The organism is uncultured Agrobacterium sp. (assembly GCF_913777885.1).
GTDB lineage: Bacteria > Pseudomonadota > Alphaproteobacteria > Rhizobiales > Rhizobiaceae > Agrobacterium.
This window is the reverse complement of the sequence record NZ_CAJYTV010000001.1, coordinates 113,992-171,662: the sequence shown is the minus strand read 5'-3', so window position 1 is coordinate 171,662 and position 57,671 is coordinate 113,992. Positions and strand designations below refer to the sequence as shown.

The window sequence follows — 57,671 nt, the reverse complement described above, 5'->3', positions numbered from 1 at the left end:
GGTTCCGATCCTGGTGCTGACCACCGAAAGCGATGCCGAGAAGAAAAACCGAGCCCGTCAGGCTGGCGCGACCGGTTGGATCGTCAAGCCGTTCGACCCCGTAAAGCTGATCGATGCCATTGAACGTGTAACTGCCTGATACGGGATCATTCACGATGGATATGAACGAAATCAAAGAAATCTTCTTCCAGGAGTGCGAGGAGCAACTTGCAGAGCTGGAATCGGGACTTCTTAAACTGAATGACGGCGACCGCGACCCGGAAACCGTAAATGCTGTCTTTCGTGCCGTTCATTCCATCAAGGGTGGAGCAGGCGCATTCGGTCTCGATGAACTTGTCGCCTTTGCGCATGTCTTCGAAACCACGCTCGATTGCGTTCGGTCCAATAAGCTCGATCCTAATCAGGATGTGTTGAAAGTCATGCTGAAGTCGGCGGACGTACTCGCCGACTTGACGAACGCTGCCCGCGACGGCGGAAGCGTCGAAGAAAGCCGCACGCGCGGTCTGGTCAAGGAACTCGAGGCTCTGGCCAACGGTGAGACGATCACGCCGTCCGCAGCCGAGCCGGCAGCCGCCAAACCGGCAGTCAAGGCAGCCGTCGTGCCGCCGCCTGCGCCTGCACCAGCGCCGACGGATGAGAGCGGCTTCCAGCCGATCGCTTTCTCCTTCGGCGACTTCGAGGACGCGGCCATTCCGCTGATGGAAACGCCGACCTACAACATTACCTTCAAGCCTTCGGAAGCCCTCTACTCCAAGGGCAATGAAGCTGCGCTTCTGCTGCGTGACCTTGCCCGCATCGGCGAGATGAGTGTCAACTGCGATATGAGCGCGCTGCCATCGCTCGACGATATCAATCCCGAAGGCTCTTATTTCGTCTGGAACATCTCGATCAAGACGGAAAAGGGCGAGGAAGGCATCCGCCAGGTTTTCGAATTTGCGGAATGGGATTGCGAACTTGATGTTACCGTAGTGGAAGACGCCTCGTCGTCCGATGAAGAACTGCCAATGATCCCGGTGCCCTTCGATCTTTCTGCTCTGGAAGAAGAGGTGCATGACGAGCCCGCCGTTCAGTCCGCGTCGAGCGATGAACCGGTGGTTGCCAAGGCCGTTGCCGCAGCATCGGTGGCATCCGAAGTTACCCAGGCCGTTGCCGCAGCCGTGGAAAAGCGCGAAGCGGCGTCTCCCGCTGCCGCATCGAACAACGCGAATGCCGCTGCTGCCGCCAACAATGCGAGCGCCGGCCAGACGATCCGCGTCGATCTCGATCGTGTCGACCGCCTGATCAACCTTGTGGGCGAGCTCGTCATCAATCAGGCGATGCTGTCGCAGAGCGTCATCGAAAACGACACGACTGGCACATCTGCCGTCAATATGGGCCTGGAAGAACTCCAGCAATTGACGCGCGAAATCCAGGATAGCGTTATGGCGATCCGTGCGCAGCCGGTTAAGCCGGTCTTCCAGCGCATGTCGCGTATCGTCCGCGAAGTCGCCGATATGATCGGCAAGCAGATCCGCCTGATCACAGAAGGTGAAAACACCGAAGTGGACAAGACGGTCATCGACAAACTGGCCGAGCCGTTAACCCACATGATCCGCAATGCCGTCGACCACGGTATCGAGACTCCGGAAAAGCGTGAAGCCGCCGGCAAGAACCCCGAAGGCACCGTCAAGCTGACGGCCAAGCACCGCTCGGGCCGCATCCTGATCGAACTGCAAGACGATGGGGCCGGTATCAACCGCGAGCGCGTTCGCCAGAAGGCGATCGACAACGATCTGATTTCCGCCGATGCAAATCTGACGGATGAGGAAATCGACAATCTGATCTTTGCGCCTGGCTTCTCCACCGCCGACAAGATTTCGGACATTTCCGGCCGTGGCGTCGGCATGGACGTGGTCAAGCGTTCGATCCAGGCACTTGGCGGTCGCATCAGCATTTCCTCGCGTCCGGGTCTTGGCTCGACCTTTACGATGAGCCTGCCGCTGACGCTGGCCGTGCTTGACGGCATGGTGGTCACCGTTGCCGGTCAGACGTTGGTCGTACCGTTGACCGCGATTGTCGAAACGCTTCAGCCGGAAGCGCAGAACATCCACTCCTTCGGAGCCAATCAGCGCCTCATCTCCATCCGCAACTCTTTCTGCCCGCTGGTGGACGTTGGTCGCATCCTAAACTTCCGTGGCACCCAGGCCAATCCTGTCGAAGGTGTAGCGCTTCTGGTGGAATCGGAAGGCGGCGGCCAGCGCGCTCTGATGGTTGATGCCATCCAGGGTCAGCGCCAAGTCGTCATCAAGTCGCTTGAGGCAAACTACACCCATGTTCCCGGTATCGCCGCCGCGACCATCCTCGGCGACGGTCGCGTGGCGCTCATTCTGGACGTGGATGCCGTTGTCGGCGCATCCCGCGGCCAGTCGCTGAAACAAGAAATGTCGCTCGCGGCAACAGGCTGAAAAGTTGGTGATGAATGACAGCGCTTAAGTTCAACGAACAGCGTGGACCACAGGATGAGGTGCTCGTCAGCGGAGAATATCCCCTGACGCGTCGCGACCTGGCCGATATCGCCGCAATGATCTATGCTGATGCGGGTATCTATCTCAACGATACCAAGGCCTCGCTCGTCTATTCGCGACTGTCCAAACATATCCGCAACCTTGGCCTCTCCGGCTTCAAGGATTATTGCGCGCTGGTGTCGTCCGAGCACGGTGCAGCCGCCCGCCGTGAGATGCTGTCGCATCTGACCACCAACTTTACGCGCTTCTTCCGTGAAAACCATCACTTCGATCATCTGCGTGATGAGGTTCTGCCAGGCCTGATCGCACGGGCAAAGAGCGGCGGACGAGTCCGCATCTGGTCCGCCGCCTGTTCGGATGGTCAGGAACCCTATTCGATTGCGCTGACCGTGCTCGGTCTCTTCCCGAACGCCACCGATTACGACTTCAAGATCTTGGCAACCGATATCGACCCCAAGATTCTCGCTCAGGCGAGGGCCGGTCTTTACGACGACGGCGCTCTCGAAACCGTATCGCCCGCCATGCGCAAGCAATGGTTCCAGGAAGTGGATGCCGGCGGACGCCGCAAGCACCAGATCAGCGACAAGGTCAAGCGTCTGATCACCTTCAACGAGCTGAACCTGATGGCGCAGTGGCCGTTCAAGGGCGGCTTCGACGTGATCTTCTGCCGCAACGTCGTCATCTATTTCGACGAGCCGACTCAGGTAAAGATTTGGTCGCGCTTTGCCGGCCTGCTGCCGCAGGGCGGTCACCTCTATATCGGTCATTCCGAACGCGTTTCCGGCGAAGCCAAGGATCAGTTCGACAATACCGGCATCACCACCTACAAATACATCGGCAAGTCCGCCGGGAGGAGAGCATGAGCATGCCCGCCCGCGTTCTCGTCGTCGATGACTCTCCCACCATGCGTGGCCTGATCTCCGCCGTCCTCCAATCCGACCCGGATGTCGAGGTCATCGGTCAGGCTGGCAACGCCATGGAAGCGCGCGCCGCGATCAAGGAGCTCAATCCGGACGTCGTGACGCTGGATATCGAGATGCCCGAGATGAACGGGCTTGAGTTTCTCGACAAGATCATGCGCCTGCGGCCGATGCCCGTCATCATGGTCTCGACGCTTACCCATCGCGGAGCCGACGCCTCTCTGGCTGCGCTGGAAATCGGTGCGTTCGATTGCGTCGGCAAGCCGGTGCCGGGCGATGCCCTTCCATTTCCCGACCTCGCGGACAAGGTGAAGGCGGCGGCTCGCTCTCAGCATCGGACATATCGCGGCGCTATTGCCGAAAAGCCTGCCGCGCCGCAGCCCACAGCGGTGACCAACTACAGCGTCGGGCGCAAGATCGTCGCCATCGGCTCCTCGACCGGTGGCGTGGAAGCGCTGATCGCCGTCTTGCAGAAGTTCCCGATCAATTGCCCACCGACGGTCATCACCCAGCACATGCCGCCGACGTTCACCAAGAGCTTTGCCGAGCGGTTGAACCGCTTATGCGCGCCGGTGGTGGAGGAGGCAACGGATGGTGCGCGCCTCCAGACCGGTAAGGTCTATCTGGCGCCTGGCGGCGACCGGCATTTGCAGGTTGTTAATCACGCCGCGCCATGCTGCAGGCTTGTCGAACGAGATCCTGTTAATGGTCATCGGCCATCGGTCGATGTTCTGTTCGATTCAGTGGCCGAACTTGCAGGTCGCAACGCCGTTGGGGCTATTCTGACCGGGATGGGCCGCGATGGAGCGGCAGGCCTTTTGAAGATGCGTCATGCGGGTGCCCGCACTGTCGGACAGAACGAGAAAACCTGTGTGGTCTATGGAATGCCGCGCGTGGCCTACGAGCTCGGCGCGGTCGAACACCAACTTCCGCTGAACGCCATCGGCGAAGAAATTCTGAAACTAACTGCTGCCCGAAAAGAAGGTTCTGACTAATGTCTCTCGCAGAAAAGATAAAAGTGTTGATCGTTGACGATCAGGTCACCAGCCGATTGTTGCTGAGCGACGCGCTCACGCAGCTCGGCTTCAAGCAGATCACTGCCGCCGGTGACGGTGAGCAGGGCATGAAGATCATGGAGCAACAGCCGCACCATCTGGTGATCTCCGACTTCAACATGCCGAAGATGGACGGTCTTGGATTCCTGCAGGCGGTTCGCACCAATCCTTCGACGAAGAAGGCAGCCTTTATCATTCTGACCGCACAGGGAGACCGTGCTCTGGTGCAGAAGGCGGCCCAGCTTGGCGCCAATAACGTGCTGGCCAAGCCATTCTCGATTGAAAAAATGAGGGCGGCTATCGAAGCCGTATTTGGATCGCTGAAATGATCGAAACCGCAGCCAAGCGCGTACATATTATTCAGGGCGAATATAAGATCGCCAATGATCCCGACGTGGTCCTGTCGACCATCCTGGGCTCGTGCGTGGCTGCGTGTCTCAGAGACCCCGTTGCGGGCGTCGGCGGCATGAATCATTTTCTGCTGCCGGGTACGGGGGGTATGGGGGGTGGTGATGCGACCCGTTACGGGGTGCATCTCATGGAACTTCTGATCAACGGTCTGCTCAAACAGGGCGCACGCCGTGATCGTCTGGAGGCAAAGGTTTTTGGTGGCGCAAAAACCATCGCCAGCTTCTCCAATGTAGGAGAGCAGAATGCAATCTTCGCGATGCAGTTCCTGAGGGATGAAGGCATTAGGGTGGTCGGCAGCTCAACGGGCGGAGAGCATGGCCGAAAGGTGGAGTTCTGGCCGGTATCGGGCAGGGCGCGCCAGCACCCGCTCAGTGGTGCCGAAACCCAGAAAACGGTCGCGCTGGAAACACGTCCGGTTCCGGCAGCCAAGCCGGCCGCAAGCGATATCGAGTTTTTTTGACAACGGAGTTGCATATGACTATCGCTGAGCGCGCTGGAAACGACATTTTTGAAGAGGCGCTGCCAACCATCCTGATGCGGGTTGTCTCGGAGCTCCATGACGTTGCCTATCTGATCGAGCGCATCGAGCCGCAATTGCTGGAGGCCACTGATGGTGCGGTCTCCGACGATGGATTGAAGCTTTTGCAGGGAATCGACCTTGCCGTGCAGAAGGCAAGGGGTCTGGCAGAGTTCATCGACACCATCACCGGATCCATCCCGCTCGAATGGGCTGTGGATGTGACGACGGCGCTCAGCCTCGTCAAGCTTGCAGAGATGCAGAAGGCGCTGGGCGCCGGCTTGCGTCACGGTCATTCACAGCCGATCGACAAGGCATCGGGCGACTTCGATCTGTTTTAGCCTGAAAAGCCAAGAGCGCCGGACCTCCCGGCAGGATGCCCGAAGGCGATGGCGGTCTTCACGCTCGACGTGATTGACCTGCCGGAGCCGATGGTCCTCAGCGCTTCGACCCTGCCGGATCTTGACCTTTGATCTCACCCCAGGACACACGGGCCCGAAATGGGAGCGTCCGTCGGCGCTTGACCTGAAAACCGAACCCTGGTTTCGGGAAGGCACGATGCATCGCTTCGCCTGACGATCCGCACGCGTAAAGCGCCGCACAAGCTTCAATGTCTAGTCTTTCCCTCAGTCTACCACGGCCATGATGCTCGCTCCCACGCGGCGCGGCCGGCATGAGGGTTTGAATGCGATGAATGCATCGATTGGCGGCACAGTCCAGAATTCCATACTTCCAACCTTGCTGGAGCTTGCGAGAACGCAGCGCCTTGCCCTTGTCGATCTCCTGAAATTTGCAGAAAGCCTTACCGCTGAAGGCAAACCGCAGGAGGCGATCGAGCTCTATAAGTCCTGGCTCGCCTTCAACGACGCCCATCCTGGCGCTCATATGGTTTATTTCAACTTCTCCGTCTTGTTGCGGCAGATGGATGACCTCGCAGGCGCGATCACTGCCATGCAGGCTGCGTTGAAAAACGATCCGCTGTTTGGTCCTGCTCATATCAATCTTGGTCGGGCCTTTGAGGATGCGGGTATGGCCCCTCTTGCGATCCAGCAATGGCAGAGCTTTGTCGGCAAGACGGCGGAAACGACACCGGACCGGCACACCTATCGGCACATGGCGTTGCAGCATATCGGTCGCGTCATGGAAAATGCCGGCTTGATGGAAGAAGCGGAGGAGGCCCTTTGGGCCGCGATGGAGCTTCGCCCCGACAAGCCGGAACCGGGCCAGCATTGGAGCGCGCTTCGCCAGCGTCAATGCAAATGGCCGATCCTGCAGTCGTCCGTTCACGTCTCCGCCCGGCAGATCATCGACGCCATGCCGCCTTTGACCCTTGGCTGCTACGCCGACGATCCGATGTTCCAATTGGCCAAAGCAAGCCAGTACGCAAAATTCCTTGCGGGACGACCGGACATCCGCAATTTCCCGCGCCCTAGCGTTCGGCGCAAAACAGGAACCGACAAACCTCTGCGCGTCGGCTACGTGTCATCGGACCTGCGCGATCACGCCGTCGGTTTTGCATTGAGAGAAGTGCTGGAACTGCACGACAAGGCGCGCGTCGAAATCTACGCCTATTACTGTGGCGATCCGGTGATTAACGACCCGACGCAAATCCGAATGAAGGCCGTGGTGGATTGCTGGCGAGAGATCGGTGCACTCTCCGATGAAGCCGCCGCACGCCAGATCGCAAGCGATGAGATCGATATACTGATCGACGTCAACGGCTACACCAAACATGCGCGCACGAAGATTTTCGCCTATCGACCGGCGCCTGTCATTGTCAATTTCTGCGGCTTTCCCGGTACCATGGGAACGCCCTTCCACCACTACATGATTGCCGACGAGGTGATCGTTCCGCCGGACAGCGAAATCTATTATTCGGAAAAGGTCCTGAGGATCGCATGCAATCAGCCGCTTGATCGCAAGAGGGTAATCGCGCCGCGTCCTTCACGCCAGGAAGCCGGCCTGCCGGAAAACACCTTCGTCTTTGCCTGCTTCAACGGCATGCAGAAGATTACCGCCGCCACATTTGCGCAGTGGATGCAAATACTGAACGAAACGCCGGGAAGCATTCTTTGGCTGCTCACCGGCGGCGACAAGACCGATCAGCGATTGCGTGAGTTGGCGCAGGCAGCGGGTATCGCACCCGAGCGGCTCTTCTTTGCGCCTAAGGCCGGTAATCCCGCCCACCTTGCTCGCATTGCCCTGGCGGATCTGTTCTTGGATACCTATCCTTACGGCGCCCATTCAACGGCCGCCGACGCACTGACCGTGGGGCTGCCCGTTCTCACTTTCCCCGGCAAATCCTTTGCGGCGCGGTTCTGCAGCAGCGTGGTGGCGGCGACGGGCGTTTCGGAACTCATCTGCTCCAGCCCGGACGATTACGTCGCCAAGGCCATCGCCTTTGCGAAGAAGCCGGGTACCCTGAAAAAGCTCAGGGCAAAGCTTGAGGCCGGGCGCGAAAAGAGTGTTCTGCGTGATATTCCCGGCACGGCGCGCAGGCTGGAAGATCTCTTTTGGCAGATGCAGGAAGAGGCCGAACGCGGTGAAACGCCGGTTCCCGATCTGCGCAATCTTGATGTTTATTACGAGATTGGCGCCGAACTGGTTGCGGAAAATCTGGAATATGTCGACGAGGCAGCCTACCGCTGCCGATACCGCGAGAAGTTGCAGGAATGGCACGCGTTCTCGCCCATCCAGCATGATAACCGCTTGTGGACGAAACAGGCATCCAATATCGCTTGAACCAGAGGCAAGGCGCGCGTGTCAGCACACAGGATTGCAGTTATCGGCGCTGGTCTTTCCGGCGCGGTCATTGGTCGTGAACTGGCTGAGGCCGGTCACCAGGTCGAGGTCTTCGACCGCCGCGATCATATTGCCGGCAATTGCCACACCGAGCGCGATGCCGATACCGGCGTCATGGTTCACGTTTACGGACCGCATATCTTCCACACCGACGATGTGGAAGTGTGGGATTACGTCAACCGTTTCCAGACCTTCAAGCCATACAAGAACAGGGTCAAGACGACGAGCCGGGACCAGGTCTTTTCGCTTCCGGTCAACCTTCACACGATCAATCAGTTCTTCGGCAAGACCCTGCGTCCGGATGAGGCCAAGGCTTTCATCGAAGAGCAGGCCGACACCAGCATCACCGATCCGCAGACCTTCGAGGAGCAGGCACTGCGCTTTGTCGGGCGCGATCTCTACGAGGCTTTTTTCCAAGGCTACACCCAGAAGCAGTGGGGTTGCTCGCCCAAGGATCTGCCAGCCTCCATCCTCAAGCGCCTGCCGGTCCGTTTCAACTACGACGACGATTACTTCTTCCACAAATTTCAGGGCATGCCGGAAAACGGCTACACGCAGATGGTCGAGCGTATCCTGGATCATCCGCAGATCGCGATCCGGCTGAACAGCAGTTTCGAGCGCGCGCAAAAGGACGATTACGACCACACATTCTATTCGGGCGCGCTGGATGGCTACTTCGATTACGCCAAAGGCCGTCTCGGATACCGCACACTGGATTTCGAGCGCTTTACCTATGATGGCGACTATCAGGGTTGCGCGGTGATGAATTACGGCGAACTCTCCATTCCCTATACCCGCATCACCGAACACAAGCACTTCTCTCCCTGGGAAAAGCATGAGGGTTCCGTCTGCTACCGGGAATTTGCCCGCGAATGCGGATCCGATGACATACCTTATTACCCTATTCGACTGGTGAAGGAGAAGGAACAACTGGCTGAATATGTCGCTCTCGCTAACGCCGAGACGGACATCAGCTTCGTCGGGCGGCTCGGAACCTATCGCTATCTCGACATGGACGTCACCATCCGAGAGGCACTCGATACGGCACGTCTTTTTCTGTCTTTGGAGGACGCAAACAGGCCTATGCCTTCCTTCCTCAATCCGCCTCTCTGATGGCTGTGTCGGCTTCGATCGAAGCACCGTGCTTTCCAAAAATTGCATCCGGATTGAGAGTCGTTGCTTGTGCGAAAAGCTGACAGTTTCGCACAAGCAACTACACCTAGGATTGCTAAGGCCGGACGTATCCGTCGAGTGGATACTTCCTTTGGTCGGACAGAGGCATGTCGCCCTTTTGAGCTTTGGTCAGGTTAGTAAATGACATCCATCGTATCGTCGCTGAGCGTCAACCAGATCAGAACACTCACGAACGCCGATATCGCCGCCTGGACGACGGAGGATATTCCCTTTCTGACCACGCAGCAGATCAAGGCCCTGTCGTCTGAACAGGTCGCCGCGCTGGAGGTGGAAGATTTCAAGCAGTTCAACACCAAGCAGCTCAGTGCCATTTCCACGAGCGCGGTCGTCGGTCTCACGCTCGAACAATTGGCGGTGCTCGAAGGCCTTTCGATCTCAAGCCTGACAAAGAACCAGGTCGGAGCGCTGACAACCGTCCAGGTCGAGGCTTTGACAACCGCCCAGTCTGAGGCGCTGACCTCGTCTCAGGTCAGCGCAATGACATCCGACCAGCTCGCCATGATGAGCCCGGATGACATCAGTACATTTTCGTCGGCGGACGTCGCCGCCATTTCCCGTCGCGCGATTGTCGGCCTCACGACGAGCGCGCTTGCCGCTCTTTCGGCCGATAAGATTGCCTCGATCAGCACTAGTGCCATGTCTGCGCTGACCCCGGAGCAGGTGGCCGCTCTTTCGGACGCGCAGATCGCGGCGCTGACGAGAGCGCAGGTTTCGGCCCTCAGGGCCTCGCAAACCAGTTCTCTTGGTGTCTCAGCCGTCAAGGGGCTTACGACTGAAGCAATGAATGCGCTGAGCGTCAGCGCTCTCTCGGGCCTGAGCACGGAGGCCGTGAAGGCTTTGTCCGTCCAACAGATTGCGGCCATCAGCGAGAAGTCTATCGGTGGCCTCAGTCCAGATCAGCTTGAGGCTCTTGAGGCGACGCAGATCGGCGTTCTGACATCGGCGCAAGCTGCGGCGTTGAAACCCTCGCAACTTGCAGCGATAGACGCGGACAAGATCGCCCACCTGACGGCCTCGGCAATTGCAGGACTTGCAACGGCGTCCGTCGCCTCGCTTTCTACGGAACAGATTGCGACACTCTCGACTGCACAACTTGCCGCTCTAACGACCAAACAGGTCAAGGTTCTGACCTCGATCCAGGTCGCGGCTTTGGGCACGGAGGCTATCGCTGCCTTCACCAAGGAGCAGATTGCCACCTTGGGAACGCGGGCGATCACGGGCTTGACCAGCGAGCAGATCACCTCGCTGTCAACACTTCAGGTCGAGGCTTTGGCGCCGCAGCAGGTCAAGGCACTCCGTTCGGATCAGATCTCCACGCTGACGGCGGAGCAGATCAATACGTTCTCCACCGCTGATATGGCGGCGATGACCAGCGCCGCCGCTGCTGGGTTGAGCACGGATATCATCGCAGCACTGTCGACGTCCAACGTCGCCGCCTTTAGCACGGCAACATTCGCCAAGCTCGGTACAGACCAGGTCCTAGCCTTTACCTCGGCACAGCTGAAAGCGATCACAAGCAGCCAGATAGCAGCGCTGACGTCCAGTCAGGTGGCCGTCCTTGGGGCCGAAAAGATTAAGGCCCTCGACGCGTCTGCGATCGGTTCTCTCTCCGCCAAGGCGATGCCTGGTCTTGGCGCGGACGTCATCGCAGCCTTGACCCCTGATCAGATTGCAAGCCTGAGCACGACGATCATCTCGCGTTTGACATCCGACCAGATCGGAGTCCTTACGGTCGATCAGGTGGAAGCCCTGACCTCGGCACAAATCAAGATGCTAAACGCCAGTCAGATGACAGCGCTCGATGAGAAGGGCATCCAGACTTTTACCACAGAGGAAATCGCCTCGATCTCATCCAAAGCGATGTCGGGGCTGAGCACAGCAGCGATAAAGGGCTTATCGCCTGCGCAGGTCGCCGCCTTGTCCACCACGTCTTTCTCGGCTCTTTCCAACGATCAGCTGGATGTCTTGACATCGGACCAGCTTGCGTCGCTGACGGTCGCCCAGCTCAATGCCTTGAAGGCGCCACAGATCAAGTCGCTATCCACCGACTATATCGCCTCCCTGACGACCGCGCAGGTTGCCGCGCTCAGCACGGCGGGCGTTGCAAATCTGACGACTGCTCAGATCGGCAGCCTGACGACCAACCAGCTTGAGGCTCTGACCTCCGTTCAGGTCAGGGCCATGACCTCTGAGCAACTGTCGGTTCTAGGTTCAGCGGATATCAATGTCTTTTCAACAGCCGATATGAATGCAATCAGCACCCAGGCCATTCGGGGCTTGAGCACCAGCGCCCTGTCCGGATTGACGCCGGAAAAGATTGCCGCATTGGCGACATCGGTTGTGTCTGCGTTAACCACAGGTCAGATGGAAGCGCTTTCCGCAACGCAACTCGTCAGCTTGTCCTCCGCGCAACTTGCAGCATTTGGGTCGGATCAGCTTGCCGCGCTGAAGCCGGAACAGGTGACGGGCGTCTGGAAGACCGTCAACGAAAAGCCGGTTCAGGTGGCAGGTCTCTCTACATCCGCACTTGCCGCCTTGAACACCAGAGCGGTCGCGGGACTTTCGACGGGTGTGATCGCAGCATTGACCACGCAACAAGTGGCAGCTTTGAGCACGAGCACGGTTTCGAAGCTGACGACCGATCAGATTGTGAGCTTGTCGAGCGAGCAGATACACGCTTTGTCGAACGGCCAGATCAAGGCTCTGGGTTCCAGCCAGATCGGAGCCTTGACACCAGCCTCGGTGGCGAAGCTTACGGGAGAGCAGATTGGATCGCTCAGCGGCGCTGCAATCAAGGGGCTCAGCTCGGAGCAGATTGCCGCTTTGTCGACAGTCCAGATATCAGCCCTGTCAACGGGCCAGATTTCGGCGCTGACGTCGACCCAGCTGGCGGGCCTTGGTCCGGAAGATATGGCAGTCATGTCAGTTGCGAGCATACAGGCCCTTGCATCGACCGCCGGGCTTTCCAAGGACGTGATCGCGGTGATGTCGTCGCAAAAGCTTGCGGCTTTGAGCACCGGGGCAATCGCGACATTGACGGCAGAGCAGATCGCTGCACTGTCCACGGCTCAAGTGGATGCTTTAACGACACGGCAGCTTTCTGCGCTCAGTTCCGCGCAGTTAGCGGCTTTCGGCCCCGATGACATTGCGACCTTCGACGCGGTCGATGTGGCTGCGCTGTCGGCAAATGGCGTCACTGGCTTGTCGACAGGGATCATCGCATCGCTGACGAGCGCGCAGATTTCCGCCCTCTCCACCTCAGCTGTCGCAGCATTGACCGCAGACCAGATCGAAGCGCTCAAGCCCACCCAGCTGGCAGAGCTGACGATCTCGCAGATTGCAGCGCTCACGTCCGTGCAAACCGCCGCATTGAGTTCAGCAGGCCTCGCAGCCCTTTCGACAGCTCAGATAGCGGCGTTGAAAGCGGGCGCCATTACCAATCTCCCGGGCGATCACATCTCCGCACTGACGAGTGCGCAGCTCGATGTCTTGTCGACAGCTCAGATCGCTGCACTGACTCCATCCCAGATCGCCGCCTTGGGAACACTGCAGATCGCGTCTCTTTCGACAGATCAAATCGCCGCGATCAGCACGGCGGGAATCGGTGGAATGTCCACAAGACAGGTCAATGCGCTCACGACCGGACAGGCGCAGGCGCTGACCTCCCTTCAGGTCGCAGCACTCTCTGCCGACCAGCTCGAGGCGTTCGGTACCGATGATCTCGCTCTGTTTTCCACCAGCGATGTGGCAGCGATCGGACCGAGCGCGATTGGCGGCCTTTCCACACTGGTAATAGGCTCGCTCACGACCGATCAGGTCGCATCCCTCAGCGCTACGGCTCTTGGCGGTCTGACGACGAAGCAGATTTCCGCGCTTTCCACCCTCCACGCGAGCGCGCTGACCACCCGGCAGGTCGCCGCTCTTTCGGCCGATCAGGTCAAGGCGCTCGGCACCGACAACATCGCGGCGCTTTCTGCGGCTCAGGTTTCCGCGTTCAGCACAGGCGGCGTCTCGGGGCTGACCGCCGCTCAGATTGGCAAGCTGACCGCTGCTCAGGCAGAAGCGCTGACTGCCGTTCAGGTCGGCGCCCTGACCTCCGCGCAACTCGCAGCTCTGAGCGCAGACAGCATCAAGACCTTTTCCACCGCTGATATCGGTGCGATCGCGCCCGGTATGATCGGCGCGTTGCCAACCGCGACTGTCGCGGCCCTTAGCACCGGTCAGATCGCAGCACTCGGCACGGTGGCCGTGGCTGCACTGACGAAGGGTCAGATTGAAGCACTTTCGACAGGCTTGATTGCCGCTCTGTCCACCAGGCAGGTTGCGGCATTGACCTCGCAGCAGGTTTCAGCCCTTGGTGCCGACGATCTCGCAGCGTTGTCCCCTGCCGCCATTGGCGCAATCAACGCATCGGCGGTTGCTGGCCTTGCCACCACAACGGTTGCCGCGATGTCGACAGAAGATCTCGCGTCGATCAGCCCGTCGGGAATCTCCGGACTGACGACGGCCCAGATCGCTGCGCTGAAGACCGAGCAGTTGAAGTCGCTCTCGACCCGCCAGGTAGCCGGACTGACCTCCAGGCAGATCGCGGCCTTGGGCACGGCGGGCATTGCCGCGCTCGACGTCCATCAGATTGCTGCCCTGGATAAGGGGAGTATCATCGGTCTGTCGACGGACCAGATCGTGACACTGGCCACCGAGGTGGAAGCGCTGACGAGCGAGCAGGTCGGGGCATTGACATCCGCACAGGTCGCGGCGCTCTCGGTCGATCAGATAAAGGTTTTCTCCTCCAAGGACGTCGCAGCCTTGTCGGCAAGCGCGATTATAGGGCTGTCGACCGCAAAGATTGCGCTCCTGCCGACGGAGACGATTGCGGCGCTTTCCGCGACCGGCATCGCTGGCCTGACCACAGCGCAGGTCGCGGCACTTGGCGCATCCCAGATCAGCAGCCTCACGACATCGCAAGTGGCTGCGCTTGGCTCGCGTCAGGTCGCCGCACTCGGAACGGCTGGCGTTGCCGAGCTCACAACCTCGCAAATTGCCGCCTTGAGTGAGGCCGGTATCCCAGGTTTGAGTGCAGAGCAGGTTGCCAAACTGACTACGTCGCAGGTCGAAGCTCTCAAGACGTCGCAGGTGGCCGTGTTGAGCTCGACACAATTGGCAGCCCTTGAGGCGGACGATCTTGCGGTCTTTTCTACCGCAGAACTCGCCGCTCTGAGCTCAAGCGCGATTTTAGGGCTTTCAACAGAGGCACTTGGCAGTCTGTCGGCGGATCGCATCGCCGTCCTCGGCACGGCAGGCGGTATACAGGGTCTCTCGACAAGCCAGATCGCCGCCCTGACAAGTGCGCAACTTGCGAGCCTGACGACGGCGCAGATCGCCTCGCTTGGCTCCAGGCAGGTTTCCGCCATCTCCACGGCCAATGTGGCAGCGCTGACGACAGCGCAGATCGCAGCTCTCAGCACCGCCGGTGTGGCCGGATTATCTTCGGCGCAGATCGCCAAATTGAGCATAAGCCAGATCGAGGCGTTCAACGCCACGCAGGTCGCGGCCTTCACTTCCATTCAAGTCAGTGGCCTCGGGACCGATGCTCTCGGCGCATTTTCGACGGCAGAACTTGCTGCTCTGCCCTCAGCTGCACTCGCGGGTCTTTCAACCGTCACGCTGGCCGCTCTCTCGGCAGACCGGGTCTCAGCGCTTGCGCCGGGCAGCATCGCAGGCCTGTCGACAGATCAGGTCGCGGCCTTGACCTCGTCTCAGTTGGAAGCACTAACGTCTTCCCAAGTCGGCGCTCTTGGATCGCGGCAGTTGGCCGTCTTAAGCACTGCTGCGCTTGGTGTGCTCTCCGCTGCGCAGATCGCGTCCATCAATCCCGCGGCCGTTGCCGGCCTTTCGTCGAACAGTATCGCCTCCCTGTCGGTCGCTCAGGTGGAGGCACTCACGCCTGCGCAGGTTGCGGCGCTGACCTCCGCACAGATTGCAGCATTGGGAGCGGACGATATAGACCGCTTCTCGAAGGAGGATCTCGCTGCATTGACCTCCAGCGCCATTGCAGGCCTTTCGACGGATGCCATCGCCATCCTGTCTCCTGAGAAGATGACTGCGCTGAGCGCTTCAGGGGTTGCCGGACTGACGACGCTTCAGATCTCAACGATGACCGTAGATCAGGTCGAGGCTTTCACGCCGGCACAGGTCGCAGGGCTCGGATCGCGGCAGATCGCCGCGCTCACTGCAGAGCAGTTCCAGGCCTTTTCGAAGGCCGATATCGGGGCCATCAGCGCTGCAGGCATCGCGGGGTTATCGACTGTAACCATTAAGTCCCTTTCGATGGAGACGATTGCAGCACTGAGTACGCTCGGCATATCCGGTCTTTCGACCGGCCAGCTTGCGGTGCTCTCGCCAGATAAGTTCGCAGGCCTTTCCACGGCGCAGATAGGGGCGCTGTCCTCCACGCAGATCGTCGGTTTGAGAAGTGGCGATCTCCTGGCCCTTTCCACCGCTCAGATCCTTGCCCTTAGTACCGGCGCGCTGTCAGCTATGACCTCTCAACAGGTAGGCGCACTGAGCCTCGAACAGGTGAATGCGCTTTCGACCGGGCAGATCAACGCGCTGTCTTCAGGCGGCATCGCAGGTTTGACGTCGCAGGTCCTCGATACGTTCACGCCAGACAAGATCGCCGCGATCAACTCATCGGCCATTCCGGGCCTTTCGACCGGCTTCATCGCCGCTTTGTCGACCGGGGAAGTTGCAAGTCTTGCGACATCTGTGATCGCTGGACTGACGAGCAGCCAGATTGCCGCCATGACGCCCGGCCAGATCGATATCTTATCGACCGGGCAGATCGCGGCGCTGAGCGCCGATGGTCTCGCGGGGCTCTCGAACGCCGCCATGGATACCTTCTCGACGGCAGACATTGCAGCGATCAGCACTGCGGCCATCCGTGGCCTTTCCACCGGCATCATCGCGTCTCTGACGACAGAGGAAATTGCAGTTCTCGGTCCAAGCCATATCGGCAATCTCGGCTATAATCAGATCGTGGCGATGAGCACGGGGCAGATTGCAGCGTTGACGACGGCGCAGTTGCAGGGATTGAGTCTGATCCAGGCGGCTGCACTCGACACTGGCGATATCGCCCTTCTGTCCACCGACAAGATCGCCGCGTTGGGCACGTCCGCGATTTCCGGACTGACGACCGGCGTGATCTCGGCTCTCACCACCGCGCAAAGCGAGGCATTGTCGCCAGCGCAGGTCGGCGCACTGACAGCGGCGCAGGTCGCTTCCATTTCCAAGGAGAACATCGCGAAGTTTTCAACCGCGGATATAGCCGCCTTCAGTACCAGCGGCGTTGCGGGACTTTCTACCGATACGCTGGTCAGCCTCTCCAGCGCGCAGGTTGCCACCTTGCTCAACACTCACATGGGTGCGTTGACATCCGCTCAGGTCGCAGCCGTGATCTCCACTTACCTTGCCGCCTGAAAGCTGCGTTTCGGTGTTTGCTTCGCTCCCTCTTACCAGGGGCGAAGTAAGCTGGAGGATCGGCTCAAAAATCGGAACCGAATGCGGGAAAGCCCGATGCGCAGGTTGAAGAGTACAGATCTTCCTTCGTGTGTCCAGTAGGACGCACCCCGCTCGATTGGGGAAATCCTCGCGCAAGCTTCGTTCTCTAGGGTGGCATCGGGACCAGAAGGTCTCGGACCCATGAATGACGGTGCGGAACAGAATGAATCTGTTAAATCAACTCCCTCAGGTTTTTAAAAACTTCGCGGCCTTAGGCCAGACGCGGCTTTTGGTGCTGGGTGGTGTGGGCGTTCTGTCCATGGCAATCATTCTCGCTGCTGCTCTTTATGTGAACAAACCTGCTTACGAAACGCTGTATGTCGGCCTCGAAACCATGGACATGAACAAGATCAGCATTGCGCTGGCCGAAGCCAATGTCGATTTCCAGGTCGGTGCCGACGGCACGAGCGTTCAGGTTCCCGTGGGAATGACGAGCAAGGCTCGTTTGCTCCTGGCTGAACGTGGCCTGCCCAACAGCGCGAACGCCGGTTACGAGTTGTTCGACAATGTCGGCTCTCTCGGCCTGACCTCCTTCATGCAAGAAGTAACGCGGGTCCGTGCGCTCGAAGGCGAAATCGGCCGCTCGATCCAGCAGATCGATGGCATTGCTGCCGCCCGCGTCCATATCGTGATGCCCGATGTCGGCAACTTCCGCCGTGGAGAGCAAAAGCCGACTGCCTCTGTGATGATCCGCGCAAGCGCATCTGCGGGCCGCAAGGCCGCCGCATCCATTCGCCATCTGGTTGCCTCTGCAGTGCCGGGCCTTGAGGTGGATGACGTAACCCTTCTCGATTCGACAGGGCAGTTGCTTGCTTCCGGCGACGATGTCAGCAACGGTGCGATGAGCAGATCGCTGACGCTTGCCCAGAACGTGCAGCAGGAACTCGAAACCAAGATCGACAAGGCGCTGGCTCCGTTCCTGGGAATGGACAACTTCCGTTCAAGCGTTACTGCCTCGCTCAATACCGACAGCCAGCAGATCCAGGAGACGGTTTACGATCCCGAATCGCGCGTCGAGCGGTCGGTCAGAACCACCAAGGAAGATCAGAAGTCTCAGGAAACGACGCCCGATTCCGCTGCAACAGTCGAGCAGAACGTGCCACAGGCCGCACCGCAGAGCGGTGGCGGCGGTCCCAAGTCCTCCGACGAGTCTGCCAAGAAGGAAGAGCAGACCAACTACGAAATCAACTCCAAGACAGTTGCGACGGTACGTAACGGATACACAATCGATAAGATTTCCGTGGCTGTCGTTGTCAACAAGGGACGGCTTGCCAAGATGATCGGCGAGCCTGCCGATCAGGCCAAGATCGATGCTTATCTGGCGGAAATGCAGAAGATCGTCACATCTGCTGCCGGTACCTCCGCCGACCGTGGCGACGTCGTGACCATCACCGCGATGGACTTCTTGGAAACGCAGCTGCTTGACGAGGCCGTCGCAGGTCCAGGTTTCACGGAAGTGCTGAGCCGTAACTCCGCAGGCATCATCAACTCGCTCGCATTCGTCGCGGTCGCCTTCCTGGTCGTTTGGCTTGGTGTCCGTCCCGTCGTCCGCTCTATGTCGGGTGCTGGTGCTCCGGCTTCGGCAGAGCTGGCGCAGGATGCAGCCGGTCTGGAACTGCCCGACTTCTCTCCTGCGATTGGCGGTGGCGCGGCAGGTGGTCTCATGGAAGGCTTCGGTGCGGACTTCGGTTTCGACAGCACGGACGATCTTCTTGCCGGAGGCGACGACGGTGGCGATTTCAATCGCCGGGTTCGCGAAGGGCCGGAACGCAGGCTCTCTCGCATGGTGGAAATCAGCGAGGAACGCGCCGCCAAGATTCTCCGCAAATGGGCTGTGGAAAAAGCTGCATGATAGAAAAGGCCGGGTCAAACCGGCCTTTTTTGTTTATTCGCACATTCTTGCTATGGGCCATCGACCCAGATGGTTTAGTATCTGTTCATCAAATCGTTTGATTCAGTCGTGGGATGCTGAAAAGGCGGATGTGTGCGAATGCAAACGCGTATATGCTCAAAGTTGTCCTAGGGTGCTTAAAAGAGTGGATAGGTCGTATCTGACCGATGGCATTTCCTTTTGCGTCTCCTAGAGTGTAATGATTCGGTCGCCAGCGCCGTTTTGTCTTCGATGACGACGGTGCTGTATGGAAATGAGTTCCATCCCGTTTAAGCATCCCCATCCGGGGAACGAAAGGGCGTAGGCTATTGAAAGTGGATGTCGATATTCGCAGGCTGTCGGCTACGCCTGCTGAAACGGCGGCAAGGCCCTTGCCGCGCAGCCAGCTCGTTCGCAAGATCGCCGCTGCGGCGGCTGAGGGTGATGTGACGGCTGCGATGGAGCATCTGACATCTTATGTCGGCGCTTCGCATTATCTCCTGTCCCGGGAAGATTTGTTGCAGGAGGCCAGCCTCAGCTTCATCGTGACATCAGACTGGCCTTTCGATCTGGTGCGCAAACTCGCCAACGAGTTGACCGGCACTCAAAGCCGTTCGAGCGAGATGGAAAAGTGCCTTGCTTTGCTTCGGCCCCGCTTGTTGACGCTTCCCGATGACGCAGTCGTGCCGGAAGGCATAGATCGCCAATACTGGACGCTGACTTTCTGCGTCGGGCGTTTGCGTTTTTCGCTTTTGTTGATGTTTTCCGAAGGAATTCTTCCTCCTGAAGAGAGGCTTCGCGAGGCAGGTATGCTCGCTGGTTACTTTGCCAGCTTCGGTATCGTCGAAGGCGCCAAGACGGAGCGAGATATCGATCTGACCGAAAGAGAGCTGGAATGCTTGTTCTGGATCGCCGAAGGCAAGACCAGTGACGAAATGGCGATGATACTCGGCATCTCGCGCAACACTATCAACAACTATATCACCAGCGTCATGCGCAAGACAGCAACCAAGACCCGTTCGGAGGCCATTGCCTACGCGGTCCGTAACAATCTCGTCTGAAAGGCGTATCATGGTTGTCGTCAAGGATATGGAAAACGCAGCCTATGGTCAGTCCATGGGCTCGAAGGCTGCTCCCTCGGTGACGCGGTCCGATCTTTTCCCAAAACTGGTCGCTATGCAGAGAAGCCTCGGTGCAAAGAACTTCATGGTTCTGCGCGCGGTCGCGGCGGGGTTTCCAAACAAGAGGAAACTGTCGTGCGAACTCGAAAATCTGGGTTTATCGGCAGGCGAGCAAAGCACGCAGCTGGTTCAGGTGCTTGGCGAAAGGCTGCTAGATCACCTTGAATCCTCTCTCCTGCCGGTGGCATGGATGAGCGACAGCGAAACTGGCTTCGCGGATCTTCCCGACGTTCCAGCGCTTCTCGTCCGGCTGGATAATGCCAGCCTTGGCTATTGCGGCGTTGGTTTTCCGGTGCGACTTGGCACGATGGGGAATGGCTTCGTCATCTTCTGTGGCGGAAACCTGCTGCTTGACAACGAATTGATGCTTGAACAGCACGTTAAATGCACGCAGATCATGGTCGATCTTCTGGCAATGGACGAGCGCCGCGTGTCCCCTTCAGAAGCTTTGAGCGAGCGAGAAGTTGCGTGCCTTCAATTGGCAGGTGATGGCCGGATCAGCGAAGAGATTGCGACCAAGCTCGGCCTCTCGGTTCATACCGTCAATGCCTATCTCGGATCCGCTACCATCAAACTCGATTCCGTCAACCGCATCCAGGCAATAGCCAAAGCCATTCGCCTCGGTTTCATTCATTGATGGTTTTGGCAGGTGATGCCGCGTGGCGGCACCATTGCCACCTCCCGTAGAGGCATTGTGTTCGGCGATAGAGGGCTGGACTGAAGCTCAGTTCAGGTGCTGCGTCTCGCTGGCCCAAAGTATTTTTCTTTTAATATGCAAGATTTACATGCCTGTCGTCCGTCATCAGAAATTTGGCTTTTGTAAGATTCCCTGAATTTTAACATTTTTACGTCACGTTGCGGGAAGTCGTTAATTTTGAGGACAAGCAATGTCGCGTTTTGTATCGAGATCCATTGTGGTTCAGATAGTATGCCTGACCCTCGGTCTTGTGATTCTTGGTATCATAGCCGTCGGTGCCTCAACCTATATGCGGTTGAAGCAGGATGTCATGCAGACCGCGATTATGGATACGGAAAGAGGAATTCGCAGCATGGCGATCCTCTACCAGCTGAAGGTCGGGGGCACGACGCTCGCTATCGATAATGACGAGCTTAAATCTGTAAGCCGTCCTAGCATCGGTACGCTGCTCGATTTCGATCTCGTCGACCGCACCGGCATGGCTATCGGTGGCGTGGCAACCGTATTTCAGGCACAGGGCACGGACTTCCTCAGAATCTCGACCAGTCTCAAAAACGAGAAGGGCGAGCGCGCTGTCGGGACAAAACTTGCTGTCGACAGTCCCGCCTACCAGAACATCACCAAGGGCCAGTCATATATCGGCCCGGCGAAGCTGTTCGGCAGGGATTACATGGCGGGATACATGCCTGTTCTTTCCAAGAAGGGAGATGCCGTCGGCATCCTCTTCGTCGGTGTACCTATGGAGTTCTACCAAGGACATATAGACGGTCTTCGCAATATGATGCTGATTGTCGGCGGAGCGGTCATCGTCATATTCAGCGTTCTTGGATACCTCATCATCAAGCGCAGCATGCGTCCACTCGGTAACCTGACGAGCGCCATCACATTCCTGTCTCAGGGCAGGCTCGACACAAACATTCCCTACGCGGAACGCAAGAACGAGTTCGGCGATATTGCACGCGCGCTGGAGGTCTTCCGCGAGAACGCCCGTGAGAAGCTCCGCATCGAGGGCCAGAGCGCCGAAGAGCGAGCCCAGGCTGAAGCCGAACGGGCGCAGAACGATGCCGAGAAGCAGAATACCGATCGCGAGATCGAATTTGCCGTCAACCAACTGGCCGGTGGCCTGGCTCTTCTCTCAAATGGAGACCTGACCCAGACCCTCGATGTGCCGTTCTCAGGCAGGCTTGAGCAGTTGCGGGTCGACTTCAATACCTCGCTTGCCAATCTGAAAGATGTGCTGCAGCAGGTGCGCGAGCGGACCTTCGTTATCCAGAACAATGGTTTGGAGATGCGCAAGTCGTCCGACGAGTTGTCACGTCGCACAGAATCCCAGGCTGCATCGCTGGAACAGACGGCCGCTGCGGTCGAGGAAATCACCGTGACCGTCAAGTCTTCTGCCGAGCGTGCTCGCGAAGCCAATAAGGCCGTTCGCGCGACGCAACAGAGCGCCGACAGCTCCGGAACCGTCGTGAAAAATGCTGTCGATGCGATGAGCCGCATCGAGGACGCATCGCAGAAGATCGAACAGATCATTGAAGTCATCGACGACATCGCCTTCCAGACGAACCTCCTTGCCCTCAATGCCGGTATCGAGGCTGCACGCGCAGGAGAGGCTGGTAAGGGATTTGCTGTGGTCGCCCAGGAAGTGCGAGAACTCGCCCAACGCTCCGCCGATGCAGCCCATGAGATCAAGGCGCTGATCAACCAGTCGACACAGGAAGTCAGCACAGGCTCGCTTCTCGTGCAGGAGGCCGGCCAGGTTCTCTCATCGATCAGCCAGCAGATCGTCACTGTCAGCCAACACGTGGAAACCATCGCTACGGCGACCCAGGACCAGGCATCCGCGTTGCAGGAAGTCAACGGCTCGGTAAACCAGATGGACCACATGACTCAGCAGAATGCGGCTATGGCGGAAGAATCGAGCGCTGCAAGCCAGATGCTCGCAGACGAAGTCGAGGCGCTTCTGGGCCTTCTTCAGCGCTTCCGCATGGAGCAGTCCAATGCGACAGGTGGTCGGCAAAACCACTATGGCCGCGCGGCCTGATCGAAGCATCACAATTGAAGACCGCTCTTCATCTCGAAGGGCGGTTTTTCTATGAGCGTCAGGACGCCTTATCCATCGAGTGAAGATGCTTATTCCGCGGCCGCCTGCCGGGTGTTGAAGACCTGTGTGACGTAGGCGCGCAAAGCAGCCGGTCGAACCGGCTTGTGCTGAACCCCGATGCCGTGGCGTTCCGCTTCGGTGCGAACCTCCGGTGTCCGATCGGCAGTGACGAGGAGAGCGGGAAGCTGCGCTTTCGATGTTTCGCGCAGATGCAGGATCGCATCGATCCCTGTACCCTCGGCGAGATGATAGTCGGCAATGATCATGTCGGGAATGCCACCTCTGCTCAAAGCATCATCGAGGTCATCGACGCAGGCAGCCTGCGTCACCGTGCAGCCCCAGCCAGTCAGTAGAACGGCCATGCCTTCGAGTATTTTCGGCTCGTTGTCGATGCACAGAATGCGAAAGCCTGCGAGCTGCGTCTGTTGGAGTTGAGACACCGTATGCTCCGCCTGCCTGCTTTGTTTCCCATGCTGCGCTTCCCTCTGCACCTGCACGACAAAGGACGTGCCTTTGCCCACGACCGATGACAGTTGAACGGGATGGTGCAGAACCCGCGACAGGCGGTCCACGATGGACAGACCAAGACCAAGGCCTGCCGCAGCCCTCATTCCTGCGTCGAGCCGTGTGAACTCCTTGAAGATCGTCCGGAACTTGGATGCCGGAATTCCCATGCCGGAATCGATCACCTGGATCATCACATCGCCGCCGCGCCGCCGCGCTCCGACGAGCACCTTGCCCGTGCTGGTATATTTGATGGCGTTGGACACCAGGTTCTGGATGAGCCGCCGCAACAGATTGATGTCGGAACGCACCATCAAGGATGTGGGCATCACTACGAATTCAAGGTTCTTCTCGCGCGCCATCGGGGCGAAGTCTGTCTCGATTCTTTTTAGCAGATCGTTCAAAGGCACCGCTGCCATGCGCGGTTTCATCGCGCCTGTATCGAGACGCGATATATCCAGCACCGCGCCCAGGATCGTTTCCACCGATTCCAGCGCCGAATCGATATTTTGAACGAGGTTGCTGTTGTCCGAATTGCCGATGCGCTCGACCAGTGCGGAAGAGTAAAGGCGGGCGGCGTTGAGTGGCTGCAGGATATCGTGGCCGGCAGCGGCGAAGAACCGGGTCTTGCCGATGTTAGCCTCATCTGCTGCCGCACGCGCCTCCACCAGTTCGTGGTTGACCCGCAACAGCTCTGCAGTACGCTCCGCAACGCGCTGTTCCAGAGTTTCATTGGCCTGCTTAAGCGCCTGGTCGCTTTCCACGCGCTGTGTAATATCGGTAAAGGTCGCGACCACACCCTTGTCCGGCATTGCATTGGAACGAACTTCGATGATGCGCGCTCCCCCGCCCAGTTCCAGTGAAAAAGGCCGGTCCATGGCGAGAAACTGGTCGATACGCTCACTATGGTCGCCGGGTGTAATATCCCCACGCTCTTCCAGTAGTGCAACGATCTCTCCGAGCGGCAGTCCAACCCGGCCGAAATGCTCCGGCAAGTCCAAAAGCGTGCGGAAACGTCGGTTCCATATCGTCAGTTGCAACGAACTGTCGAAGACGGCGATGCCCTGATCCATCTGTGCCAGAGCGGTCTGCAGCATGTCCTGATTGTATTGCAGCGCTTCGCTGGCCTGATCGAGCAGCCAGGCGGTATCGGCGCTGGTATCTTCCGCTTTCTGCAGAATGAGCGACAACACCAGCCGGGCGGAGGAAGAGCCGATCGCGCTGCCAAGCAACTGCTCGGAGAAATGAATTAGCGCCATATCGGCAGGCTGATCGTCCTCCAGTTTTCGCCCTGCCGTCTTCTCGTAGGCTGAAAGCGAGCGCAACATACGCTCTTCGCCGAGATAGCGCGCCACCGCACTCTTCAGGTCGCCGACACTCACACGCGTCTTCCAGCCTCGTGTGGCGAATTGAGACTTGGAGTGGCGCTTGACGAAAATGCCAGACTGGATGCGTTCCACAGGTCGCGGATTGCGCGAGAGGGAGCCAAGCACGAACGCCAGCGAATTGATGAGCAGGCTAAGCGTCACCGCATTGACCAGCGGATCGGCGCCGGGGCCGCTGAATATTTCTGTTCCCGGGAAAATGAAACTCAAGACCCCGGATGCAACATAGGCGTAGTCGGGTCCTCCCAGGCTTGGCAGGAAGAGGAGATAGGCCCAAACGATGAAGCCTGAACTAAGTCCGGCAATAGCTCCACGTGCGTTTGCCCGCCGCCAGAGCAGACCGCCAAACAGGGAAGGCGCCATTTGCGCGATTGCGGCAAAGGCAAGCAGCCCGATGGATGACAAACCTGATGTGCTGTCGGCTGCCCGGTAATAGCAATAGCCGAGCAGCAGCACGATGAAGATCGCGGTTCGGCGGATATTCAACAGTGTCTTGGCAAAGTCATCGCTGTGAGGCGAGCGGGTCAGGAGTTTTTGCCGCAGAAAAATCGGCATCAGGATGTCGTTGGACACCATGATCGACAGCGCCACGGAGGCGACGATCACCATGGCGGTAGCTGCGGAAAAACCACCGATGAATGTGATCAGCGAAACGATCGGCACACCATGGAACAGCGGCAGTTGAAGAACATAAAGATCCGCGTCGCCATTGCTCCCCAATGTCAGTAGACCGGCGATTGCAATCGGCAGTACGAAAATGTTGATTGCCACCAGATAGAGCGGCAAAAGAAATCCCGCCGTTCGCAGTTCCTTTGCCGTTCGGTTCTCGACCACCGTGACATGGAACTGACGTGGCAGAAGGATGATGGCGAAGCCCGACAGGAGGGTGAGAATGATCCAACGGCTGATCGGCGTCTGGTATGAGACCGCCTCCATCACCTGCGCGTTTTCAGAGGCAAGCCGCCAGAGCTGTGCTGGTCCGTCGAACAGAAAGAAAACCACATAAATACCGGCCGTGCAGATTGCCAGAAGCTTGACGACCGATTCCATCGAGATGGCGAGGATCAGCCCGTCTTGATGTTCTGTCGCGTCGGTGTGGCGCGTGCCGAACATGATCGCAAATCCAGACATCACCACCGTTACGATCAGCGGTAGATCGAGGAAGTAGAGATTTCCGCTGCCGATACCGTAGTCGCGCGGGTCCACCATGGTGGCCACTGAACTCGACACGGCTTTCAACTGCAGAGCAATATAGGGGATGGCGCCAACCAGAGCGATGACGGAGACGATCATGGCGACCGTCGGGTTCTTGCCGTAACGTGCGGCGATGAAATCCGCGACCGAGGTCAACTTTTCCGCCTTGGCCAATTCCACGATCCGGCGGATCACCGGCATTCCGAGAGTGAAGGCCAGGATCGGACCGATGTAGATGCCGAGAAATTCGAGCCCTTTTTCCGAGGCAAGGCCGACCCCGCCAAAGTATGTCCATGAGGTACAGTAGATCGCAAGGCTGAGAGCATAGACCACCGGTCGCCCGGTGTTGGGAGCGGTCTTTTGCCGGCTCTTGCGGTCGCCGTAACTCGCCACTGCAAACAGCAGCAGGATATAGGCGAAAGCCGAGACGAATATGATCCACCCGGGCAGCAATAGGGTCCCCTCCACGCGTTGCATGCAAGCTTATGACACTTCTGGGGAAATGAGAATTGGCCCCGTATTGGCATAAAGTTCAACGTGAGAGCGGTTGCGTCTGCGACCTGAGCTTCAGACGGTGGAACCGAATAGACTAATGCCGCGTCATAATACTGCGCATTGGCAACCGGAGTGCTATTGTGCGGCGGTCGGTGGCGTGCAGTCCCGACAGGTAAGAGGGCTTCAAAGAGGGACATCTTTATGCTTAATGAATTCAAGACATTCATCGCGCGCGGCAACGTCATGGATCTGGCCGTGGGCGTCATCATCGGAGCGGCGTTCAGCAAGATCGTCGATTCGGTCGTCAACGATCTCATCATGCCAATCGTCGGCGCAATCTTCGGCGGGTTTGACTTCTCGAACTATTTCATCCCGCTGAGTTCAACCGTCACTGCGCCGTCCCTTGCTGCTGCCCGCGAGCAGGGTGCGGTCATCGCCTACGGCAATTTCATCACCATCGTTATCAACTTCCTCATCCTTGCATGGATCATCTTCCTGATGGTCAAGGGCGTGAACAAAATCCGTGCTTCGGTGGAACGCGAAAAGGTAGAAGAAAAGAAGGCTCCAGCCCCGCCGCCAGAAGACGTCAAACTGCTGACCGAAATCCGCGACCTGTTGAAAACCCGCTGAAGCGGAAGGGTTTCTCGTCGGATCGATCTCTGACTCATCAGCAAAATCCGTGATTTCTTCACGGAATATCATGCCAGGCTGGTACGCAATGCGCTAAGAAGGCACTTGAACGGAGTGCCTTCTATGTCGGTTTTGAACAGTCTCAGCGCACGCTCTTTGGCAGCGCCGGAAAGTGGTATCGTCGAGGTCAAAAAATACGCCCACGATCGGGAAAATCTTCTTCCTTTATGGGTTGGCGAAGGCGATCTACCGACGCCAGCCTTCATCTCCAAAGCGGCAGCAGATGCGCTGAATGCGGGTGAGACTTTCTATACATGGCAGCGCGGCATTCCAGGTCTTCGCGAAGCGCTTGTGCGCTATTATCAAAGACATTTCAGCGCAACTCTTTCAACGGACCACTTCTACGTGACGGGCTCCGGCATGCAGGCCATCGCTCTCGCGGTCCAGGCATTGACGTCACCTGGCGATGAAATGATTTACCTCACGCCGACATGGCCGAATATCGTCGCCGCCATTGGCGTTGCCGGCGCGAACGCGGTCCCCGTTGGGATAGATTTTATCCAGGGCAAGTGGGAGATCGATATCGGCAAGCTTGAAAGCGCTATTACGCCGAAGACCAAGGCCCTCTTCATCAATACGCCGTCCAATCCAACCGGCTGGACGGCCACGAAAGACGATCTTCGCAACATTCTTGCACTAGCGCGCAAGCGCGGGCTTTGGATCGTCGCCGACGAGATCTACGCGCTTTATTATTACGGCGCAGCACGCGCGCCGTCCTTCCTCGACGTGATGGAGGAGGGCGACCGAATCGTCTTTGCCAATTCCTTCTCCAAGAACTGGTCTATGACGGGATGGCGTGTCGGCTGGCTGGTTGCCCCTCCGGAAATAGGCCAGGTGATCGAGAATCTGATCCAGTATTCGACCTCTGGCGTGGCGCAGTTCATGCAGCGCGGAGCGGTTGCCGCATTGGACGAAGGCGATGATTTCCTGGCGCAGAATTTTGCCCGAGCAGCACAGTCTCGCGATATTCTCTGCGACGCGCTGATTGCGACCAATCGCGTCGAGACCTTGAAGCCGGATGGCGCTCTTTATGCATTCCTGAAAATAGACGGCATCACGGATACCCGCGCAGCAGCCTTCGATATCGTTGACAAGGTCGGCGTTGGACTGGCGCCGGGAACAGCGTTCGGCGCGGGCGGCGAATTGTTTTTGCGCGCCTGTTTCCTGCGCGACCCGGCACAGATAGCAGATGCGGCAGACAGACTGTCGGATTACATCCTGCGGAAATCCGCCTGACGGGTTTTCATTTTTCTGCGTAACGACAACGTGGAGCGTTTCCGCTCAAGACGGAAACGCTCCACGTCGTTGAACAACACCGTGCTTTCCGAAAGATCAGCAATGATTTTCGGAAAGCACGATGCTGTAGTTTCAAAGGCTTCGAGGACGCAAAGGGCGCGCTCAAAGCCAAACTATACGGGAGAAACGATCAGGATCTAGTGCGCTGCGTTCATCGCAGCGGAGTCCACATTCTTGTAGAAAGTGGCGTAGCGCAGGCTATCGGCCAGGAATGCGGTGTTCTCGTTCGGGTCGTTGGAAGGGTTCTGGAAGTTGATGTAGTTGATGTTGACGCCGGCATGGTCTTTGCCAAGCATCAATTGCGCGTAGATCGTGACACCTTTCGGCTTGATCTCAAGATCGAGCGTGATCGAAGGATAGGTGTCCCAGTCCAGCGTATAGTCCCCACCAATCCCGAAATGAACGGTACCTGGATGGAAGTAAAGTTCTGCCGCCGAATCTACGAGATCCGACAAGCTGTTGTAATATTCAAACTTTAAAAGAGATATTAGATCAGCTGCGTCGATAAGGCGAAGCTCGGCCGCTACGGGACCGATTGCGCGTGCAACTATTTCTTCTCGTTGAGCCGAATATGGGCATTTTTTCATGTCGATCAGTTTACCCGTCTTTTGTTCTGACGTGCGGCGTAAACCTTGTGAATGAGTTCCGCCACAGCCTTATAAAATACTGACGGGATGACGCTATCGACTGAGACTTGCGCAAACATGGAGCGAGCGAGTGGCGGATCCTCAAAAATAGGAATGTTGTTTTGGGTGGCGATTTCCCTGATGCGTAACGCAATCAGATCCTGTCCCTTGGCAACCACGATCGGAGCATCGCTTTCTTCACGCACATAACGCAGCGCCACCGCGTAGTGAGTCGGGTTGGTGATGATCAGCGTCGCTCTTGGAACGGCATCCATCATGCGGCGGCGGGCGCGATCGCGCGCAATCGAGCGCTGGCGGGCTTTGACCACGGGGTCGCCCTGGGACTGCTTGTGTTCGTCCTTGACTTCCTGCTTGGTCATCTTCAGTTCGCTGTACCAGCGATGATGGCTCCAGAAGTAGTCGGCCACCGCAAGAATACCGGTAGAGAAGAGAATGACGATCATCATTTTCTTCAAGATTTCATAGCCGGTCGGAACGATCAGCTGCGGATCGGAGATCAGAGCTGTCAGCAGCTTGAAATAATCGTTCTTCAGCACAATCCCCATGATGATGGCGACGACGACCACCTTGAAGAGGGATTTGCCGAAGTTGACGAGACCGTTCACGCTGTAGATGCGCTGAAAACCTTTGACCGGCGAGATACGTTCGGCCTTGGGGGTTATACGATCGAGAACGAATTGCGGCATGTTCTGTGCAAAGGACTGACCCAGCCCGAAGATGATGAACATGATCGCTGCGGGCAAAAGCAGCGCACCCGCTTCCTTGGCCAGATGAAGGCCCAGAGAAACGAGATCTCCCGCAGTGTTGAGCCGCCATTGTTCCGGCCGTTCGATCACATCCTTCAGGGATTCGCCAAGGCGTTTTGCGCCGTCCGGCGCAAAGAAAACGAGATAGACATAGAAGGCGAGCGAGGATGCAAAGAGCGACGCTTCGGTAGACGCAGGGATATTGCCCTTCTCGACGGCGTCGCGAAGTTTTTTCTCTGATGGATCTTCTGTTTTACTGTCCTTGTCCTCGTCTGCCAAGGCAAGATCCCCCTAGAACGCCGCACGTCTTCCAAGACGCGCGAAGGACGCTCTTCTTCTTGAATCTCCACATCGTGCTTTGCGAAAATCAGTTCAGACTTTCAGGCCGATGCTGTGGGCACGTCGCGCAAGACCGTTCAGTGATTTTGCGAAAGCGAGATACGTAGAAAAACACCTGAGGCACCAACAGCAGAGTTGAAGACATCGCCATGCGCCTCAAGTGAAAAAACCCGCCCTCTCAGGCAGGTCAACACGGACAGGCTACAGTCTTGATGCGCAGCCCGCAAGACGGCGTGGTCATGCGGCAGGTGTTATCAACCGGGAAGGTTCTATGCGGCTGCGGGCTCGCCGCCTTCTGTTGCCACTTCCTTGAGGACGATCTGCCCGGAATTGGCCAGACGAATGGCTTCCTGCGCGACAGCGCGGCGGGCCACTGCGACTTCGCGCGTATTGATTGAGGCTGATGGCACGGCCAGATCGGACTCGATCATGCGGCGCTGGCGCGGACTGATGCTCGACAGCACACATTCCTTGATCTCCGCCGTGGCGCCACGTAGCGCCATGGTGAGAACATCGCCGGCAATGTCGTTGAGCAGTGCCACTCGGCTGCGCTGCGGCATATAGAGCAGGTCTTCGAAAAGGAAGATCTTCGGCTTGACCTTGTTGGCCGATTCGCGGCTCAGCGTTTCCAGCGAGCTGAGCAGGGTGTCGACCTGCGGCTTCTCCAGTTCGTTCATCAGGTCCGCGACCTTGATGGAACCAACTGCGTTGCGCTCCGCCTCGACCTCGGCAATCAGTGCCAGAACGCGCTTTTCGATGATCTGCGCGGCGGTGGGGCTGACTTCCTTCATATTCACCGTGCGGTTCATGATATCCGCGCGCTGTTCGTCGGGGATGGTCAGAAGTACCTTGGCGCCGAAGGACGAAGGGAGCATGGAAAGAATATAGGCGATGGTCTGCGGATGTTCGCGCATCAGATACTTGCCGATGAATTGCGGGTCGGAATCCTGCAGCTGATCCCAGATGGAGGTTTCATAGGCCTGGAAGGTCGCACGGCGACCGAGAAGGCCGTCCACTTCTTCCGGAGTGAGGCCTTCTTCGAGAATCGCTTCGATGGCCTTGGCATTGTCCATCAGTCCGGTGCCCTCGGTGAAGAGGTCTTCGAATTCAGCGACGATCTGGGCCAGTTCGTCCGGGGGGATGACACGGAGAGTCTGAGCGGAATTGATGATGGTTTGCAGCTCGGCCTGGGTGAAAAACTTCAACAGTTTTCCAGCCACGCCCTTGCCCATCGCCAGGAGAACGGCGGCGGCTTTTTCAGCCTGAGACAACGGTTTCCCTAACACCGGGTTACCGAAATCCTCAAAGTCCATCATGGTCTTTCCTCTCCGTCCCCACAGGGATCAGGTCTTCTTGGTACTCAGTACTTCAATAAGCTTGACGCCAAAACGCGTTTCGTCGTTCTCGAGAACGGTAATTTCACCGCGTGCGATGCAACGACCGTTCACCATGATCTCAACAGGTTCGCCGATTCGTCGATCGAGCGCAATTGTTGCTCCCTCTTCCAGGCCCATCAGACCCGATACCAGCATGCGGCTGGTTCCCAAAACGATCTGGACATCGATCGGGATGTCCATGATCAGATCCATGTTATCCGACAGGCCGCTACCAAGCGGCGGCGCTGCGGAAAAAGACATCTCGGCTGCGCCACCGAAGGCACCGAGATCGGCCCCCATCGCCATCGGGCTTTCATCGGCGGCGTCGAAATCGCCGAAGTCTCCAAAGGTGGAGAGCGAACCCTCAGCGTCGCTTTTCAACACGTCGCGCAGCCCACCGATAGCGTTGTCCAGATCGCCCGCGTCATCAAGCGAAGGCATCAGGTCGTCGTCGGTTAAAGGGGTCTTTTTCGTAGCCATGCGATAATTATTCCTTTTGAAACTTGCGTCAGCCTGCCTAAAACCTATGATTGTATCGCGAGCGATCAACCCATCAGATGTCTTAGGATTTCGTCATCCGTAGAGACGTTGTTCTTGACCCGAACCATGTAGCGGTCCCCGGCTCGCCCAAACTCGCAATTATACATTTTTGCACCGTTTGCGCTTACTTCGACGCAGATATCATCCTGCTTCGCGTCCCGGAAAGGAATGACGTCTCCTTCCACGAGGCGTGAGATAGTCTTCAGTGTCAGTGTCTGGAGCCTGATTTTCGCCTCAAGCGTCACTTGTGAACGCTTGACCTGCTCGGAAATCATTTCCATCCACTCTTCCTGCTTCTTCAATGCGCCGGCCGAAGGCTTCGGCGCAACGATCGTCGTCTTGAGAAGCGTGCGCTGAGGCACGATCAGCGCAAAGTCGGAAGCAACCTTGCCGATTAGGATCTTCAGCCGGATCAGCATGCCGAACTGGCCGAACATGGCCTCTTCGTAGGCACTCTTTCCGGTTGCGTTGAAGGGCGGTTCTATCATGGCCTCGAAGCCGCCGGGCGCATTGACGGAAGAACGCAGCACACCAGCGATTCGGTCGAGCACCAACGCGGCAAGATCGAGTTCGATCTGTGACAGAGGGCGCACTTCCGGCTCCATGATCGTATCGGGCGCCGCGCCCAGCATGCGCTCCATCAACGCCATGACGAAACCGTTGCCGATGCCGATCATGAAATTGTTGCACCAGTTGCGAAGCGAGCAGTCCGAAACGGCGTAATCCTTGCCGAGCTTGGCCACGAGATCGGTCATCAGTCCGGATTCGCAACCCTCATAATCGACTTCGATGGAGAGGCTCGTCTGGCTATGAAAAACATCGGGAAGAAACGCGGTATAGATCTGACCGATGTCGGCACCGATCTTTCCGATTTTCTTGTTGTCGCCAAGACCACCGGTCAGCTTGGCCAGCAGAGCGGGGTCCATTGGAGCAATCGGGGTCTGTTCAGCAACGTCCGCCATATCAAGCCGCCTTCTGGTCGCCACCGGGGTTCATCATTTCCTGCTCGACGGCGTCGATTGATGGGCGCTCGTAGCCGGAGATGGTCTTGCGTCCATATTCCAGTGCGACCTGCGGCACGGAGCCGTTCATATAGGCGATCAGTGTCTGCTTCACGATGACGTAAAGCCTGTGCTGCTTCGAGCGCACGATCTTGACCTGGGATGCCAGCGGGTTGCAGATCGAATAGGAAAGAAGAATACCAAGCATGGTTCCGACGAGGGCCGCGCCGATAAGGCCGCCGAGAACGGCAGGGGGCTCGTTGATCTTACCCATGGCCTTGATGACGCCGAGAACGGCCGCGACGATACCGATGGCCGGGAAGGAATCGCCCATCGCGGTGATCGCGTTATAAGGCTTTAGCTTGTCGTAGAGGATCGTTTCGATTTCCTCGTCCATCAGCGCTTCGATTTCATGGCTGCGGGCGTTGCCGATGATTATCAGGCGGACATAGTCGCAGATGAAGGACGTCAGCTCCTTGTTCTTCAAGACCGAAGGCGCGGTCTGGAAGATCGAGGATTCTTCGGGATTGTCGATATGGGCTTCGATCTCGTTTCGGGACTTTGTTCGCAGGTCGCGCATCAGCGAGTAGAGGACACCCAGCACGTCGAGATAGTGACGTTCCTTCGGCACGGCGAACTTGAAGGCTTCGCCCAGCGCTTTGCCGGAATCCTTCACCACCTTCATCGGGTTGGACATGATGAAGCCACCGAGACCGGCACCACCGATGATGACAAGTTCGAACGGCTGAACCAGAACGTCCAGATGGCCGCCCATGGCCATGAAGCCGCCGAGAATACAGCCGAAAGTAATAACCAGTCCAATAACGATATTCATCTGACGCTCACACCTCAGCCAATTTTTCTCCCGAATGGTTAGGCATCATGCCTTGCGCGAGGCTGGCTTGGTGTCCGTTTGGACATTCGACGGCGCTGGTCAGGGGAATGATTTTTCTGTCTCTCGGAAAGAAGATCGTAGGCGCTGCCGGCAGAGATCGGTTAGTTGCTTGAGATGGAAGAGGAGAGAAGGCATCGCCAGATCGCACTGGGCCGGATCTTCCGTCAGGCACTTCACGACGTCTCGTCGTTTCTTTTCTCACGTACGGCTCGTCGATTTGCGATTGCCTATTTTGGCTGGGTTCTGACCCCCGGGTGCCGCGGACCAAAAGTTTCGCGCAAGCAAACGCCTCTAGGCCTTGAGGCCATGATGTGGCGCATTCTGCCGCACGTCCTTGGTCTGAAGTCCAAACAGGAGAAGAGCATGCAGTCTGGTTTATACGTGGGTATCTCGTCCCAGATCGCCTTGGAACGCCGCCTGACGACCATCGCGGACAACATCGCCAATATGAATACCGTTGGCTTTCGTGGCACTGAGGTGAAGTTCAATCAGGTCATGGCGCAGACGAAGAACGATCTGCGTGCCAATATTGCCTTCGTAACGCAGGGCAACGACTACCTTTCGACGCAGAACGGCGAGCTGGAGCGCACAGGCAACTCTTTCGACTTTGCGGTCAAGGGCGATGCCTGGTTTGCCATCAACACGCCGTCGGGACAGGTTCTCACCCGCGATGGCCGCTTCTCCATGTCGACCACCGGTCAATTGATTTCGACAAAGGGCTTTCCGGTTCTCGATTCCGGCGGTGCGCCGATCCAGCTCAATCCAGCTGCGGGAGAACCGAGCGTCGGTGCGGATGGACGTATCATTCAGGATGGTCGGACCATGGGACAGATCGGGCTGTTTACCGCCGATCCGAGCAAGGGTTTCATGCGCTATGAGAATAGTGGCGTGATCTTTTCCCAGGCGCCGCAGCCGGTAGTGGATCAAGGTGATGTTGGCATTGTCCAGGGCTATGTCGAGCAATCCAATATCAACGGCATTTCACAAATGACGCAGCTGATCCAGGTCAACCGCGCTTTCGAGGGCATTTCGTCGATGATGAAGTCGACAGAGGACAATTTCTCCCAGGCGATCCGCACGCTTGGAGGCGGTCAGTAACCGGCATAGACCATGATGGACATTCAGCCGCAGCCTTCGCCGTTTCATAAACTCGATGCGCTTGCGCATATCGCGGCCTCGCAACTGGCGTCGGGCGTGCCCGTCTCACGCGGGGGCCGCGTGCGCACCATCGCGGCTGGCCACTATACGGTCAGCGGCCTTTCGGAACGTGTGCGGCTCGGTGAGTTCGTCGTCCATAAAAGCGCAACCGGTCTGCATCTCGGCGAGGTGGTGCGTGTTGAGCCGGACCTCATCTATGTCTGCCCAATTGAACCCGGCGATCCGATCGGCGTGAACGACGTTGTGCTGCGTGATGGAGAGTTTCGTGTCCAGCCCGATGATAGCTGGTGCGGGCGTACCATCAATTCGCTGTGCAAACCGATAGACGGCAACGGGCCGCTCTTGAAAGGCACGAAAAAGCGCTCGGTGATGACATTGCCGCCGCCATCCATGAGCCGCAGCCGCGTCGTCTCCGGTTTCCGTACCGGCGTGAAAGCGATCGATATCTTCACGCCGCTTTGCCTGGGTCAGCGTCTCGGGGTGTTCGCGGGCTCGGGTGTTGGCAAATCGACGCTTCTGTCGATGCTCGCCAGAGCAGATGCCTTCGACAGGGTGGTCATTGCGCTCGTCGGCGAACGTGGTCGCGAAGTCCGCGAATTCATCGAGGACACGCTCGGCGACAATATGAAGAAGTCGATTGCCGTCGTCGCTACCAGCGACGAGAGCCCGATGCTGCGAAAGATGGCGCCTCTGGTTGCCATGACCATTGCCGAGCATTTCCGCGATAAGGGGGAAAACGTCCTCTTCATCGCCGACAGCATCACGCGTTTTGCCCATGCCATTCGCGAAGTTGCGATTGCCGCCGGTGAGCCGCCGATTGCGCGTGGCTACCCGGCATCCGTCTTTACCGAACTCCCCAAGCTTCTGGAACGGGCAGGGCCCGGCGAGGAGGGGGCAGGTACGGTCACGGCCATCATATCGATCCTTGTCGATGGCGACAATCATAACGATCCGATCGCGGATTCGACCCGCGGCATTCTCGACGGTCACATCGTGCTCGATCGGTCCCTGGCAGATGAGGGGCGCTATCCCCCGATCAATCCGTTGGCCTCCATTTCGCGTCTGTCCCACAAGGCCTGGACGCCCGACCAGCACAAGCTGGTCTCGCGACTGAAGTCGCTCATCCACAATTACGAAGAAACCAAAGACCTGCGTCTGATCGGCGGATATCGTCCGGGCGTCGATGCGGAGCTTGATATGGCCGTCAAGCAGGTCCCCTTCGTCTATGAAGTTCTCAAACAATCGCCGGGCGATCCAACGGTGATCGACGCCTATGCAGAATTGGCAAATGCGCTGAGAAACGCGCCGGTGAACAGCCAGATGGCAGCCGCACAGCGTCGGGGACCCTGATCATGAAAATTAGAAAGCGCAAGACCACTGAGGCGCAGTCAACCACGCAATTCGACAGAATACTCACCGGTGGACTGATCGCCGTCGCAGCAGCCGCTGCCGCCTTGCCGTGGTACGTCTTCCTCAATCCGGAAAAATTCGGCATGAGCGGTCGTGGCTGGGAAGCGTTGATGAATGTTCCGCAGCGCGGCGGTGGCGGCGGCGATGCAGTCATGCCGCACGCCGACGATACCCTTGCAGGCAGCGAAAGCAAGGACGCCGCAGACACGGCACTGGACTCGGTCATTACGGCGACGGTTCCCGCTAACGGGACCGGCGACCTGAATGCCGATAACCCCATGAATCCGCAACCCTTCCCGGGCGGAGTGCAGTTCAAGCTGTTGCATGTCTCCAACGGCCGCGCGCTGATCGAAGATAAGTCCGGCATGTTCCTCGTCCAGATTGGCTCTGTCCTGCCTGATGAGAGCCGGCTGATTTCGATGACGAGAGATGGCGGACGATGGAAGATCGTGACGTCGGCCGGAGAACTCTACTCGGAATAGAGAGCCATAATACCGTCTTCCTACGCGTGGACCGCGTGGCCTGGCGATGAAGATATTGATCGTAAAGCAGAAAGGCCGCCTATTCCGAAGCGGCCTTTCTGCTTTGAACTTTGCTCCTCATGGGGGAGCCTTCCTGGATGCTTCTTACCGATCGAGGAAGGGAGTTTCGCGTTTTGGCAGTGCCGGCACATCGAAATGATCCGGCTCGTCGCCCTGCTTGGCCCGTTCCACCATCATTTCATAGGCGGTCTCCAGATGACGGCAGAAGCGTTCAGCGTCGAAGAGCGGCGTGACGAAACGGTTGTCCGCGATACGGTCGCGCACCTCCTTCAGCTTGTCCGGGTTCTGCGCGTAGAATACGGCCTGTCTCACATACTCTTCTTCGTCGCTGGCAATGAGTTCGGGCGTGCCGATGGCATTCAGCAGGCTTTCGCTGACCCGCGAGGCGAAATTCGTGCCCTTGACTGTGAGGACAGGCAAGCCGGACCAAAGCTGTTCGGACGTCGTCGTGTGGCCATTGACCGGGAAGGTGTCGAGACCGAGATCCGCTGCCGTAATCCGGTTGAGGTGAAGTTCGAAATCCAGCTTGCCCATGAGGAACACGCGCTTGGCCGAAATGCCACTTTCGGTGAACTTCTTCATGATGTTGACCGCGCTCACCTGGCTGTTATGCAACACCCAGATCACGCTGTTCGGCGTCTTCTTCAGGATATCGCACCACAGTTCGATGACGCGCGGCGTGATCTTGCGGTTGGCGTTGAAAGAGGCGAAGACGAAGGCATCTTCGGGTAGGCCGACATCGGCTCGGCTGACCTGCTTTGCCAACGGACGGTTGACCGGATCATTCGGCTGATAGGTTTCCGGCAGGCGAACGAACTTTTCATGATAGAAGGGCTTGGAGCTTTCCGGCAGCACGTAATGGTCGCCGATGGCGTAATCCAGATCGATATTGACGACCGACCCTGGAAAGCCGATCCATGCCACCTGAATGGGTGCAGCGCCCATATTGAGGATAGAGGTCCGGTTGCCGGCCGTATGTCCCTTCAGGTCGACCATGATATCGATGTTGCGTGCGCGCATTTCTGCGTGCGCTTCCTCGTTCGTCATATCGCGAATGGTCACGACGTCGCCCCACAGGCTTCGGTCGGCCTCGTTTGTCTTCAGCAATGCCTCGTCGGAATGGCAAAAGAGCGTGATTTCGAAACGATCGCGGTCATGCAGTTCCAGAACGCGGCGGATCAACTTCATCGTGGCGTGCTTGTCGAAGAAGTCCGACGATAGGTAACCGACGCGGATCTTCTTGCCCCACTCATGTGGCATTGCCCGACGCCGTGCGGTCATATCGGGGCTGAAGTCTGGCGTGTTGGAGCGCGCCAGCTGGTTGATATATTCGTCTCCGCTCCAGTGTAGATTGAAGAAGGTGCCGTCGAGCGAAACGAAAGACGTATCGCCTGCTGCCACGGCCGCATCGATGATCGGCTGATGTTTCTCGATATTATCGAACCTGCTGTGTTCGCGGCTAAACACCAGATACATCAGGCGCACGGGATTGTTGTGCGGCAATCTCGACAGGAGAACGCGGGCGGTGTCGATATCGCTTGGATCGAAAAGATCCCAAGTGGTGATCGCGATGCGGGCGCCGAGCTTGATATGCTCGATATTCTCGCTCTTCATCAGGATCGTCTTCAACGTCCGGGCGATACGGTTTTCGCCACGCTCCAGCAGCAGCGATCCTACGATGTAGGCCACGTCCAGATGTTTGTGGAACCGGTGGATGAGCCGGTTGGAAAGGGCCAGAGCCTTGTCTTTCTCGCCGCATTCGTAAAACAGCTTGATGCTCTCGACCAGGTAGGTTTCGGCATCGAGACCGTTTTGCTGGTAGGCAAGTTCGTAGGACGTGGCGGCCTGTTCCTTCAGTCCAAGCTGAAGCAGCGTTTTCGCCAGCAATGCATAGGTGCGGGCATCCCGGTTCGTGTCCATCAGCCGGTTCAACGTCGTCAGCGCTTCTGTGTAGCGTCCCGTCTTGAAATGCTTGGAAGCGGCCGAATAGCTGATTTCGTTTAACATTGGGTCCGTTGCGTCCTCTTGCTCGACATCTCGGAAGGCACCACCCGGGGTGCTGACCGATCTGCGGCGAATAGAAAATTCAACCGACCCTACAGGATGAACCTTGCTCGAAACGGGAAAGCGTGAGTGCTGCCCCGAGATCCGTTTCAAGCCGTTCACACAACGTTAACTGTAGCCCCCGGAACTGGGCATTCAACGGGTCAAATTAAGAAGTTCGAAATGCTTGGGGGCCATTTTCATCGTCACGTGACGGGTTTGGTGTCCTTCAGAAAATGGACCCGAGTGGCATGATGCCGAACCGTTTACGCCGGTGAAATCCGGCATGTCCCTCTCATGTATTTCGTAAAAAAGGGGCAATCATGTCTAGCATCAACTTCAATGCAAACGCTACAGCTGCACTTCAGACCCTGCGCGACGTCAGCAGCAAGCTGAACACCACCCAGAACGCCGTTTCCTCTGGCCTCAAGGTCGGATCTGCCAAGGACAACGTTGCCTACTGGTCGATCTCCACCAGCATGAAGTCGGACAACAAGGCGCTCGGCGCCGCGACTGACGCGCTGGGCGTCGGTGCTGCAAAGGTCGATACGGCTTACGCTGCGATGGACAGCGCCATCGACGTCGTTAACGAAATCAAGGCGAAGCTGGTTACGGCGAGCGAAAGCTCTGTCGACAAGGATCAGGTTAACCTTGAAGTCAAGAAGCTGCAGGAACAGCTCTCGGCTATCGGCCAGGCTGCATCCTTCAACGGCGAAAACTGGATGGTCACGGCCACCAAGACGACGGTTGTCGACGGCTTCATCCGCAAGGACGATGGCACCGTCAAGATCAACACGGCGAACTTCGAGGCTGCAAGCTATGCCATGTTCTCGACGATCGCCGGCGGTGTTGGCAGCGGCGGCATCTTGAGCGCCGTGATGACCATTGCACTCACCAGCGCTGCAACGCAGGGCAAAATCGACGGCTTCCTGACGACTGTCGAAACCGCTCTGAAGAGCCTGACCAAGGGCGCTGCTGCTCTCGGTGCATTGTCCACCCGCATCGACCTGCAGCAAAAGTTCGCGGGCAAGATCAGCGATGCCATGGACGCTGGCATCAGCCGCCTGGTAGACGCAAACATGGAAGAAGAGTCTGCTCGTCTGTCTGCACTGCAGACCCAGCAGCAGCTCGCGGTCCAGTCGCTGTCGATTGCCAACTCCAGCTCGCAGAGCATTCTCTCGCTCTTCCGTTAAGCTCAGCCGTAAAGAGAATATTAAAGAGGCCAGGTCGCAAGACTTGGCCTTTTCTTTTTATTAACCCAAGTTAAAAACGTATTAACTGATTAATTTCTATTTTTACCCTATTTTAATTATATATTATTCCGTTGTTAACCCTAACGTTGTTAGATGAATTCATCAGAACGACGGCTGAAGTGTTAATAGGTTCACTCAGCGAGCATGACGCTGTACGTCGTTTACCGGTAAAACCGGAATGTCCCTTTCTTTTATACTTGCCAGAGGGGCAGTTTTAATGACGAGCATTCTGACCAATTCATCCGCGATGTCCGCACTGCAGACGTTGCGCTCGATCAACTCCAACCTGACCGACACTCAGAATCGCGTTTCCTCCGGCATGCGCGTAGAGCAGGCGTCGGACAACGTTGCCTACTGGTCGATCTCCACCAGCATGAAGTCCGACAACAAGGCCCTCGGCGCTGCGACGGACGCACTGGGCGTTGGTGCTGCAAAAGTCGATACGGCATATGCCGCCATGGACAGCGCTATTGACGTCGTCAACGAAATCAAGGCGAAGCTCGTCACATCGAGTGAAACCTCGGTCGACAAGGAACAGATCCAACTTGAAGTCAAAAAGCTTCAGGAACAGCTCTCGGCAATCGGCCAGGCAGCATCCTTCAACGGCGAAAACTGGATGGTGAACACCACCAACACGACAGTTGTCGACGGCTTCATCCGTGAAAGCGACGGTACCGTTAAGATCAATACGGCAAGCTTCAAGGCTGGCAGCTATGCCATGTTCTCCACCATCGACGGCGGCGTTGGCAGTGGCGGTATCCTTGGCGCTGTCATGACCATCGAACTCACCAGCGTAACCACGCAAGGCAAGATCGACACCTTCCTCGACACCGTCGAGACGGCGCTTGGCAAGATGACCAATGGTGCGGCAGCCCTCGGCGCGCTGAAGACACGTATCGACATGCAGGACAAGTTCTCCAGCAAGCTGTCGGATGCCATCGAATCTGGCGTCAGCCGCCTGGTGGATGCGAACATGGAAGAAGAGTCCGCGCGCCTGTCGGCATTGCAGACCCAGCAGCAGTTGGCGATCCAGTCGCTCTCGATTGCGAACTCCAGCTCGCAGAACATCATGTCGCTGTTCAGAGGCTAATCGCTTCCGTTTTAATGAAAAGCCGCGCGTCAGCGCGGCTTTTTTCGTTTTGGTCGAAAACAAAAATATTCATTATTATCAGATAATTAGGGATGGTTAACGTCGACCTCCCACATTAACGTGGCGTTCATTGAAGTAAAAACTTCCCTACATTTAAACGTTTGTTAACCATAAAGCTGTTTTCTGTGCTCATCGAAACAGCGCACCGAACCCACAGTTCGGTAGGCATGAAGCTATCCGACGCGTTTCCCGGCTTGACCGGAATGTCCCTTCTTCCAGAGATTGCCAAAGGGGCCACTTAAGATGACCAGCATTCTGACCAACACCTCCGCTATGTCCGCATTGGAGACGTTGCGCAACATCAATACCACCCTGTCCAACACGCAGGACCGTGTTTCTTCAGGTTACAAGGTCGCGCAGGCCAAGGACAACGTGGCCTATTGGTCGATCTCAACCACGATGAATTCCGACAATAAGGCCCTGAACGCCGCCTCCGACGCACTTGGCGTGGGCGCAGCGAAGGTTGATACGGCTTATGCGGCCATGGAAAGCGCCATTAGCGCGGTCAACGAAATCAAGGCGAAGCTGGTAACAGCGAGTGAAAAGTCGACGGACAAAGGTCAGATCCAGCTCGAAATCGGCAAGCTTCAGGAGCAGCTTTCGGCCATCGCACAAGGTGCCTCCTTCTCCGGCGAAAACTGGATGGTATCGACCAATACGGAGGCCAGCGTCGTCGACGGCTTCATTCGCGAAGCCGACGGAACGGTCAAGGTTACGACGGCGACATTCAACGTCGAAACCTATGCCCTGTTCGCAACGATCGCCAACAATGTCGGCAGCGGCGGCATTCTCAGCGCCGTCATGACCATTCAGTTGACCAGCATCACCACGCAGGGTCAGATCGACACCTTCATGGACACGGTCGAAACCGCGATCAGCAGAATGACCGACTCTGCCGCCGCACTCGGCGCTCTGCAGATCCGCGTCGATCTCCAGGACAAGTATTCCGCCAAGCTGTCGGATGCGATCGAGGCGGGCGTTAGCCGCCTCGTCGATGCTGATATGGAAGAAGAGTCGGCAAAACTCTCCGCCATCCAGACACAGCAACAGTTGGCAATCCAGTCTCTGTCGATCGCCAATTCCAGCTCGCAGAACCTGATGACCCTGTTCCGCCAGTAAAGTCTTTCGCCAGAACAGAACAAAGGCCGCGTTTTCTGGAAAGCGCGGTCTTTGTTATTGAAGCGGCAATATTGGTCAAAGGCCACGTCTCCAGCTTCGCACAAGTTTCATCATGGCTTGATGGTCTACTGGGCAATCTTTTGATTCGCCTTGGCTTTTTTAACCGTCTTTACACGCAAGCCGTCAGAGGCTCTGCCTGGAATGCCGCAGCCGGTCCGCTATTTGCCTTGTCATGAGGATGGGGTCGATCCGCCAGAAATGGCATGTGTTTTACTCGCCTCGAGACTGCTGACATGACGAAAATCATGACCTCTGGCTACGTGCAGAGCGCTCTTCAAACACTGCTTTTCAGTAATGAAAATCTGGACAAGGTTCAGAAGGTCACCAGTAGCGGCTTGAAAATCGGCGAGGCTGCGGACAATGCCGGGTACTGGTCCACCGCCAAGAACCTGAAGTCCGAGGGTAGCGTTTTGAGCAGCGTCGGCGATGCTTTAAGTCTTGGCGCGTCCAAAGTGGATACGGCCTACGAGGCCGTCTCTTCGTCGATTGAGGTTCTCGACAAGATCATGACGCAGTTGATCACCGCCTATGACCCGAGCACCAATCGCGAGATGATCAATGGGTCGATATCGGCACTCAAGAAGAACCTGGCGTCCGTGGCTCAGGCCGCATCTTTTTCAGGCGACAACTGGCTGTACAACACTGCCCCCCAATTGACCGACACCAAGTCTGTTCCCTTCTCTTACAAAAAGGGTCCTGACGGGTCGATCAGTCTGCAATATCTCAGCATCAAGACATCTGAAACGGTGCTCATCGACACGAACGACCCGGCGCGCGGTCTGTTCAGCAGGGTGATCGATGCATCCCCGCTCAACCCCGACGGTACGGCTGCGTCCCGTGACTACTACCTGATGAGCCCAGATGGAACGACGCCGCCGGGTGGCCAGGAAATCGCGATTTCGGCGGACACGACGAAGGAAGAGCTCGACGACATGGTTGCCGTCGTTGGAGAAATTTCCGCCAAATTGAAGGGTCTCGGTAGCTCCTTCGGAACCATGTCCAACCGTATCGACCAGCAGCAGTCCTTCGTGGGCGCTCTTGGCGATTCATTGGACAAGAGCGTCAGCCGCCTGGTCGATGCGGATATGGAAGAAGAATCGACCCGGCTGGCAGCCTATAAATCGCAACGCGATTTGGCGGTAGAAGTCGTTTCGATGGCCAATAGCTTCCGCAAAAGCCTCGCCAGTCTGTTTGGTTGACGCTGCCGCTTAGCGCTTCCGGCAGGAAATACCGGCGCGATAGGATTAAGCCGGACAATTGAGGAAGGGCAGGGCGGTCAGGTTCAGCCAGCCCATCCGACTTGCCGGTCTATGACTGGGCGCGGCCTCGATGTTTTGTCATCTGCAAGCTGGCCCCGCCAACAATATTGTCGCGCTGCGACACGAAGTCCGGAGAGGTTCATCCTCGCACAAGTTTGGCTCTCTACCCTGCATGATGAAAAGCTGTCCCTGTTCAGGCCCTTGGTCTTTGCATCGCAGCTGCCAACACCTTGCGCTTACGGCGCAAGGCCTTTCGGATTGATAAAGCCGGATGTCATGTCTGGTGCCAGGTGCGTGGATGAGTGCAGCGCTGACTAAATACTTGAAGGACTTCAGCCAGTTTGTGCCGGCAGAGGAGCCGGTTACGCTTGAGTTCGATATGCCGGCGCTAGCCTTTGAAAGCGAGTGGGCTCCTTCGGTCGAGCCGACCATCGATCTGGAAGAGGAGAAGCGCAAGGCTTTCGAAGAGGGAGAGCAGGCTGCAAGACAACGTCTCGAGGACGAGCATCAGGCAGAGCTTGAGGCTCTGAAGGCGCGCCATGACGAAGAACTGGAAGCCCAGCGCATCCGCTTCGAAGAAGAAATTGCCGGTCACCTCGCGACCTCGGTCGTCAAGATGAAGCAGGCCGTGAACCAGCACGTCGAAGATGCCTGCCTCAAGGTCTTGAGCCACTTCGTGGAGGAGGAACTGGCTCGCAAGACCGCGGCGGAAATTTCTGTCCAGATCATGCAGGACATAAAAGACGGGTATGCGGGAACGATAAGGATCAGCGGGCCGGAGCATCTGCTCTCAAGGCTGCGCAAGGACTTGGACGATGTCGACAACCATATCGACTTCGATACGTCCGACGACATCGATATTCAGGTTCAGATGGATAATTCAGTTTTGATGACGAGATTGTCGGAGTTTTTTCAGAGCTTGAGAGGCCTGTCGGATGAGTGAGAGCGAAAATCACCATCACGGCAAGAACGAAATCATCATCGTCAAGCGGCACAAGGGTGGTCATGACGGCGCGCATGGTGGTGCCTGGAAAATCGCCTTTGCCGACTTCATGACGGCGATGATGGCTTTCTTTCTCGTCATGTGGCTCGTCAACGCGTCGAACGAAAAGACGACGGCTTCGGTCGCAAGCTATTTCAACCCGATCAAGCTGACCGATGAACAGCCTGCTGCGCGCGGATTGAAACAGCCTGCCAAGAAGGAACAAGGCGAGGAAACGAGCGCGAAGTCCGATACGAAATCGGACAAAACGACTGAGGGAAGCGCTGCGGCAAGCGGGGAGGATTCGACCACCACCGCTGGGCAGAATGTCAATTTCTCCGAGGCGGCCTTCTTCGAAAATCCTTACGCCGTCCTGGCCGAAATCGCTCAGGAAGTCGGGCAGCAAGCCAATGTCAGTGCCAAGGGTGAGGGCGGCGCAAGCGAATCCGGTCCCTCCACCGGTGCGTCGGGCGGCGAGGCTTATCGCGACCCCTTCGACCCGGATTTCTGGAGCAAGCAGATGGACACTGCGCAGCAGAACCCGTCCGTGACGATCCAGGATACCAAGCTGCCGGAAAAGGCACAGAAGCCGGATAGCGAGAAGTCCGAGCCGCCGAAGCAGGATGTCGCAGGCATCATTGGCGATCCGGACACGCTGGGCTCTCCCGTCGATGCGAAAGCGGTAAAAGCCGTCCAGGCTTCAGAAGATGAACTGGACCCGGAGGCGGAAAAGCCGCAGGACGTGGCGATGGCGATCCCTCGCCCCACCCCTAAACCTGACCAAGGTCAGAAAGCCGATCCGGCTGCTGGCACGCAAGATGCGCAGTCCACGCCTGCCACGCCGGTGAAGGTCTCCCAGGCCGATGAAAAGGCTGCCGATGAACTGCGCAAGGAAATCGCGCAACAGGTTTCCGGCGTCGCGGGCAAGCTTGCGGAGGGCATTGTCGTGACCCCTGCTGAAGGCGGAACGCTGATTACCATTTCGGAGAAGACAAGTTCGGCGATGTTCGGCGTAGGGTCTGCCGTGCCCCAGCGCGACCTTGTGGTGGCCATGGGCAAGATCGGCGAGGTTTTAAGCAAGCAGAAAGGCGCAGTCGTCATTCGCGGACATACCGACGGTCGGGCTTACAATAGCGGCGGTAAAGACAACTGGACATTGTCGATGGATCGCGCCCATGCAGCCTATTACATGCTGGTGCGCGGCGGGCTGGATGAAGGCCGCATCAAACAATTGTCGGGCTTTGCTGACCGTCGTTTGCAAAGCGCAGATGACCCGCTCAACGGCGCCAATCGCCGTATCGAGATATTGCTTGAGGACGGTTGAGGCCAGCGGATGATGAGAGCCACTCATATTGCTGGATTGTTGATGGGCGTCTCATGGCTTCTTGCGCCGTGCCATGGGCAGGCGCAGAGCGACCTTCCGCCTGCAAAAATTCTCCGTTCGCTGCAATTCGTGCAGGACTCGGTCGTGATGGGAGATCATTCCGCGCGCGACATGCAGAAGTTTCTGCTCGCGACCTTCGATACGACCTTGCGCACATCGAACATGTCGGTGTTCTCGGACGTCAAGAACGCCGACGCGGCTCTGATCTACATCATGAGCGGCGGCAATCCAGCGACGCTGAACTATCTCGTTGCCAAGGATGTGCAGGGATATTTCGATTCCCGCGTGGTCAACGTCCTGCAAAAGTATTTGAGCGGCCGTGGTGGTATGGTGGACAAGATCGTCGCCGACCTGATTCCGGAATATCGGAACAACCGCATGGGTCCCTATCTCATGCTGATCGCTGGAAATATTGCCTTTTCAAAGGACCCGGCGGGCTCACTGCCCTTCTTCGACGATGCTAGACTGAGCGCTCCCGGCACGATCATCGAGGAAGCGGCTTTGCGCCGCTCGATCATGGCGACGCTACAGTTGAAGCAGCCCGAGAAGGGGCTGCTCTATGTCCGGAAATATGCGCTTCGGTTTCTCCATTCGCCCTACGCCTCGCAGTTTGCCGATCTCTTCGTCAGCTTCGCAATCGATAATTACGGTCCGGTGACCACCGAGGATATCGGCGACATCGCGGAACTGATGGATGCGGAAAGGGCGCAGGAGATTTATCTGCGCATCGCCCGGCAGGCCTCCCTGCAAGGTCGGATGGAACTTGCCAAATTTGCTGCGGACAGAGCCAACGCGCTGATCGATGAGACCGGAGACACGGCGCGTGAACCCCTCTCAAAGCTCTATTCTGGTTTGACCAGCGTATCGGGTCGAGACGTCGTCAATGCCAGCGATTCTCTTGCCACCATTCCGGCAGATGAACTCTCCCCACGCGACCTTGCCTTGCGCGATGCTGCAAAAGCTGTCGCGGAGCAGATTATGCGGCCGCCGGCTTCACCTAGTATTCAAGCTGAGGGCGGCGGTAGCCCGGTGGCAGCCAATGCCGCGCAAGGCAGCAGCGCCGCCGCCGCCGGTGTGGCCTCTGGCACCAGCGTCGGTGACAAGACTGAAGCCGAGCCCGCTGCAAAGGCACCACAAGAGGCTGCCGTGCATACGGATGATAGCGCTCCACTAAAGACTTTTTTCGACAAGAACCGGGCGCGGTTGAACGAAATCGACTCCATGCTGAAGCAAGAAGGAGGATGACATGAATGTCCTGACCAATCTCGTGCCGGCCAATGCCGACACCGTCAAGCTTGCTGACAAACGTGATCGCGGGGGAGCATCCAAACAGAATGGATCCGGCTTCTCCGATGTGCTTGGCGCCGTTGACGAGCGAGCACAACGACCTGCATCCACGGATCAGGCAGAACCGCGCGCGTCTGGTGCGACATCGAGAGAGCCCGCTCCGTCATCGGCCTCCGGCGACACGGGCGCTCAGAGCCAGGCGCGTCAATCCGATGACAAGGCACCCGTGGCCGCTTCAAATGACGGGCAAGGGCAAGCCCCTACCAACGACGAACAAGCGCCGACGGGCAAACCCGCTATCCTGCTTAATCTTGTCGACCTGCCTAAGACCACTCAAACTATGCCCGGCGCGCCCGCAGAACAGGCTAGCACCGACGAAACGGCCGGGTCACTCGCGGATCTGGTGACTTTCATCGAAGCAATGACCAAGGCCGTAGGCAAAGCGGAAGCGCCTGTCGAAGACGAGACGACGGATACCGACAGTGAGAAACCGGCAGATGGTGACGAGGCCGATGTGGCGACAGCGCCCGCGGGCAATGGTCCGGATTTGATGTCGCTTCTTGCCGTGGCGGCAGCGCCGACAAGCGAGCCGGTGAACCCCGTCCAGACAGGTCCTCAGTCCAAGTCTTCCGAGGGCGGGGCTCTGCTGCCGGTTGAGCCGTCCATAGAAGGTGAGGATGCCGTACCGGCAACGGTCGTGCGTGTTTCCAAGGCAGACGTGCCAGCAATCGACCTTCACATAGCGTCTCATGAGGATGGCTCGACCAAGATCGATGCGACGCTCGCATCGACCGCAAATCTCGACGTCGTTCAGGTGCTCGACAGCAGGCGCTTTCTTGCGCTCGCGCCCACAGCCAACACAACCAATATCACGGCGGCCATGACATCTGATCCCGACTGGGCTACGGCCATGGCCGGGCAGACAGCGGGCGCGCCACTGGTGACCAGCACCGGCCAGGTCGTTCATACGCTGAAGATCCAGATGAGCCCGGTCGATCTCGGTCACGTGACAGCGGCCTTGAAACTCGTTGGCGATGAGCTCAGTGTCCATCTGACCGCGCATACGTTGAAGGGGTACGCCGAGCTTCAAAAAGACGGCTCCGCAATTGTCGATGCATTGAAGTCCCAGGGTTTCAGTGTCGAAAACGTGACCGTTTCGCTGGCAACCGGTACGGACCGCCAGGACAATTCCACCAATAACCGCCAGTCTGGCGATCCTGGCCAGCAAGGCGCGCAGCAGGGCAGCCATCGCGGCAATGATGAGAGATCACAGGCGCAGCCTCAATTCTATCGCCAGGGGCGCTCCAATGGTCCTGAGGAGGCCAACGGCAATGATATCACGGTACAGCCTGAAACACCTCCTCGCGCTGCTGGCGCTCGTCCTGGCCACGTCTACCTGTGAGGCATCACAGCCCGTAGCCGCAGTGGAGTGTGAGCGGCAGATCCATGACGCCGCAGGCCAGTACGGTATTCCCGAAGGAATTCTCTATTCCGTCGGCTTGACGGAAACCGGACGCAAGGGGTCGCTCAGCCCCTACGCAATCAATATCGAAGGCAAGGCCTTTTTCCCAGAGAGCCGGGGGGAGGCTTACCGCATGGTTGAGGAGGCCCGACAGCGAGGCGCCAAGCTGATTGATGTCGGCTGCATGCAGATCAACGTCTATTTTCACGGAGCGGAGTTCCGATCTATTGGCGATATGTTCGAGCCTTCAAAGAACGTCGCTTATGCTGCACGCTTTCTCAAGCAGCTGCACGACAGGCATGAGACCTGGACGATGGCGGTAGCAAGGTACCACGCCGGGCCGAACAACGACCCCGCGCAGCAGCGTTATGTCTGCCGCGTGATCAGTAATCTGGTCGCAACGGGTTATGGTCAATGGACCGCGAATGCCCGCAAATTTTGCCAGGGATAAGCAATCACTGATTGTATTAGTTGTGCTGAATTCTGCCCGTTTGGAAATGCGGCGAGAATTGGTCAAATTTTATGAGTCAATCCCTGCAATTTTTTCCACAAGCTTTTCCCACGAAAAAATATCCCATTTTTTGAAAAGGCATACTATATATAGTTCAAATCGGCACAGTATGGTTAATCAACTATTAATTATTACCTGTATTTTCCTATAATTGTGAGAGATTCGCCCGATTCGTACACCCTAGACGTAGGTTGGCTACACTGATTCGGAGGCGGACGAATGATCGTGGTAGTTGATGAGCGCAAGCTCGTTAAAGAAGGGTATACGGCCCTGTTTGGCCGAGAGGGAATTCCCTCGACTGGATTTGATCCAGCAGAATTTGGAGAGTGGGTAAACACCGCAGCGGACTCGGACATCGCTGCGATCGAAGCGTTTCTGATTGGGCAGGCCGAGACCTCTCACGAGTTGCCAAGAACGATCCGTGATCGTTCCCAGGCACCTGTGATTGCTGTCAGCGACCAGCATTCGCTGGACGCGACGCTCGCGCTGTTCGATTGTGGCGTTGACGACGTAGTCAGAAAGCCGGTTCATCCGCGCGAAATCCTCGCACGTGCGGCAGCTATTCGCCGCAGGCTCAATGTCATCACCCAGTTTACCGATGTCGGTCCAATCCGGGTTTTTTCCGACGGTCGTGACCCGGAAGTGAGTGGCGAAGTGTTCCCGCTTCCGCGCCGCGAGCGTCGCATTCTGGAATATTTAATCGCCAATCGTGGTCGCCGCGTTTCCAAGGCGCAGATCTTCAACGCCATTTACGGCATCTTCGACGAAGAGGTCGAAGAGAACGTTGTTGAAAGCCACATCAGCAAGCTGCGCAAGAAGCTGCGCAAGAAGCTCGGCTTCGATCCGATCGACTCCAAGCGGTTCCTCGGATACTGCATCGATTGGTCATGAATGTCATCGCGGGTATAAGAGCCCGCGATTTTGTTTCTACATTTCAATAACATCTTTTGCGAAGACCGGTCCTTGCCGGTCTTTTTCGTTTTCAGGCTGCCGCATGTCCGGCGTAACGAAATTTTCCAGGCTGACGAAAACAGACAGCCTCACGCAAGGCCCGCATCCTAACGTCAGCAAGAACAGGAATAGAGGATTCGACATGAGCCTTTTTGGAACGATGAAAACTGCTGTATCCGGCATGGGCGCTCAGGCCAACAAGCTCGGGACGGTCGGTGACAACATCGCGAACGCCAGCACCACTGGCTACAAGAGTGCGTCGACATCCTTTTCGACGCTGGTGCTGGGCTCCGGTGGCGGTAATTACAATTCCGGTGGCGTCATGACCAACGTCAATTACTCCATCTCGCAGAATGGACCACTGCAGTCGACCCAATCGGCGACCGACATCGCTATTCAGGGCGACGGCTTCTTCGTCGTACAGGATACGGCAGGAAACACGTTCCTGACGCGGGCCGGTTCCTTCAAGCCAGACGATGAAGGCTTTCTGGTCAATGATGGTGGCTTCAAGCTGCTCGGCTACAAATACACCGGTACGACGCCGACCACCGTGATCAATAGTTACGACGGGCTGGTCCCGGTCAATATTTCAGCCGATGGCATGACGGCTACGGCCTCTACATCCGGTGCTCTGACCGGCAACCTGACAGATTCCGCGCCGATCGTGGCAGCAGCCAACCTGCCGAGCACGAACTCATCCACTGTCAATGTCGATCAGGTCAGCACCTTGAAGACCTCGGTGACGGGTTACGATCCTCTTGGCAATGCAGTGAAGTACGATTTCTACTTCTCCAAAACCGGAGATGGCGAATGGGAAGTGTCTGTCTACGACTCGGCGTTTGCATCGGCCACTGGCGGCTTCCCTTACTCGCAGCCAGCGTTGACCACTGAAACCATGAGCTACGACGATCTCGGCAAGCTGACGAACGATCCCGCAACGATCCTGATCGACGACACGAATAACAGCACTTCGATCACCGTCGATCTTTCCGGCATGTCGCAACTCGGCGCGGAAAAGTCGACGATCTCCAAGGGCTCGGTCAACGGTAACCCGGCCGAGGAAGTTCAGTCCGTTTCCATCAATGCAGACGGAACGGTCTACGCGACCTATGCCAAATCCTCGCCCCGCCCGCTGTTTCAGATCCCGCTGGCCGATGTGGCAAGCCCGAACAATCTGAAGGTACTCTCCGGCAACGTCTTCCAGACTACTGCCGACTCTGGCGTCGTAACGCTTGGATTTGCCGGTCAGACCGGGTTTGGAACGATCGCCTCCAAGCAGTTGGAGCAGTCGAACGTCGATATCGCCAACGAACTGACTGAAATGATCCAGGCTCAGCGCAGCTACACGGCAAATTCCAAGGTCTTCCAGACGGGTTCCGATCTGATGGACGTACTCATCAATCTGGTAAGATAACGTTTAGAGGACGAGTGAATGTCGCTTGGTTCGGCACTGAATACGGCTAAGGCCACTCTGAGCAATACGTCGCTCCAGAGCGCCGTCGTTTCGAATAATATTTCGAATGCAAGCTCTTCGGATTACAATCGCCGGGCGGCAGTCACCAGCACAAGCTTGTCAACCGGTGCCATCACCGTCAAGATCGAGCGAGTTGAAGACACCGCTCTTCTCAAGCAGAACCTTTCTGCCTCTTCCGACGATGCCGGTAAGCAAAAGTTCCTGGATGGAATGAAGTCGCTGAGCGTCGTTCTAGGCGGAGAAGAATATACGGCAGCACCCTCTACCTATCTGGCAGCGCTACAGAACGCCTTGCAGACCTATGCAGCCTCGCCAAGCGACGTGACGCTGGCGTCCGCTGTCGTCAGCGCGTCGACGGACGTTGCCAATGCCCTCAATACGTCGACCAACTCGGTCCAGCAGTTGCGCGCCGATGCCGATAGCGACATTCAAAACACCGTCGCCAAGCTCAATCAACTGCTGTCCGATTTCGAACAGGCAAACGATTCCGTCAAATACGCAACGTCGGTTGGACGCGATCCGAACAACGCGCTCGACAAGCGCGAAGGCCTGCTGAAGGAAATCTCCGGCATCATCGGTATTTCGACGGCTGTCCGTTCGGGCAACGACATTGCGATCTACACGTCCGATGGCACGACGCTGTTTGAGACCACACCTCGAAAAATATCCTTCGAGCCTCGCGCCGCTTATGACGCATCCACCACCGGCTCCTCGATCTTCATCGACGGCGTGGCAGTCAAGCCTGGTTCGGGAAGCAATACCACGGCGAAGGGCAGACTTCCGGCCCTGCTTCAACTGCGTGACGAGGTTTATCCGAGCTATCAGTCGCAACTGGATGAAATCGCCCGCGGACTGATGAAGACCTTTGCTGAAGATGACGGCGCGGGCAATCCTGTCGCCGGTCTCTTCACCACCCGCGACGCATCGACAGTGGATTTCGAGACGCCCCAGGTTATCCCGGGCCTCGCCGGATTGATCTCCGTGGCTCCCAATGCGGTCGCAGCGCCGACAAAACTGCGCGACGGCAGCATTGCCGGAACGAGCCCGAACACGGCAGGATCGAGCGGTTATTCGGATCTTCTCTACAAATACACCGCGGGTCTCAACACGCAGATGGATTTCGATCCAGCTGTCGGCCTCTCCACCAATACGACGCTTCTCAGCTTTGCGACGGACTCTGTCGGCTTCATCGAGGAATATCGCAGCAACGCCACGTCGGCAGCCGATAACACCTCCGTCATGCTGACCAAATCGAAGGAAGCCTATTCCAACGCAACCGGCGTCAATCTCGATGAGGAGCTTATTCAGCTTCTCGATATCGAGCAGTCCTACAAGGCAGCCGCAAAGCTCATGTCGACGGTAGACGATCTTCTGAAGACACTGTTGGAGGCAGCGAACTAATATGAAAACAACGGCGATCTCCTCACAAACCGTCAGCACGGCCATGCAATTGACGGTGACCAACGCTCAGGCCGAAATCAGCAAGCTGCAGAAGGAAGCCGTTACCGGCACCTATTCTGATGCCGGTGTGGTACTTGGGACGCGCACCTCGACGAGTCTCGATTACACCCGCGAAAGCAAGCGGCTTCAGTCGATCGTCGATTCGAACTCGGTCGCACAGCAGCGCATGGATGCGTCGCAACTTGCGATGAAGAACATGTCGGATTCGGCACAGACCCTGCTCAATTCGGTTATCGCGCTCAGCGGCAACACGGACTCCAGCAGCCTTGGAGTGGCGGCGACGACTGCGAACTCGGTGCTGGAGAATTTCACCAGCTATGCGAACACCGCCGTCAACGGAGAGTACCTGTTCTCGGGCATCAATACCGACGCGCAGACTTTGAACGATAGCTTCATCGCCGATATTGGCAGCGATCTGAAAACGGCGTTCGACACTCGCTTTCCGGATCCGTCTGCGGCCTCGCCAACCGATGTCGCGAGCTTCTTGCAGGACTATCAGGACAATTTCGACTGGTCGTCCTGGACCAATGCGTCCGATACCACGATGAGCAGCCGCATTAGCACTTCGGAAACCGTATCGACATCCACCAGCGCCAACGCTGACGGTTTCAAGAACCTGGTGCTCGCCAGTGTGATATCCTCTCAGCTGGTCAATCATGGTTTGGGCGCGAGCGCGCTGTCAGTGGTGAATGAAACCACGACCAAGCTTGCAGGCGCCGCCATTGCCAACATCGATACTCAGCGTGCCAAGATCGGCTTGTCTCAGGAGCGAGTGGAAAAGGCGAACACCTATATGAGTGCGCAAAAGACCATCATCGACACTCAGCTTTCCGATCTTGTGGGCATCGACACCTATGAAGCATCGACGCGGCTCACCACGCTTTTGAACCAGGTCGAGACGTCTTACAAAATCACTTCGAAAATTCAGGGGCTTAGCCTCGTGAACTTCATTTAACAGGAACTATTCCGCCGATGACGGGCGGCGCATTGGGCCATGAAGGAAAAATAAATGTTCCAGTTTTCATATGCGGAGATCATGGAGGATGACCCCCATATTGCCCGCGACCGGGAAAGACAGGTCCTTGAGCGATCTATCGAACTCCTGGAGATTGCCAAGCAGCAGGACAGATATGGCAAGGACGGCATTGAGGCCATTTTCTACACAAGGCGGGTTTGGACACGTTTCATTGACGATCTCCGGCAACCCGAGAATGAACTGCCGGTCGAACTGAAAGCCAACCTTATTTCCATCGCCATGTGGATTCTCAAGGAATGCGAGCAGATACGCAAGCGTAACTCTACGAACTACCAGGGCATTATCGACGTCACCACCATCATCAAGGATGGACTAAAATGAAAAGTACACTGCGGATTTCCTTGAAGTCTGGGGAAAAAATCTTCATTAACGGCGCCGTACTTCGGGTCGATAGAAAAGTGTCCCTGGAATTCCTCAACGATGTGACGTTTCTTCTTGAAAACCATGTCCTTCAACTTGAGGATACGACCACACCTCTGCGGCAGCTGTACTTCATCGTGCAGATGATGCTGATCAATCCGGAAGGCAAGGAGCAGTCGCTGACACTCTTCCGCAAGTCGATCACCATGCTGCTCGCCACCTTCAAGAACGAAGAAATTCGTTCCGAATTGAAACGGATCGATGCCACGGTTTCGTCCGGCCGTCCTTTTGACGCGCTGAAGACCATTCGCGGTCTCTACGCCAAGGAAGAAAGCATTCTCAACAGCCATGAGATCACGCCTGCGGCGGTGAGCGAACTGCGAAGGGAAATCGCGCCATGGTAGACCCAGTCACCAGTTCTGCATCGACGGCGACCACTGCAACATCCGCATCGAAGACGGATGCCAAGAAGGCGACGCTCGATTACGACAACTTCCTGAAGCTTCTCATCACCCAGATGAAGAACCAGGACCCTACCGATCCTATGGATCCGAGCCAGCAGGTTGCGCAGCTTGCGACCTTCTCGCAGGTAGAGCAGTCCATCAAGATGAATACCAATCTGGAGAGTCTGATTTCAGCCTCGTCTCTCTCAAACGCCTCATCCTACATCGGCAAGACGATCACCAGCGCCGATGGCAAAACGAGCGGCATCGTTAAGTCTGTAGAAGTCACGTCCGAAGGGCTAACGGCCAACACGACGACGGGCGCGACGATTGCGATCGGACAAGGCATCAAAATCTCCCAGACGGCAGCTTAACGCCTTCCGTCGAATCACATAGTATCTCTAATGGCAGCTTTCGGCAGCCATTAGAGCGAAACGTGTCCGTTAGGACCCGTAAAGCACGCTTTAATTTTTGAATTGATGCATCGTGCTGCGCGGAGTCGAACCCGATCTTGGCCCGAGGCTCACACCCATATAATTCAAGCTCGGCATGATTTGGCGGAGCGGAATGAGCGGACCGAGATGAACGAGGCAGACGCTCTCGATATTATGCAAAATGCGATCTGGACGGTGCTGATCGCATCGGGGCCTGCGGTCCTCGCTGCCATGGCGGTCGGTATCATCATCGCTTTCATCCAGGCGCTGACGCAGATTCAGGAAATGACGTTGACGTTCGTTCCTAAGATCATCGCGGTCATGGTCGCCATCGGCTTCACAGCGCCCTTCGTCGGCGCGCAAATCGCACTCTTCACCAATCTCGTCTTTTCCCGCGTTCAGTCCGGCTTCTGATCTGGGGCGTGTTGCGATCCTTCGTATCCGCCCATGACCATCCTGTCTGTTCTATCGGATGTCGTGTCCAAACTGCATCTGCCCGGTAGGGCACACGTCAAATGTATTACCCGCGATGATGCCGTTGTTTTCCAATGACGATCACGGGATCGGTGCGACCATCATCGATGGACGCGAGGTTCTACTGCGATCAAAGCCGATGAAAACACTGCAAATTTACATGAGAATGAATGGTGCTGCGAAAGAGGATTGAACTCTCGACCTCTCCCTTACCAAGGGAGTGCTCTACCACTGAGCTACCGCAGCATCTGTCGCCGAAGCGCTGCCTCGACATCAAGTGGGCGCCTATTGCCATAGGTTTTTGACGAGCGCAAGCGTCAAAGTGCGACTTCACCATACCTTTCTGAAAAAAGACAGGGCCACTGTTGAAAGGCGGGAAATTCGTTTATGACACCGCCTATGGATGAAGATCAGGACGAAACCCCGCAACAGCCGCCTCTATCCGGGCAGAGCGGACCGGGCGAGAAGGCGAAACAGCGAGAAGCGGAGCGCAAGGCACGCGCGGCAAAAAAGCTGCGTGAAAATCTTGCGCGGCGCAAACAGCAGCTGCGTGCGCGTCGCGCCGGCGATGAAGATGACACGATCGGTCTTCCTGCCGTAAAAACGAACGAATCGTCCGGACAAGAACAAGCCGGGGACAATTGAACCGGACAGGGATTTCATCTTCCGCTTGAACTCGCTCGTGAGGTCGGCGGCACCATGTATTTTCAGCTGAGCTGCCGAAATGGCAGGCCGGCGCCAACACATGCCTTACCGGCATTTAGGAAAGGCGAGCGCATCGCTCGTAAGGGACGAATGGATCGTATCAGAATCACAGGCGGGAACGAGCTGAACGGCATCATCCCGATTTCCGGAGCAAAGAATGCTGCATTGCCGCTGATGATCGCATCGCTGCTGACCAGCGATACGCTGACATTGGAAAATGTGCCGCATCTGGCTGACGTCGAGCAGCTGATCCGCATTCTCGGCAATCACGGCGTCGATATCTCCGTCAATGGCCGCCGCGAAAGCCAGGGCGAGAGCTATTCCCGCACGGTGCATTTTACCTGCCGCACGATCGTCGATACGACCGCTCCTTACGAACTTGTCTCCAAGATGCGCGCCAGCTTCTGGGTGATCGGCCCGCTTCTCGCCCGCGAAGGCAGGGCACGAGTCTCGCTGCCAGGCGGTTGCGCTATCGGCACGCGCCCTGTGGATCTCTTCATCGAAGGCTTGGAAGCGCTCGGCGCCATAATGGAAATCGACGGCGGTTACATCAATGCGACCGCACCCGCTGGCGGTTTGATCGGTGCCACCTACACCTTCCCCAAGGTTTCTGTCGGTGCGACCCATGTTATGCTCATGGCTGCGACGCTCGCACGTGGCACGACGGTCATTCATAACGCAGCCCGCGAACCCGAAGTCGTCGACCTTGCCCAGTGCCTCTCAGCCATGGGCGCAAAAATAGAAGGTGCAGGCACGTCGACCATCACCATCGAAGGCGTGACCTCACTCTCCG

General features: G+C 57.3%; 45 protein-coding genes, 1 tRNA gene and 1 pseudogene (2 of these 47 only partly in view). 38 read left to right on the top strand and 9 right to left on the bottom strand.

Features of this window, described 5'->3' with window-relative positions; translation table 11 throughout:
* The 14 genes from cheY1 to QZ869_RS00710 all read left to right on the top strand — a co-directional run.
* Positions 1 to 139, top strand: the 3' end of a protein-coding gene (cheY1, locus tag QZ869_RS00775) for a chemotaxis response regulator CheY1 (RefSeq protein ID WP_062425087.1). The gene continues 227 nt to the left of window position 1, outside the view; the window shows 139 of its 366 coding nt (coding positions 228-366); the start codon falls outside the window, past its left edge; the stop codon is at positions 137 to 139.
* Between the two features lie 16 nt (positions 140 to 155).
* Positions 156 to 2,444, top strand: a complete 2,289-nt coding sequence (locus QZ869_RS00770; protein WP_296097748.1) for a chemotaxis protein CheA — start codon at positions 156 to 158, stop codon at positions 2,442 to 2,444.
* A gap of 14 nt (positions 2,445 to 2,458) precedes the next feature.
* Positions 2,459 to 3,367, top strand: coding sequence for a protein-glutamate O-methyltransferase CheR (gene cheR / locus QZ869_RS00765; RefSeq protein WP_296097746.1), 909 nt, complete (start codon positions 2,459 to 2,461; stop codon positions 3,365 to 3,367).
* Positions 3,364 to 4,419 (top strand): protein-glutamate O-methylesterase CheB, encoded by a 1,056-nt coding sequence (gene cheB / locus QZ869_RS00760; protein WP_296097744.1) that lies wholly within the window; start codon positions 3,364 to 3,366, stop codon positions 4,417 to 4,419. The genes cheR and cheB overlap by 4 nt, the downstream gene beginning before the upstream one ends.
* Positions 4,419 to 4,808, top strand: a complete 390-nt coding sequence (gene cheY2, locus QZ869_RS00755) for a chemotaxis response regulator CheY2 (RefSeq protein ID WP_296018178.1) — start codon at positions 4,419 to 4,421, stop codon at positions 4,806 to 4,808. Before cheB ends, cheY2 begins: the two co-directional genes overlap by 1 nt.
* Positions 4,805 to 5,350, top strand: a complete 546-nt coding sequence (gene cheD, locus QZ869_RS00750; RefSeq protein WP_296018182.1) for a chemoreceptor glutamine deamidase CheD — start codon at positions 4,805 to 4,807, stop codon at positions 5,348 to 5,350. Before cheY2 ends, cheD begins: the two co-directional genes overlap by 4 nt.
* Positions 5,351 to 5,364: 14 nt before the next feature.
* On the top strand, positions 5,365 to 5,748 hold the full coding sequence (locus QZ869_RS00745) for a hypothetical protein (protein WP_296018184.1): 384 nt from the start codon (positions 5,365 to 5,367) through the stop codon (positions 5,746 to 5,748).
* A gap of 349 nt (positions 5,749 to 6,097) precedes the next feature.
* Positions 6,098 to 8,149: a glycosyl transferase gene (locus tag QZ869_RS00740; protein WP_296102024.1), complete on the top strand. Its 2,052-nt coding sequence runs from the start codon at positions 6,098 to 6,100 to the stop codon at positions 8,147 to 8,149.
* 18 nt (positions 8,150 to 8,167) lie between these two features.
* Positions 8,168 to 9,322, top strand: a complete 1,155-nt coding sequence (gene glf / locus QZ869_RS00735) for a UDP-galactopyranose mutase (protein ID WP_296081106.1) — start codon at positions 8,168 to 8,170, stop codon at positions 9,320 to 9,322.
* 201 nt (positions 9,323 to 9,523) lie between these two features.
* Positions 9,524 to 16,879: a hypothetical protein gene (locus tag QZ869_RS00730; RefSeq protein ID WP_296102022.1), complete on the top strand. Its 7,356-nt coding sequence runs from the start codon at positions 9,524 to 9,526 to the stop codon at positions 16,877 to 16,879.
* A gap of 244 nt (positions 16,880 to 17,123) precedes the next feature.
* Entirely contained in the window at positions 17,124 to 18,812 is a 1,689-nt protein-coding gene (fliF, locus tag QZ869_RS00725; RefSeq protein ID WP_296018190.1) for a flagellar basal-body MS-ring/collar protein FliF, read from the top strand.
* A 353-nt stretch (positions 18,813 to 19,165) separates the two neighbouring features.
* A complete protein-coding gene (locus QZ869_RS00720; RefSeq protein WP_296018192.1) occupies positions 19,166 to 19,891 on the top strand; it encodes a helix-turn-helix transcriptional regulator in 726 nt (241 codons plus the stop codon).
* Between the two features lie 55 nt (positions 19,892 to 19,946).
* On the top strand, positions 19,947 to 20,648 hold the full coding sequence (locus QZ869_RS00715; RefSeq protein WP_296097761.1) for a helix-turn-helix transcriptional regulator: 702 nt from the start codon (positions 19,947 to 19,949) through the stop codon (positions 20,646 to 20,648).
* A 250-nt stretch (positions 20,649 to 20,898) separates the two neighbouring features.
* The gene (locus QZ869_RS00710) at positions 20,899 to 22,752 is read left to right on the top strand and encodes a methyl-accepting chemotaxis protein (protein ID WP_296018194.1); all 1,854 of its coding nucleotides are present in this window, start codon (positions 20,899 to 20,901) and stop codon (positions 22,750 to 22,752) included.
* Positions 22,753 to 22,841: 89 nt separating this feature from the next.
* On the opposite strand, the gene QZ869_RS00705 is transcribed toward QZ869_RS00710, so the two are convergent.
* Entirely contained in the window at positions 22,842 to 26,348 is a 3,507-nt protein-coding gene (locus QZ869_RS00705; protein ID WP_296018195.1) for a PAS domain-containing hybrid sensor histidine kinase/response regulator, read from the bottom strand.
* Between the two features lie 243 nt (positions 26,349 to 26,591).
* Between QZ869_RS00705 and mscL the strand changes: the two genes are divergently transcribed.
* Complete coding sequence (gene mscL, locus QZ869_RS00700; protein WP_296018198.1) at positions 26,592 to 27,020, top strand: large conductance mechanosensitive channel protein MscL; 429 nt, start codon at positions 26,592 to 26,594, stop codon at positions 27,018 to 27,020.
* A gap of 123 nt (positions 27,021 to 27,143) precedes the next feature.
* Entirely contained in the window at positions 27,144 to 28,316 is a 1,173-nt protein-coding gene (locus tag QZ869_RS00695; protein ID WP_296102020.1) for a pyridoxal phosphate-dependent aminotransferase, read from the top strand.
* A gap of 197 nt (positions 28,317 to 28,513) precedes the next feature.
* Here the strand turns inward: QZ869_RS00695 and QZ869_RS00690 are convergent, their stop codons facing one another.
* From QZ869_RS00690 to motA, 6 genes are all read right to left on the bottom strand, one after another.
* A complete protein-coding gene (locus QZ869_RS00690) occupies positions 28,514 to 28,963 on the bottom strand; it encodes a hypothetical protein (protein WP_296018203.1) in 450 nt (149 codons plus the stop codon).
* A 5-nt stretch (positions 28,964 to 28,968) separates the two neighbouring features.
* A complete protein-coding gene (gene flhB, locus QZ869_RS00685) occupies positions 28,969 to 30,048 on the bottom strand; it encodes a flagellar biosynthesis protein FlhB (protein ID WP_296018204.1) in 1,080 nt (359 codons plus the stop codon).
* A gap of 329 nt (positions 30,049 to 30,377) precedes the next feature.
* On the bottom strand, positions 30,378 to 31,424 hold the full coding sequence (fliG, locus tag QZ869_RS00680; protein WP_296018207.1) for a flagellar motor switch protein FliG: 1,047 nt from the start codon (positions 31,422 to 31,424) through the stop codon (positions 30,378 to 30,380).
* 27 nt (positions 31,425 to 31,451) lie between these two features.
* Positions 31,452 to 31,964, bottom strand: a complete 513-nt coding sequence (gene fliN, locus QZ869_RS00675) for a flagellar motor switch protein FliN (protein WP_296102047.1) — start codon at positions 31,962 to 31,964, stop codon at positions 31,452 to 31,454.
* Between the two features lie 65 nt (positions 31,965 to 32,029).
* Positions 32,030 to 32,986, bottom strand: coding sequence for a FliM/FliN family flagellar motor switch protein (locus QZ869_RS00670; protein ID WP_296102016.1), 957 nt, complete (start codon positions 32,984 to 32,986; stop codon positions 32,030 to 32,032).
* Position 32,987: 1 nt separating this feature from the next.
* On the bottom strand, positions 32,988 to 33,860 hold the full coding sequence (gene motA, locus QZ869_RS00665; protein ID WP_296018213.1) for a flagellar motor stator protein MotA: 873 nt from the start codon (positions 33,858 to 33,860) through the stop codon (positions 32,988 to 32,990).
* Positions 33,861 to 34,283: 423 nt separating this feature from the next.
* Here motA and flgF point away from each other — a divergent pair, with 423 nt between their 5' ends.
* The 3 genes and pseudogenes from flgF to QZ869_RS00650 all read left to right on the top strand — a co-directional run bounded on the left by flgF (position 34,284) and on the right by QZ869_RS00650 (position 36,970).
* Positions 34,284 to 35,018: a flagellar basal-body rod protein FlgF gene (gene flgF, locus QZ869_RS00660; protein ID WP_296018214.1), complete on the top strand. Its 735-nt coding sequence runs from the start codon at positions 34,284 to 34,286 to the stop codon at positions 35,016 to 35,018.
* A gap of 102 nt (positions 35,019 to 35,120) precedes the next feature.
* Positions 35,121 to 36,428 (top strand): annotated as a pseudogene (fliI, locus tag QZ869_RS00655) (flagellar protein export ATPase FliI); the annotation flags it as partial.
* A gap of 2 nt (positions 36,429 to 36,430) precedes the next feature.
* Positions 36,431 to 36,970 carry a flagellar protein gene (locus QZ869_RS00650; RefSeq protein ID WP_296102015.1) on the top strand — a complete coding sequence of 180 codons (540 nt, stop codon included), beginning with the start codon at positions 36,431 to 36,433 and terminating at the stop codon, positions 36,968 to 36,970.
* Between the two features lie 144 nt (positions 36,971 to 37,114).
* On the opposite strand, the gene QZ869_RS00645 is transcribed toward QZ869_RS00650, so the two are convergent.
* Positions 37,115 to 39,037, bottom strand: coding sequence for a glycosyltransferase family 41 protein (locus tag QZ869_RS00645; RefSeq protein ID WP_296102012.1), 1,923 nt, complete (start codon positions 39,035 to 39,037; stop codon positions 37,115 to 37,117).
* A gap of 359 nt (positions 39,038 to 39,396) precedes the next feature.
* Between QZ869_RS00645 and QZ869_RS00640 the strand changes: the two genes are divergently transcribed.
* The 17 genes from QZ869_RS00640 (at position 39,397) to fliQ (ending at position 56,113) form a co-directional block, all read left to right on the top strand.
* The gene (locus QZ869_RS00640) at positions 39,397 to 40,266 is read left to right on the top strand and encodes a flagellin (RefSeq protein ID WP_296018220.1); all 870 of its coding nucleotides are present in this window, start codon (positions 39,397 to 39,399) and stop codon (positions 40,264 to 40,266) included.
* A 277-nt stretch (positions 40,267 to 40,543) separates the two neighbouring features.
* Positions 40,544 to 41,416: a flagellin gene (locus QZ869_RS00635; RefSeq protein ID WP_296018222.1), complete on the top strand. Its 873-nt coding sequence runs from the start codon at positions 40,544 to 40,546 to the stop codon at positions 41,414 to 41,416.
* 303 nt (positions 41,417 to 41,719) lie between these two features.
* Positions 41,720 to 42,595: a flagellin gene (locus tag QZ869_RS00630; protein ID WP_296018223.1), complete on the top strand. Its 876-nt coding sequence runs from the start codon at positions 41,720 to 41,722 to the stop codon at positions 42,593 to 42,595.
* Between the two features lie 293 nt (positions 42,596 to 42,888).
* The gene (locus tag QZ869_RS00625; protein WP_296018225.1) at positions 42,889 to 43,854 is read left to right on the top strand and encodes a flagellin; all 966 of its coding nucleotides are present in this window, start codon (positions 42,889 to 42,891) and stop codon (positions 43,852 to 43,854) included.
* Between the two features lie 358 nt (positions 43,855 to 44,212).
* A complete protein-coding gene (locus QZ869_RS00620; protein WP_296102010.1) occupies positions 44,213 to 44,857 on the top strand; it encodes a hypothetical protein in 645 nt (214 codons plus the stop codon).
* Positions 44,850 to 46,220 carry a MotB family protein gene (locus QZ869_RS00615; RefSeq protein WP_296097727.1) on the top strand — a complete coding sequence of 457 codons (1,371 nt, stop codon included), beginning with the start codon at positions 44,850 to 44,852 and terminating at the stop codon, positions 46,218 to 46,220. Before QZ869_RS00620 ends, QZ869_RS00615 begins: the two co-directional genes overlap by 8 nt.
* Positions 46,221 to 46,232: 12 nt before the next feature.
* Entirely contained in the window at positions 46,233 to 47,525 is a 1,293-nt protein-coding gene (locus tag QZ869_RS00610; protein WP_296102008.1) for a chemotaxis protein, read from the top strand.
* A gap of 1 nt (position 47,526) precedes the next feature.
* Positions 47,527 to 48,969, top strand: coding sequence for a flagellar hook-length control protein FliK (locus QZ869_RS00605; protein WP_296102006.1), 1,443 nt, complete (start codon positions 47,527 to 47,529; stop codon positions 48,967 to 48,969).
* Positions 48,899 to 49,480 carry a transglycosylase SLT domain-containing protein gene (locus QZ869_RS00600; protein WP_296018235.1) on the top strand — a complete coding sequence of 194 codons (582 nt, stop codon included), beginning with the start codon at positions 48,899 to 48,901 and terminating at the stop codon, positions 49,478 to 49,480. Before QZ869_RS00605 ends, QZ869_RS00600 begins: the two co-directional genes overlap by 71 nt.
* Before the next feature lie 279 nt (positions 49,481 to 49,759).
* The gene (locus tag QZ869_RS00595; RefSeq protein WP_296018236.1) at positions 49,760 to 50,431 is read left to right on the top strand and encodes a winged helix-turn-helix domain-containing protein; all 672 of its coding nucleotides are present in this window, start codon (positions 49,760 to 49,762) and stop codon (positions 50,429 to 50,431) included.
* 202 nt (positions 50,432 to 50,633) lie between these two features.
* Positions 50,634 to 51,905, top strand: a complete 1,272-nt coding sequence (locus QZ869_RS00590; protein WP_296039102.1) for a flagellar hook protein FlgE — start codon at positions 50,634 to 50,636, stop codon at positions 51,903 to 51,905.
* Positions 51,906 to 51,923: 18 nt separating this feature from the next.
* Positions 51,924 to 53,366 carry a flagellar hook-associated protein FlgK gene (gene flgK / locus QZ869_RS00585; RefSeq protein WP_296018239.1) on the top strand — a complete coding sequence of 481 codons (1,443 nt, stop codon included), beginning with the start codon at positions 51,924 to 51,926 and terminating at the stop codon, positions 53,364 to 53,366.
* Position 53,367: 1 nt separating this feature from the next.
* Positions 53,368 to 54,381 carry a flagellar hook-associated family protein gene (locus QZ869_RS00580; protein ID WP_296018241.1) on the top strand — a complete coding sequence of 338 codons (1,014 nt, stop codon included), beginning with the start codon at positions 53,368 to 53,370 and terminating at the stop codon, positions 54,379 to 54,381.
* Positions 54,382 to 54,435: 54 nt separating this feature from the next.
* On the top strand, positions 54,436 to 54,783 hold the full coding sequence (flaF, locus tag QZ869_RS00575; protein WP_296018244.1) for a flagellar biosynthesis regulator FlaF: 348 nt from the start codon (positions 54,436 to 54,438) through the stop codon (positions 54,781 to 54,783).
* Complete coding sequence (flbT, locus tag QZ869_RS00570; RefSeq protein WP_296018246.1) at positions 54,780 to 55,226, top strand: flagellar biosynthesis repressor FlbT; 447 nt, start codon at positions 54,780 to 54,782, stop codon at positions 55,224 to 55,226. Before flaF ends, flbT begins: the two co-directional genes overlap by 4 nt.
* Positions 55,220 to 55,639, top strand: a complete 420-nt coding sequence (gene flgD, locus QZ869_RS00565) for a flagellar hook assembly protein FlgD (RefSeq protein WP_296039099.1) — start codon at positions 55,220 to 55,222, stop codon at positions 55,637 to 55,639. Before flbT ends, flgD begins: the two co-directional genes overlap by 7 nt.
* 207 nt (positions 55,640 to 55,846) lie before the next feature.
* Positions 55,847 to 56,113, top strand: coding sequence for a flagellar biosynthesis protein FliQ (gene fliQ, locus QZ869_RS00560; protein ID WP_296018251.1), 267 nt, complete (start codon positions 55,847 to 55,849; stop codon positions 56,111 to 56,113).
* Between the two features lie 231 nt (positions 56,114 to 56,344).
* Here the strand turns inward: fliQ and QZ869_RS00555 are convergent.
* Positions 56,345 to 56,419, bottom strand: a tRNA-Thr gene (locus QZ869_RS00555).
* 141 nt (positions 56,420 to 56,560) lie between these two features.
* On the opposite strand from QZ869_RS00555, the gene QZ869_RS00550 reads away from it, so the two are divergent.
* Both QZ869_RS00550 and murA read left to right on the top strand, forming a co-directional pair.
* Positions 56,561 to 56,818, top strand: coding sequence for a hypothetical protein (locus tag QZ869_RS00550; RefSeq protein ID WP_296102004.1), 258 nt, complete (start codon positions 56,561 to 56,563; stop codon positions 56,816 to 56,818).
* 150 nt (positions 56,819 to 56,968) lie between these two features.
* Positions 56,969 to 57,671, top strand: partial view of a UDP-N-acetylglucosamine 1-carboxyvinyltransferase gene (gene murA, locus QZ869_RS00545; RefSeq protein WP_296097716.1) — the 5' portion only. 590 nt of this gene lie beyond the right edge of the window; only the first 703 of its 1,293 coding nucleotides appear in the window; the start codon lies at positions 56,969 to 56,971; its stop codon lies off the right edge, out of view.

Excerpts from the sequence above, each read along its gene's own strand:
- QZ869_RS00770 (WP_296097748.1), top strand. The coding sequence starts at position 156 with ATGGATATGAACGAAATCAAAGAAATCTTCTTCCAGGAGTGCGAGGAG.
- cheR (WP_296097746.1), top strand. The coding sequence starts at position 2,459 with ATGACAGCGCTTAAGTTCAACGAACAGCGTGGACCACAGGATGAGGTG.
- cheB (WP_296097744.1), top strand. The coding sequence starts at position 3,364 with ATGAGCATGCCCGCCCGCGTTCTCGTCGTCGATGACTCTCCCACCATG.
- cheY2 (WP_296018178.1), top strand. The coding sequence starts at position 4,419 with ATGTCTCTCGCAGAAAAGATAAAAGTGTTGATCGTTGACGATCAGGTC.
- cheD (WP_296018182.1), top strand. The coding sequence starts at position 4,805 with ATGATCGAAACCGCAGCCAAGCGCGTACATATTATTCAGGGCGAATAT.
- QZ869_RS00745 (WP_296018184.1), top strand. The coding sequence starts at position 5,365 with ATGACTATCGCTGAGCGCGCTGGAAACGACATTTTTGAAGAGGCGCTG.
- QZ869_RS00740 (WP_296102024.1), top strand. The coding sequence starts at position 6,098 with ATGAATGCATCGATTGGCGGCACAGTCCAGAATTCCATACTTCCAACC.
- QZ869_RS00730 (WP_296102022.1), top strand. The coding sequence starts at position 9,524 with ATGACATCCATCGTATCGTCGCTGAGCGTCAACCAGATCAGAACACTC.
- fliF (WP_296018190.1), top strand. The coding sequence starts at position 17,124 with ATGAATCTGTTAAATCAACTCCCTCAGGTTTTTAAAAACTTCGCGGCC.
- QZ869_RS00715 (WP_296097761.1), top strand. The coding sequence starts at position 19,947 with ATGGGCTCGAAGGCTGCTCCCTCGGTGACGCGGTCCGATCTTTTCCCA.
- QZ869_RS00710 (WP_296018194.1), top strand. The coding sequence starts at position 20,899 with ATGTCGCGTTTTGTATCGAGATCCATTGTGGTTCAGATAGTATGCCTG.
- mscL (WP_296018198.1), top strand. The coding sequence starts at position 26,592 with ATGCTTAATGAATTCAAGACATTCATCGCGCGCGGCAACGTCATGGAT.
- QZ869_RS00695 (WP_296102020.1), top strand. The coding sequence starts at position 27,144 with ATGTCGGTTTTGAACAGTCTCAGCGCACGCTCTTTGGCAGCGCCGGAA.
- QZ869_RS00690 (WP_296018203.1), bottom strand. The coding sequence starts at position 28,963 with ATGAAAAAATGCCCATATTCGGCTCAACGAGAAGAAATAGTTGCACGC.
- fliG (WP_296018207.1), bottom strand. The coding sequence starts at position 31,424 with ATGATGGACTTTGAGGATTTCGGTAACCCGGTGTTAGGGAAACCGTTG.
- fliN (WP_296102047.1), bottom strand. The coding sequence starts at position 31,964 with ATGGCTACGAAAAAGACCCCTTTAACCGACGACGACCTGATGCCTTCG.
- QZ869_RS00670 (WP_296102016.1), bottom strand. The coding sequence starts at position 32,986 with ATGGCGGACGTTGCTGAACAGACCCCGATTGCTCCAATGGACCCCGCT.
- motA (WP_296018213.1), bottom strand. The coding sequence starts at position 33,860 with ATGAATATCGTTATTGGACTGGTTATTACTTTCGGCTGTATTCTCGGC.
- flgF (WP_296018214.1), top strand. The coding sequence starts at position 34,284 with ATGCAGTCTGGTTTATACGTGGGTATCTCGTCCCAGATCGCCTTGGAA.
- QZ869_RS00650 (WP_296102015.1), top strand. The coding sequence starts at position 36,431 with ATGAAAATTAGAAAGCGCAAGACCACTGAGGCGCAGTCAACCACGCAA.
- QZ869_RS00645 (WP_296102012.1), bottom strand. The coding sequence starts at position 39,037 with ATGTTAAACGAAATCAGCTATTCGGCCGCTTCCAAGCATTTCAAGACG.
- QZ869_RS00640 (WP_296018220.1), top strand. The coding sequence starts at position 39,397 with ATGTCTAGCATCAACTTCAATGCAAACGCTACAGCTGCACTTCAGACC.
- QZ869_RS00635 (WP_296018222.1), top strand. The coding sequence starts at position 40,544 with ATGACGAGCATTCTGACCAATTCATCCGCGATGTCCGCACTGCAGACG.
- QZ869_RS00630 (WP_296018223.1), top strand. The coding sequence starts at position 41,720 with ATGACCAGCATTCTGACCAACACCTCCGCTATGTCCGCATTGGAGACG.
- QZ869_RS00625 (WP_296018225.1), top strand. The coding sequence starts at position 42,889 with ATGACGAAAATCATGACCTCTGGCTACGTGCAGAGCGCTCTTCAAACA.
- QZ869_RS00620 (WP_296102010.1), top strand. The coding sequence starts at position 44,213 with ATGAGTGCAGCGCTGACTAAATACTTGAAGGACTTCAGCCAGTTTGTG.
- QZ869_RS00615 (WP_296097727.1), top strand. The coding sequence starts at position 44,850 with ATGAGTGAGAGCGAAAATCACCATCACGGCAAGAACGAAATCATCATC.
- QZ869_RS00610 (WP_296102008.1), top strand. The coding sequence starts at position 46,233 with ATGAGAGCCACTCATATTGCTGGATTGTTGATGGGCGTCTCATGGCTT.
- QZ869_RS00605 (WP_296102006.1), top strand. The coding sequence starts at position 47,527 with ATGAATGTCCTGACCAATCTCGTGCCGGCCAATGCCGACACCGTCAAG.
- QZ869_RS00600 (WP_296018235.1), top strand. The coding sequence starts at position 48,899 with ATGATATCACGGTACAGCCTGAAACACCTCCTCGCGCTGCTGGCGCTC.
- QZ869_RS00595 (WP_296018236.1), top strand. The coding sequence starts at position 49,760 with ATGATCGTGGTAGTTGATGAGCGCAAGCTCGTTAAAGAAGGGTATACG.
- QZ869_RS00590 (WP_296039102.1), top strand. The coding sequence starts at position 50,634 with ATGAGCCTTTTTGGAACGATGAAAACTGCTGTATCCGGCATGGGCGCT.
- flgK (WP_296018239.1), top strand. The coding sequence starts at position 51,924 with ATGTCGCTTGGTTCGGCACTGAATACGGCTAAGGCCACTCTGAGCAAT.
- QZ869_RS00580 (WP_296018241.1), top strand. The coding sequence starts at position 53,368 with ATGAAAACAACGGCGATCTCCTCACAAACCGTCAGCACGGCCATGCAA.
- flaF (WP_296018244.1), top strand. The coding sequence starts at position 54,436 with ATGTTCCAGTTTTCATATGCGGAGATCATGGAGGATGACCCCCATATT.
- flbT (WP_296018246.1), top strand. The coding sequence starts at position 54,780 with ATGAAAAGTACACTGCGGATTTCCTTGAAGTCTGGGGAAAAAATCTTC.
- flgD (WP_296039099.1), top strand. The coding sequence starts at position 55,220 with ATGGTAGACCCAGTCACCAGTTCTGCATCGACGGCGACCACTGCAACA.
- fliQ (WP_296018251.1), top strand. The coding sequence starts at position 55,847 with ATGAACGAGGCAGACGCTCTCGATATTATGCAAAATGCGATCTGGACG.
- QZ869_RS00550 (WP_296102004.1), top strand. The coding sequence starts at position 56,561 with ATGACACCGCCTATGGATGAAGATCAGGACGAAACCCCGCAACAGCCG.